Below are 54,573 nucleotides of genomic sequence, written 5' to 3' on the forward strand. Positions count from 1 at the left end.
GCCCCCAGCCGGCGGCGCCCAAGTCTCTATCCCAGCGCCAAAGACACAAGCGAACCGGAGGTTCGCGCCCGGCGTCTGAGGGGGCCGTTGATGGGTCACCAGCAATGGCCGTTCGTATCAGGCCGCCAGCGCCGCGCCCCCTCGATCGGCGCCGCGGCCGACCGCGGCGCCGATCAGCAGCAGCGCCGGCCCACCCTCGACCCAGCCCGGCGCCGCCGCGGCGATCTCCGCCAGCGTGCCGCGCAGCACCCGCTGCCGGGCGGTGCCGCCGCGCTCGATCACCGCCGCCGGCGTCGCCGGGTCGAGCCCGTCGGCCACCAGCCCGTCGCGGATCGCCGGCAGCATGGCGATGCCCATGTAGATCGCCAGCGTCTGGCCCGGCCGGACCAGGCCGGAGACATCGACCCCGCCATCGCGGCGGTGGCCGGTGACGAAGGTCACGGCCCGCGCCGCCTCGCGATGCGTCAGCGGGATGCCGGCGCCGGCGGCGCAGGCGAGGGCGGCGGTGACGCCGGGCACCACCTCGCAGGCGATCCCCGCCGCGGCCAGGGCCTCGGCCTCCTCGCCGCCGCGGCCGAAGATCAGCGGGTCGCCGCCCTTCAGCCGCACCACCCGCTTGCCCTCGCGGGCGAGGCGGATCAGCAGGGCGTTGATCTCCTCCTGCTTCATGCAGTGATTGGCGCGGGCCTTGCCGACGAAGATGCGCTCGGCATCGCGCCGCGCCAGCTCCAGCACCTCCTCGGTGCCGAGCCGGTCATGCACGATGACATCCGCCTCGCCGAGCAGCCGCAGGGCGCGGAGCGTCAGTAGGTCGCCGGCGCCCGGGCCGGCCCCGACCAGATGCACCAGGCCCGGCGGCCGCGTCTCGGCGCCGTCGAGGGCGGCGGCGAAGGCGGCATCGGCCTCCGCCTCGCGGCCCGCCATGGCGAGGTCGGCGGCCGGTCCGGCGAGGGCGGCATCGAGGAAGCGGCGCCGTGCGGCGAGATCGGGCAGGCGCCGCCGCACCGCCGCCTTGAAGCGCTCCGCCATCGCCGCGACCCGGCCGAGGCCGAGCGGCACCGCTGCCTCGATCCGCTGCCGCACCTGCCGGGCGAGCACCGGCGCGGCGCCGCCGCTGGAGACGGCGATGGTCATCGGCGCCCGGTCGATGATCGCCGGCATCAGCGCGGTGCAGAGCGCCGGCCGGTCGACGACGTTCACCGGCAGGCCGCGCGCCCGGCAGGCCGCGGCCAGGGCCTGCAGCTCCGGCTCGGCGGCATCGGCGCCGATGGCGATGGCGCAGCCCTCCAGCAGCGCGGGGGCGAAGCGCTCGGCGAAGCGGATCTCGGCGCCGGCCTGGCGCAGCAGGGCGGCCTTGCGCTCGGCGACCTCGCCGGTGCCGAGGACGAGCGCGACCCGGCCCTGGAGGTCGAGGAAGACGGGAAAGTGCAGCATGGGGGGCTTTCGGCTCGGGAGCGGGATGTGGCCGCTGCCCTGGCGGGTGGCAAGCGGGGGCCGGCCCCGGCGCCCCGGGAAGGGTGGTCAGCGGTCGCGGTCGGCCGGCTCGCCGGGCGGCGGCGCGGGCGGCGGCGGCTCGACCTCGCGCAGCCGGGCGGCGGCGGCGCGCCAGAGATCCTGCCGCCAGGGGGAGAGGGCGGTCGCCTCGGTGAGGCCGGCGGGCACATGGCCCCAGCGGCGCATCTGCCGCAGCCACCAGGCGGCCTGCTCCCGCCGCGGCAGGGTGGCGGTGCGGAAGCGCAGCGGCGCGGCCTGCAGCCAGCCCTCGGCGGTGCCCTCGAAGGCGGCGGCGATCTCGCGCGCGCCGAGCGCGGGGAAGAGGCGGCGCTGCAGGATATGCACCGCCTCCGCCTGGTTCTCCGGCGCGTCCAGCCAGCGGGCGGCGGCGATGATCGCGGCGGTGCAGGCGATGGCGCTTTCCGGGTCGCGCGCGGCGTAGCCGGCGGCGAAGGCGAGCACCTTCTCCGGATGGTTCGGCCAGATATCGCCGGAGGAGAGCGCGATGGTGCCGAGGCCGCGCTCCACCGCATGGCTGCCCCAGGGCTCGCCGGCGCAGAAGCCGTCGATCGCGCCCTCCGCCAGCCGCCCGGCGCAGAGCGGCGGCGGCACGGTGACGAGGCGGAGGTCGCGGTCCGGGTCGAGCCCGCCGGAGGCGAGCCACCAGCGCAGCAGGTAATTGTGCGAGGAATAGGGGAAGACGACCCCGAGCGTGACCGGCCGGCCGGCGGCGGCGCGGCGGCGGAGGGCGGCGGCGAAGCTGGCGGCGGGGAGGGGGCGGGTGAAGCGGCCGATCGCCTCGGCGAGCGGCAGGGAGAGGGTGAGGGTATTGCCGTTGGCGCCCAGCCCGGCCCCGACCGTGACCTGCGAGCGCACCCCGTCCAGGCCGGCGGCGAGGGCGATCGGCATGGGCCCGAGGAGCTGCGCCGCGTCCAGGGCGCCGAAGGCCAGCTTGTCGCGCACCGCCGCCCAGGCGCCCTCGGCCGACAGCGTCACCCGCAGCCCGACCGCATCGAAGAGGCCGAGCTCCTCGGCGACGAGGACGGGAGCGGCATCGGTGAGCTGGACGAGGCCGAGCCGCAGGGTGCGCAGCGCCGGCCGGTGCAGGGCGGGGCGTGGCAGGGCGGGGTCCAGGATCGCGGATGGCACGGGATCGACACTCCGGCCGGCAGGCACCGGCAGCGGGCCGCCATTGGACCGCGTCGCGGGGAGGGCAGGATCCGGCCTGGAACGCCTCTCGGCCGGCTGGCCCGCGCCGTTGCGGGCCGTCACAGCAGGAGGTCGATTAGAGAGCCGAGGCGTGGCATGAGGTCAAGGGCAATTGCGCGGTTCCTGTGCAAATGATGGGTTATTAACCATTAATGCCTTGATGGCGCGCATCATGCCTTCATCTTGCCCACGATCTCGGCGGCCACTGCCACCAGCTTCTGCCCACGATCCATCGCCAGGCGTCGCAGCCGCCGATAGGCCTCCGGCTCGCTCAGCCGATGCCGCTGCATGAGCAGCGCCTTGGCGCGGTCGACCAGCTTGCGCTCCTCGACCTCCTGCCGCGCCAGGGCCAACTCCTCGCGCAGCGCCTGGTGGGCGCGGAAGCGGCGGATCGCCACCTCGATCACCGGCCGCACCCGCGCCGGCGCCAGGCCCTCCACCACATAGGCGGCGACGCCGGCGGCCAGCGCCGCCTCGATCTGCTCCGGCTCGGCCTTCTCGGCGAAGAGCACGACGGGACGCGGCTCGTCCCGGTGCAGCGCCCGCATGCCCTCGAGCTCGTCGCGCGAGGGGTCGTCGAGGCCGCAGACGATGACCTCGGCGCCGGATTCCCGCACCGCCCGGGTGAGATCGGCGGTGCCGGCGGCGATGCCGACGACGACGCAGCCCGCCGCGACCAGCCCCGCCTCGACGGCGGCGGCCCGTTCGGTGTCACTGTCCACCAGCAAGACGCGCAGCGTTCGGCCCCCTGGAGATTGCCAGGCGCCGGCCACCCGGTCCCGGCCAGGGGCGACGCCTGCCGCAACGGCAAGGCATGGATCGTGCCGCGTTACGGAGATGGACCCGGGCCGCCGGGCGAGGCCAGGATGGCGGCGGAGGAACGCCCATGCCGCAACACCTGGCCCGCCGTGCCCTGCTGGCCGCGGCGGCGCTCGCCGGACCTGCCCGCCCGACCCTTGCCCAGCCGGAAGGCTGGCCTGCCCGCCCGGTGCGCATCGTCGTCCCCTTCACCCCGGGCGGCAGCAACGACGCCATCGCGCGGCCGCTGGCGGAGCGGCTGCAGGCCCGCCTCGGCCAGCCCTTCCCGGTGGAGAACCGGCCGGGGGCGGGCAGCGCGGTCGGGGTGCAGGCGGTGGCGCAGAGCCCGCCCGACGGCCAGACCCTGCTGCTGACCACCTCCTCCGTCGCCGCCATCGGCGCGGTGCAGGGCACGGGGTTCGACCCGACGGCGGAGCTTGCCATGGTGGCGCTGCTGGCGCGGGCGCCGCTGGTGGTGCTGACGTCGCCCGCCTCGCCGATCGCCTCGATCGCGGCCCTGCTGGAGGCCGACCGGGCCCGCCCCGGCCGCGTCACCTATGCGAGCTCCGGCCCCGGCAGCACCACCCATATCGCCACCGCGCTGTTCAACCTGCGGGCCGGCACGCAGCTCCAGCACATCCCCTATCGCGGCACCGCCGGGGCGCTGACGGACCTCGTCGCCGGGCGGGTGGACGTGATGTTCACCACCATCGCCAGCGCCGCCGGGCCGATCCGCGACGGGCTGCTGCGGGTCATCGCCCAGACCGGGCCGGAGCGGGTGCCGGGCAGCCCGCCGGCGCCCACGGTGCGGGAGGCGGGGATCGACTACGACGCCGGCATCTGGTGGGGCCTCTTCGCGCCGCGCGGCCTGCCGCCGGCGCTGCGGGCGCGGCTGAACGGGGTGGTGAACGACGCGCTGCTGGCGCCGGACTTCGCCCGCGTCCTGACCGGCGAGGGCGCCATCCCCGCCCCCCTCGCGCCCGCGGCCTGCGACGCCTTCCTCGCCGCCGAGACGCGGAGCCTGCGCGAGGTGGTGGCGGCGGCGCATATCCGGGCCGATTGACCGCCCGGCCCGCCAGGCGTCCAAACTGGCGGCGCCGGGCGAGGAAGGATGGCATGCAGAACACCGAGGCGATCTGGCGGCTGGTCGAGGCCCATCGGGCAGACTTCCAGGCTCTCTCCGACCGCATCTGGCACATGCCGGAGCTGGCCTATACCGAGACCCGCTCCTGCGCCGAGCATGCCGCCATGCTGCGCCAGCAGGGCTTCCGGGTGACGGAGCAATTCGCCGGCATCCCGACCGCGGTCATGGGCGAGGCCGGGGAGGGCGGGCCGGTGATCGCCATCCTCGGCGAGTATGACGCGCTGCCGGGCCTCTCGCAGGAGGCGGGCCTCGCCGAGGAGCGGCCGCTCCCCGGGCCGGGCTATGGCCATGGCTGCGGCCACAACCTGCTCGGCTCGGCCTCGCTGCTCGCCGCCACCGCGGTGAAGGACTGGCTCGCCGCCGAGGGGCTCCCGGGGCGGGTGCGCTATTACGGCTGCCCGGCCGAGGAGGGCGGCGCCGCCAAGGGCTTCATGGTGCGCGACGGCGCCTTCGCCGATGTCGACATCGCCATCTCCTGGCATCCGGCGGCCTTCGCCGCGGTGCAGGAGGCGGTGTCGCTGGCCAATACCCGCATCGACTTCCGCTTCGCCGGCCGCGCCAGCCACGCCGCGGCGGCGCCGCATCTCGGCCGCAGCGCGCTCGATGCGGTGGAGCTGATGAATGTCGGCGTGAACTACATGCGCGAGCACATGCCGAGCGACGCCCGGGTGCACTACGCCTATCTCGATGCCGGCGGCGTGGCGCCGAACGTGGTGCAGCCGAGCGCCAAGGTGCGCTACCTGATCCGCGCCCGCGACCTGGTGGAGCTGCGGCGGCTGATCGGGCGGGTGCGCAAGATCGCCGAGGGCGCGGCGCTGATGACCGAGACGCGGGTCGAGGCGAAGGTGGTCTCGGGCGTCTCCAACCTGCTCGGCAACGGGCCGCTGGAGCGGGCGATGCAGGCCAATCTCGACCGGCTCGGCCCGCCGCCCTTCGACGCGGCGGACCGCGCCAAGGCGGCGGAGTTCCAGGCGACGCTGACCGAGGAGGACATCCAGGCCTCCTGGCGGCGGATCGGCCTGCCGATGCGCAAGGGGGTCCCGCTCTGCGACGTGGTGGTGCCGCTCGAGGTGCGGGGGGCGCCGATGATGGGCTCGACCGATGTCGGCGACGTCTCCTGGGTGGTGCCGACGGTGCAGGCGCGCGGCGCGACCTATGCCATCGGCACGCCCGGCCATTCCTGGCAGCTCACCGCCCAGGGCATGCTGCCGGCGGCGCATAAGGGCATGGTGCATGTGGCGAAGGTGATGGCCGGGACGGCGGTGGACTGCCTGCGCGACCCGGCGCTGGTCGCAGCCGCCAGGGCGGAACTCGCCGAGCGCACCGCCGGCAGCCCCTATGAGCCGGTGCTCTCGCCGGAGGTGCAGCCGCCCTTCGACATGTCGAAGGCGGCTTGACCTTCCCCGCGAAGCCGCTGCGCGTCTTCGCGGGGGGGCCGGGCGTTGCCTCGGACCCGGGACCGCCGCAGCCTGCCGCGGCCAGGCCGGGTCAGTCGCCGAAGTTCGGCGGCGGGTCGTCCAGGCCCGGCGGCGGCATGGCGAGCGGGTCGCGCGCCAGCAGCCCGGCTTCGTTCTCGGCCACCTTGTTGACCCGCGGGCTCACCGGCCAGGCGGCGACCATCGCCGGCGGGCAGGGGCGGAGCAGGGCGAGCAGGTCCTCGGCCTCGGCCGGCGCCTCGCCCAGCCAGGCGGCCCAGGCGGCGCGCGGCAGGATCACCGGCATGCGGTGATGCAGGGCGGCGAGCTTCTCGTTCGCCTCGGTGGTGACGATGGTGCAGCTCCGCAGGATCTCGCCCTCCGGGGAGCGCCAGCCCTCCCAGAGCCCGGCCAGCGCCATGGGCGCGCCATCCGCCAGCGCCACGGCATAGGGCTGCTTCGCCTTGCCGTCGGTCTGCCATTCGTAGAAGCCGTCGGCGGTGACCAGGCAGCGGCGCTTGCGGAAGGCCTCGCGGAAGGCGGGCTTCTCGGCAATGCTCTCGGACCGGGCGTTGATCATCTTCGCCGCGCCGGAGGCATCCTTGGCCCAGCGCGGCACCAGCCCCCAGCGCAGCGGGTCGAGATGCCGTTGCCCGGTCTCGGGATGCCGCCGCACCACCAGCGCCTCCTGCGTCGGGGCGCGGTTCCAGCTTGCCGGGAGGTTCGGCAGGGCGTTGATCGTCTCGAAGTACCGGGCGAGCTCGGCTGGGCCGCGCTGCTGGAAATAGCGTCCGCACATGGGCAGGAGATGGGGCGGCGCGGGCCGGATGTCGATTCCGGGCGCCCGCGATCCGGGGCGCGATCAGTGCCGGCGCAGGTAGAGCGGCGTCTCGCCCATGCTGCGGAAGGCATGGTCGGCGGCGAAGAGGTCGGCATAGTGCAGCACATGCGCCTCCAGGTTCCGGCCATGGAAGGGCGCGTTGGTGGCATGGGTGGCGACGGTGCTGACCACGACATGCGGGAAGTCGAGCTCCTTCAGCAGCATGGCGCCGATCACGCCATGCGGCAGCTCGTGGTAGAGATCGGTGTGCACCGCCCCGCCGCCCTCCCGCCGGTAGAGCAGCGGCTTGTCCACATCATGCAGGATGAGGATCGGCAGCAGGATCTCGGGCGGCAGCGTGCTGCCCCAGTCGGCCGCGGCGCGGCGGCCGAGATCGACCCCGGCCCGCGTCACCTCGTTCACATGCCGCATCAGCGGGTAGAAGCCGCTGCCGGGGGAGAAGGGCATGTCCTCCAGCCGCTCATGCGTCGAGGAAGCCCAGGCGCTCACCCAGGCGGTGACGATCCGCTCCTGCAGCGCCTCCGGCACCTGGTCCAGGCCGAAGAGCCAGTCGCGCACCGCCTGGCGCCGCCAGTTGCTGCCGTGATCGATGCTGTAGGGCTGGGTCATGCTCGGCCGGTATCCCCGATGGGCGCGGTCAATCGATGTGGATGTCGGCCTTCTTCACCATGTCGGCGAAGAAGGCGATCTGCTGCTCGCGGAAGGCCGCGAAATCCTCGATGCCGTTGGCGCGGGTGAGGGCGCCGAGGCCGTTCAGCCGGGCGGTCACGCCCGGGTCCCGGATCACCGCGTTCATCTCGGCGTTGAGGGCGCGCAGGATCTCGCCGGGCGTGCCGGCGGGGGCGAAGACGCCGTTCCATTCCCAGGTCTCGAAGCCGGGCAGGAATTCCGACATGGCCGGGGCGTCCGGCAGCAGGGCGATCGGCGCCGGGCCGCAATGCGCCATGCAGATCGCCTGGTTCGCCTGGGTCAGCGGCAGGGTGGAGGGCACGTTGCTGAATTGCAGCGGGATGCGCCCGGCCGCGAGGTCGTTCCGCGAGGCGGCGATCTCCTTGTAGACGATGTGGTTGATCTGGGTGCCGGCGAGCATGTTGAACAGCTCGAGCGAGACGTGCTGCACCGTGCCGATGCCGGTCGAGGCGCAATTGAGCTGGCCCGGCCGGCGCTTCGCCAGGGCGATCAGATCCGGGATCGTCTTCGCCTCGAAGCCCGGCCAGCGCATCAGCGTGTTCGGCGTCTGCATCGCCAGGAAGACCGGCAGCAGGTCGCGGCGGGTGTCGTAGGGCAGGCGGCTGCCGAAGAGCGACGGGTTCACCGAATGCGCCGTCGCGTCGTAGAGCAGCGTGTAGCCATCCGGCGTGGCGCGGGCGACCGCCTGCGCCGCCAGGGTGCCGGCGGCGCCCGGGCGGTTCTCCACCGCGAAGCTCTGGCCGAGCCGCTCGCCGAGCGCGCCGAAGAGGATGCGGCAGACCACGTCGGCGGTGCCGCCGGGGCTGTAGGCATTGACCACCCGCACGGCATGGGTGGGGTAGCGGGCCTGGGCGCGCGGCAGGGAGGGGGCGGCGAGGCCGCCCAGGGCGGCGGCCAGCAGCAGGCGGCGGCCGGGCCGCGATGGCTTGGACATGATCGATCCCCCTCGGCCTCGATCCCCTGGGGCGGTTCGGGAGCGGGGCCTTTGCGGCGAGTTTGGAATCGTCCCGGTGCCGTCGCAAGCCGGCGCGCGGCGGCCGCGCCCCCTTGTCCCGCTCCCGGCCCGCGATCAGTCTGCTGGCGAACAGCCGAGAGCAAGCGGCGGGCCGGCCCGCCGCGGGAGCGAACGCCATGAACATCATGACCCGAGAGACGCTGCCCCCCGAGGCCGCGGCCGGCGCCTGGATCACCGCTCTCGGCGAGGCGCTGGAGCGCCAGGACGCGGCTGCGGCGGCGCGGCTCTTCCTGCCCGAGGGGCATTGGCGCGACATCCTCGCCTTCGACTGGACGATCACCACGGTGAGCGGCGCGCCGGCGGTGGAGGCGCGGCTGCGGGCGCGGCTGCCGGCCACCCGTCCCGGCGGGCTGCGCCTGGCGCCCGGGCGCACCGCGCCGCGGCAGGTCGAGCGGGTCGGGCGCGGGGTGATCGAGTGCTTCCTCGCCTTCGAGACCGCGGTCGGCACCGCCGAGGGCGTGGCCCGGCTGGTGCCCGACGAGGGCGGGCCGGGCGGGGTCCGCGCCTGGATCCTGGCGACGGCGTTGCAGGGGCTGCGCGGGCATGAGGATCTCAGCCTGCGGCAGCAGGCGTCGGAGAAGGACTATTCGCGCGATTTCGGCGGCCCCAATTGGGCCGACAAGCGCGCGGCGGCGCGCGCCTATGCCGATCGCGACCCGGCGGTGCTCGTCATCGGCTGCGGCCAGGCCGGGCTCGGCATCGCCGCCCGGCTCGGCGCGCTCGGCGTCGACACGCTGGTGATCGACCGCGAGGCGCGGGTCGGCGACAATTGGCGCCGCCGCTACCATTCGCTGACGCTGCACAACGAGGTGCATGTCAACCACCTGCCCTACATGCCGTTCCCGCCGACCTGGCCGGTCTTCATCCCGAAGGACATGCTGGCGAACTGGTTCGAGGCCTATGTCGAGGCGATGGAGCTGAATGTCTGGACCTCGACCGAGCTCGCCGCCGGGCGCTGGGACGAGGCGGCGGGCCGCTGGCAGGTGACGCTGCGCCAGGCGGATGGCGGCGAGCGGGTGATGCGGCCGCGGCACCTGGTCTTCGCCGCCGGCGTCAGCGGCATCCCGATCATGCCGGAGCTGCCCGGCCTCGCCGAGTTCCGCGGCACGGTGCTGCATTCCGGCGCCTATACCGACGGCGCGGCCTGGAAGGGCCAGCCGGCCATCGTGCTCGGCACCGGCAATAGCGGCCATGACGTGGCGCAGGACCTGTATGCGAGCGGCGCCCAGGTGAGCATGATCCAGCGCAGCCCGACCCATATCGTCTCGGTGCAGGAGGCGCAGCGGGTCTATGCCACCTATGCCGAGGGGCTGCCGACCGGGGATTGCGACCTGCTGGCGACGGCGCTGTCCTATCCGGAGCTGAAGCGCGCCTACCAGATGATGACGGCGATCTCGAAGGAGATGGACCGCCCGTTGCTGGAGCGGCTGGCGGCGCGGGGCTTCCGGCTGAGCGACGGCATCGAGGGTTGCGGCTTCCAGATGCTCTACCTGCAGCGCGGCGGCGGCTACTACTTCAATGTCGGCTGCTCCGACCTGATCGCCGAGGGGGAGATCGGGCTGGTGCAATGGGAGGAGGTGGAGCGCTTCGTGCCGGACGGGCTGCGGTTGAAGGACGGGCGCGTGATCCCGGCCGCGCTCCTCGTCATGGCGACCGGCTACCGCAACCAGCAGGAGGTGGTGCGGCGGGCGCTCGGCGACGCGATCGCGGATCGCATCGGCCCGGTCTGGGGCTTCGATGCCGGCGGCGAGCTGCGCAACATGTGGCGGGAGACGCCGCAGCCCGGCCTCTGGTTCACCGCCGGCAGCCTGGCGCAATGCCGCATCTACTCGCACTACCTCGCCCTGCAGATCAAGGCGCGCGAGGTCGGGCTGGTGGAATAGCCGCCAGCCGCCCCGCGCTGCCGCCCCGCGCTGCCCCTCCGCGGAGGGCTGCGACGCGCCTTGGCTCGGAAGCGAATCACGGGGCCCTCGCGGCGGCGCGCGGCGGCGTCGTGGGGACCGCTAGAACGGCAGCAGGATGTCGAGGAGCTGCGAGCCGAGCCGCGGCTGCTGCAGGTCGGAGAGCGTGCCGCGGCCGCCATAGGCGATGCGCGCCTCCGCCAGCCGGTCATGCCGGATGGTGTTGTCGCTGGCGATGTCCTGCGGCCGGATCACCCCCTGCACCGACAGCTCGCGCAACTCGCTGCTGACCCGCACCTCCTGCCGGCCGCCGACCACGAGGTTGCCGTTCGGCAGCACCTGGGTGACCGTCGCGGCGAGCCGCAGCGTCACCGTCTCGGTCCGCTTCACCGTGCCGTTGCCATCGGTGGTCTGGCTGCCCGAGGCGCTGATCAGCGTGTCCGGGCTCGCCGCCTTCGGCAGCCAGCGGGTCTGCATGCCGAAGAGCTGCGGCATGCCCATGGCGTCGTTGCCGGTGCGCGCCCGCTGGGTGCGGTTCTGCAGCTGCGCCTGGTCGTCGATGCTGACCAGGATGGTGATGAGGTCGCCGACCTGCGCCGCCCGCTGGTCGCGCAGGAAGGTGCGGCTGCCGGGGCGCCACAGGCTGTTCGCCGCCGCCGGTGGGTCCTGCGGCGCCGGCATCGGCATGGCCACCGGCCGCCAGGCGGGATCGGCGGTCGGGTCCTGCACCGCGCTCAGCTCCGGCGTCCTGCCGACCCGGGAGAGCCGCTCGAACTGGCCGCAGCCGGCGAGCAGCGCCAGCAGCGCAAGGGGCAGGGCGCGCATCACTCCGCCTCCCGCCTGAGCGGCGCCGCGCCCATGGCGACGCGCACCCGGCCCGGCCCGGTCACCTGCGCCTCCACCACCGTGCGGCTGGCGAGGTTCATCACCGGCACCAGGGCGCCGCGCCCGGCGGCTTCCAGCGCCCGGCCCTGGGCGGTGAGCGAGAGGCCCGGCGCCTCGACCTGCATGGTCACCAGCGCGTTGCGCTCGACCAGCGCCGGCGGGGCGAGGTCGCTGCGCTGGAAGCCCATCTCTGCCCCGACCGGGCGGTGGAGCTGCTGGCCGACCACCTGATCCAGCCGGTCCGCCGCGCCGGGGCGGACGCGCTCCGCCCGCTGCCGCGCCAGCCGGACGTCGCCCGGGCCGACGATCTCGCCGAGGGAGAGGCGACGGGTCGCCACCACCACCGGCAGGGTCGGCACGGCGCGGCCGCCGATGCGCAGGCGCTGCATCGGCATGCCCTCGGCGCCGATGCTGAGCAGCCCGGCGAACCGGCCGGTCGGCGCATCCAGGCTGGCGGAGTCGACGACAAGGCGCGGCGCCGCCTCGGGCGGGATCATCGGCAGGGCGACCGGCCCCAGCTCCAGCTCGGCCTCGGGGTCGAGGCCGTAGCGCAGCAGCTCCGCCTTCAGCGCCGCCGTCACCTCCTCGCGCGCCAGCGGCCGGCCGGGCCGTTCCACCACCACCCGCTCCTGCGCCGAGAGCGGCCGCCAGGCGAGGCCGTTGGCGCGGGCGAGGGCGAGGAGCTGCGCCGCCTCGATGACCATCTGCCGGCCCGGCGCCGGGGCGGCGCCGATCGGCTGCGCCGCCCGCGCGCCGGCGCCCTCGAAGACATCGCCGAGGCGGAGCATGGGCTGGTCGACCACCACCAGCGGCCGCGGCCCGGCGAGATCCTGCGCCATGGCCGGCAGGGCGAGGAGGAGCAGGGGCAGAAGGGCGCCGCGCATGGCCCGCCTCACCGCATCCGCGAGAGCGTCGAGAGCATCTCGTCGCTCGCCGTGATGACCTTGCTGTTCATCTCATAGGCCCGCTGCGCGGTGATGAGGTTGGTGATCTCCTGCACCACGTTGACGTTGGAATTCTCGACGAAGCCCTGCAGCATCTGGCCATGCCCCGGCTGGCCGGGGGCGGCGAGCTGCGCCTGGCCGGAGGCCGGCGTCGCCAGCAGCAGGTTCTCGCCCATCGCCTCCAGCCCGGCCTCGTTGGCGAAGATCGCGGTCTGGATCTGGCCGACATTCTGCGGGTTCACCTGGCCGTCGAGCTTGGCCAGCACCTCGCCGGCGGCGTTGATGGTGACGTCGACGGCGGCGGCCGGGATGGAGATGCCGGGCAGCACCAGGAAGCCCTCGGCGGTCACCACCTGGCCCTCGGCCGAGAGGCCGAAGGTGCCGTCCCGGGTATAGGCGATCTCGCCGGAGGGAAGCTGCACCTGGAAGAAGCCGTTGCCGCGGATGGCGAGGTCGAAGCGGTTCTCGGTCTGCTGCAGGCTGCCCTGCTCGCCGATGCGGTAGATGGCCGAGGTCTTGACGCCGAGGCCGAGCTGCGCGCCGGATGGCAGCACGCTGCCGGTCTCCGAGCTCTGCGAGCCGACGCGTCGGACGTTCTGGTAGAGCAGGTCGGCGAATTCGGCCCGGCGCCGCTTGTAGCCGGTGGTGCTCATATTGGCGATGTTGTTGGAGATCACCTCGACATTGGTCTGCTGGGCCATCATGCCGGTGCCGGCGATCTGCAGGGCGCGCATCCTGGGTCTCCTGGTCCGGCCGCTGGCCGGGATTCCTATTCGGCGGAAGGGCGTTTCGGGATGAGGGGGCGGGCGCCGCCGGCGGCTAGCCGCGCTTGCGGAGGATGCGCTCGACGGCGTTCTGCAGCCGGTCGCCCTCGCGGTCGGCGAAAGTGACGGCGTTCTGGAACTCGCGGACCTCCTCGGTCATCCGCACCATCTCCAGCACCGGCTGGACGTTGCTGCCCTCGACCGCGCCCTGCACGACGCCTGGGCGCGCCAGGGGCTGCGGCGTCTCGTCGGCGGCGAAGAGCCGGTCGCCCTCCGGGCGCAGGCGCTGCGGCTGCTCGAAGCGCACGACGCGGAGCTGGGCGATCGGACCGTTCTCGGAGCGGAGGCTGCCATCGCCCAGCACCTCGAGGCGGGTATCGGCCTGGCCGAGGGTGATCGGCATGCCGCCCGTGTCGAGCACCGCGTTGCCGGCGGCGTCGACGAGCTTGCCATCGCCCGAGAGCGCGAAGCGGCCGGCGCGGGTGTAGCGCTCCTCGCCCTCGGCGGTCTGCACCGCGAAATAGCCCTCGCAGCGCAGCGCCAGGTCGAGCGGGTTGCCGGTCGTCGTCAGCGGCCCGTTGGCGGTCTCGCGCCAGGTGGCGCGATCGATGCTGTAGCTCACCTGCGGTTCGGCCGCAGCCTGCGCCTGCTTCTGCAGGACGCTGCCGAAGACCGGCCGCTCGGCCTGGAAGCCCGGGGTGTCGGCATTCGCCAGGTTGTGCGCCACCACCTGCGTGGCGCGGAGCTGGGCGCCGAGGCGGGAGAGGATGACGTAGCCGGGCGTGTCCATGCGGGGCCTTCCTGTGGCGGCGCCGTCCTGGCGCCAGGGGACGCCACCCCTCAGCGCAAGCCCCGTGCCACGCCGGCGGCCTCGGCAGACACCCAAGCGCCGCAAGCGGTTGCGCCGGGGGCCGGCGCCTCGGCCGGGCCGGCCGGCGCTGCGCCTCTCCTGCCGGGCCCCGGCAGGAAATGCCGGCACCCGGCAGGGGCTGCCCGGTGCAAGGCTTTCTTAACGGCCGCCCGGCGAGGATCGCGCCCGTCCGGAGGATGGGGCGCGGATGTCGGCAAAACCTGCCAAGGCAGCGACGGCGGAGGGCGAGGCGGCGCCGAAGGGCGGCAAGCGCAAGCTGGTGCTGCTGGCCGCGCCGATCGCCCTGGCCGCCATCGGCGGTGGCCTCTGGTTCAGCGGCGTCCTGCCCGGCCTCCTCGGCGGCGGGGCGCATGAGGCGCCGTCCGAGCATGCCGAGGCGCCGCCGGCGCCGCCGGTCTTCTTCGACATGCCGGAGATTGTCGCCAACCTCAACGCGCCGGGCCGGCGCACCAGCTACATCCGGCTGCGCAGCAAGCTCGAGCTCGCCAGGCCCGACGATGCGGCCGCCGTGCAGGCGGCCATGCCGCGGCTGCTCGACCTCTACACCACCTATCTGCGGGAGATGCGGCCGGAGGAGCTGCGAGGCAGCGCCGGCACCCAGCGCCTGCGGGAGGAGCTGATCGCCCGCGCCAGCCTCGCCGCCGCGCCGGCGCGGATCACCGATGTCCTCTTCACCGAGATCCTCCTCCAGTGACCGCGCCCGAGGAGGATCCCGCCGCGGCCTGGGGCGATGCCCTGGCGCAGGAGCAGGCCGCGGACGCCCCGGATTCGGCGCGGGTGCTGAACCAGGCCGAGATCGACAGCCTGCTTGGCTTCGGCGGCGGCGCCACGGCCGAGGAGAGCCAGAGCGGCATCCAGCGCGTCGTCAGCGCCGGCCTCGTCTCCTACGAGCGCCTGCCGATGCTCGAGATCGTCTTCGACCGGCTGGTCCGCATCCTCTCGACCTCGCTGCGGAACTTCACCTCGGACAATGTCGAGGTCTCGATCGACAGCATCGCCTCGCTGCGCTTCGGCGACTACCTGGACAGCGTGCCGCTGCCGGCGATGCTGGCGGTCTTCAAGGTCGAGGAGTGGGACAATTACGGCCTGCTCGTCATCGATTCCGCGCTGATCTACTCGGTGGTCGACGTGCTGCTCGGCGGCCGCCGCGGCACCGCCGCGATGCGCATCGAGGGGCGTCCCTACACCACGATCGAACGGACGCTGGTGGAGCGGCTGATCGGCGTCGTGCTGCAGGATCTCTCGGATGCCTTCAACCCGCTCTCGCCGGCCAGCTTCCGCTTCGAGCGGCTGGAGGTGAATCCGCGCTTCGCCGCCGTCTCCCGCCTCTCCAACGCCTGCATCCTGTCGCGGCTGCGGGTCGATATGGAGGATCGCGGCGGCAAGATCGAGCTGCTGCTGCCCTATGCGACGCTCGAGCCGATCCGCGAGCTGCTGCTGCAGCAATTCATGGGCGAGCGCTTCGGCCGGGATTCGATCTGGGAGACGCATCTCGCCGAGGAGCTGCGGCACACCGAGCTGGCGCTCGACGTGGTGCTGGACGAGCAGGCGATGCCGCTCGCCTCGGTGATGTCGCTGCAGCCCGGCGACCGCATCACGCTCAACGTCGCGCCCGGCGCGCCGGTGACGCTGCGCTGCGGCGAGGTGCCGCTCTTCGAGGCGGAGCTGGGCCGGCGCGAGAACCGCCTCGCGGTGCGCATCGCGCGCGAGCTGCGCCGGGCGGAATGGGAGGGGGCGTGATGGGCTGGATCGAATGGGCGGCGCAGCTTCTCGTCATCCTGCTGCTCGGAGGGGCCTTGCCGCTGCTGCTCCGGCTCGAGCGCACGCTGGCGGCGGTGCGGCGGGACCGCGGCGCGCTGGAGGGCGGCGCGGCCAGCCTCGGCGAGGCGACGCGGCTGGCGGAGGCGGCCTCGATCCGGCTGCGCGCCTCGGCCGAGGCCGGCGGGCGGCAGCTCGCGGAGAGGCTGGCGGCAGCCGAGCCGGTGCGGGACGACCTGCGCTACCTGGTCGAGCGCGCCGAGGCGCTGGCCGACCGGCTCGAGGCGCTGGTCCGCTCCGGCCGGCCTCTGGCCCAGGCGGGGACGGCGCCGGAGGTCGCGGCCGAGCCGGGGCGCAGCCAGGCGGAGCGCCGGTTGTTGCAGGCCCTCGGGGCCGGCCGCTGATGCGGCCGCGCCTGCTGCCGGCCGCCCTGGTCGCGGTGACGGCGCTGCTCGCCGTGAAGCTGCAGGGCATCCTGAGCCCGCCCGCGGGCGGCCCTCAGGGCCTGGCGCTGGTCGCGCCCGCGCAGGCCAGCAGCCACGCCCCTCCCGCCAAGGCGAGCACGCCGGCCGCCGCGCCGGCCCCGCCGCCGCAGGCCAGGCCGCCCGAGCCACCCTCCGCCGAGCAGCAGGCGGAACGGGCCCTGCTGGAGGGGCTGCGGGCGCGGCGGAGCGAGCTCGAGGCCCGCGAACAGGCGCTCGCGGCGCGCGAGCTGCTCGCGGCGGCGACCGAGAAGCGGCTCGGCCAGCGCATCGAGGAGCTGGCCGCGCTGCAGCAGCGCCTCCAGGCCTTCGACCGGACGCTCGGCGAGCGCGAGGAGGCCGGCTGGCGGCAGATGGTCAAGCTCTACGAGGGCATGCGGCCGCGCGATGCCGCCGCCATCTTCGACGATCTCGAGATGCCGGTGCTGCTGCAGATCCTCGACCGTATGGGAGAGCGCAAGGCGGCGCCGGTGCTCGGCGCCATGAAGCCGGAGCGCGCCCGGACGATCACCTCGGAACTGGCCCGCCTCCGGGCCCGCCCCGTTGACTGAACCCCCCATCCGAAGCCAGGCAGAAGGCGCAGGCGGCTCATGGACAAGTCTACCAACGTCCTCATCGTCGACGACTACAAGACGATGCTGCGGATCATCCGCAACCTGCTCAAGCAGCTCGACTTTGACAATGTCGAGGAGGCGACCGACGGGCAGGAGGCGCTGGCCAAGCTGCGGGCCGGGCAGTTCGGCCTGGTCATCAGCGACTGGAACATGCAGCCCATGACGGGGCTCGACCTGCTGAAGGAGGTGCGGGCGGATGCCCGGCTGCGCGACACGCCGTTCATCATGATCACCGCCGAGAGCAAGACCGAGAACGTGATCGCGGCCAAGCAGGCGGGCGTCTCGAACTACATCGTCAAGCCCTTCAACGCCGAGACGCTGCGCGACAAGATCGCCAAGGTGCTCACCCATGCCTGACGGCCTGCCGGACCAGGAGCGGATCGAGCAGGCGGTGCGCGCGGTCCTCAGCAGCCTCGCCGGCGCCCTGACCTCGACCGAGGCGGTGCTCCTCGGCGAGCTCGAGGCGCTCGGGCGGGAGGTGGCGCGGGCGAAGTCCGAGATCGCCGCCCTGCGCGTCGACGTCATCAACGACAGCCACATCCCGGCGGCGACGGACGAGCTCGACGCAGTCGTCGAGCACACCGCCAAGGCGACGAACGAGATCCTCGATGCCTGCGAGACGCTCGAGGGCCTCGCGCCACGCCTCTCGGGCGAGGCGGCGGAGGTCGTCGCCGGCGCCGTCACCCGCATCTACGAGGCCTGCAGCTTCCAGGACATCACCGGCCAGCGCATCGGCAAGGTCGTCGCCGCCCTGAAGGCGATCGAGCGGCGCGTCGCGGCCATCACCAGCTCCTTCGCCCCGGCCGAGGCCGCGCCGGCGGCGGCCGAGGCGGCGCCCGGCCAGCGGACGGAAGGCGAACGGCTGGCCAGCGGGCCGCAGCTTCCCGCCGCCGCGGCCTCGCAGGCGGAGATCGACCGCCTGCTGGCGAGTTTCGAATGATGCGGCTGTCGTCGGCGCTCCTCCTCCTCCTCGTCCTCCCCGGCCTCGCCGCCGCGGAGCCGGTCACGGTCCGTGCCGGCAGCGCGCCGGGCTATGGCCGCCTCGTCTTCGACTGGCCCGCCGCGCCGGCCTACCGCCTGGAGCAGCAGGGCGACCGCGTGCTGCTGCATTTCCCGGCCGGCACCGAATGGCGCCTGCCGCAGCGCCCGCCCGCGAACGTCATGGCGCTCGCCACGGAGGGCGAGGCGCTCCGCCTGTCCCTGCGGCCCGGCGCGCGGGCGCGGCATTACCGCCTGGGCAGCCGGGTGGTGGTCGAGCTGCTCGACCCGACGCCGGAGGGGGCGGCCGAACCGCCGGGCAGGCAGCCGGCGGAGCGCGGTCCTGGCACGGCCGGTGGCGCGAACCCCATGGTCGCCCCGGCCGCCCCACCCGTCGCCGTGCCGGCTCCCGTCAGCCCTGCCGCGCCGCAGGAGGCCGCCAGCCCGGTATCCACCCCCGCCGCCCGGCCCGCCGAGATCCCGTCCGCCGCACCGGTCCCCGCACCGGTCCCCGCCCTGGCCCCCACCCGCGGGGTCGCCAGCCGCCTGTCGCTGCCGGCGGGTCCGGCGATCCTGTTGCCCTTCCCGGCCGGCACCGGGGCGGCGATCCTGCGCCGGGGCGAGGTCCTGCTGCTGGTCTTCGACAGCCCGGAGGCGCCCGATCTGGTGCCGCTGCAGGATGATCCCGTCTTCGGTGGCCTGCTGGCCGAGTCCCTGCCGGAGGCCACTCTCATGCGGCTGCCCCTCGCGGCCACCTCCCGCCTGCTGGCGCGGCGCGAGGCGACGGGTTGGACCCTCGCCGTGGCGCCGGCCGGCGGGGAGCCGCCGCCGGAGATCGATCTTGCGACGGAAGCGGGCCCGCCGCCCCGCCTGCTGCTGCGCGCGCCATCGCCCGGTCGGGTCGTTCCGGTCCAGGATCCCGAGACCGGGCTGCCCCTGCTGGTCGGCACGCTGCGGCAGGGCCAAGCGGCGATGCGGACCGGGCGCCGCCTGCCCGAGCTCGACCTGCCGCCGACGCTGCTCGGCACGGCGGTCCTGGCGCGGTCGGACGGCGTGCTGCTGCAGGCCGGCACGGACCGCTTTACCCTCGCCCTGGCCGGCGGCGGGCGGCTGTCGCTCGACACCGCCCTGGCCGGGCCGGCGCCGGCGCCCGAGCTGGTGCGCAGCTTCGACCTGCCGGCCCGGCCGGCCGCGGAGCTGCTGACGCAGTTGCAGGCGCTGCAGGCCGGCATCGCCGCGGCGCCGCCGCTGGCGCGCCTGCCGCAGCGGCGTGCAGCCGGCGAGCTGCTGCTGGCGCTCGGCCTGCCGCAGGAAGCGCAGGCGATGCTCTCGCTCGGCTTCGCCGAGGATCCGCGCGCCGCGGCCGATCCTTCCTATGCCGCCCTGGCCGGCGCGGCCGCCCTGCTGGCTGGCCGGCTCGGCGAGGCCGAGGCCCTGCGCAGCCCCGCCTGGGGGGATGGCGACGAGGCGCGGCTCTGGCAAGCGGCGCTGGCCGCGGCCCGGTCGGAGTGGCAGCCGGCCGCGACGGGCTTCGCGCGCAGCCTGCCGCTGCTGCTCGCCTATCCGGCCGGGCTGAAGGCGCGGTTGCTGCCGCTCGCGGCGCAGGCGCTGGCGGAGGCCGGCGAAACGGCGGCGCTGCGGCGCCTTCTCGATGCCGCAGGGGCGGAAGCGGCGGAGCTTGCGCTGCCGCGGGCCATGCTCGCCGAGGCGGAGGGGCGAAGCGAGGAGGCGCTGGCCGCCTATGACCGGCTGGCCGCCGGCCGCGACCGTCGTGTCCGGGCCCGTGCGCTCCGGCAAGCGGTGGAGCTGCGCCTGGCGAGCGGGCGCCTCGATGCGGCGGCGGCGGCGAAAGCGATCGAGGCCGGCCTGCTCGCCTGGCGCGGCGACGCGACCGAGCTGGATGCCCGGCTGCGCGCCGCCGCGCTGTACCGCGAGGCGGGGAAGGGGCGGGCCGCCCTCGACCTGCTGCGCGAAACCGCGGCCCTGTTCCCCGACCGCGGCAAGGCGTTGCGGCCCGCGCTGCAGGAGAGCTTCGTGGCCGCCCTGGCCGAGGCGCCGCCGCTCGCCGCCGTCGCCCTCTACGACGCCAATCCCGATCTGCGGCCCGAGGGCGCGGGCAGCGAGCAGGCCATCCTCCTGCTGGCCGATCGCCTGACGGCGCTCGATCTCGGCGACCGAGCGGCCGGCCTGCTGCGGCAGGTGATGCAGCAGGCCGAGGGGACGAGCCGCGCCGCGCTCGGCCTGCGGCTCGCGCACCTGCGCTTCGAGGAAGGCGATGTCGCCGGCGCCGCCGCGGCGCTGGCGGACAGTGCCGTGCCGGTGCTGCCGCCGGCGCAGCAGGTGGCGCGCGCCGTGCTCGCCGCACGCATCGAGGCACGGCGCGGGCAGCGGGATGACGCGGTGGCGGCCCTGCGCAGCCTCGGCGCGCCGGGCAGCGAGGCGCTGGCGGAGGTGCTGGTGGAAGCCTCCGACTGGTCGGGAGCCGCGGCAGCGCATGCCACGGCGCTCGCCGCCCTGCCGCCCGCTCCGGCGGTGCTGACCGATGCGGAGGCCCGGCTGGTGCTGCGCCAGGCGGTGCTGCTGGCGCTCGCCGGCGACGAGGCCGGGCTGGTGACGCTGCGCGAGGCGCAGGCCGCACGCTTCGGCGCAGGGCCGCTCGCCGACGCCTTCGCGCTGCTCACCGGCGATCCGCTGCGCGGACTCGCCGATCTGCCGCGCCTGCAACGCGAGCTGCAACTTTTCCGCAACTTGCCGTCACGGCTGGAGGCATTGCGGGCAGGTCCGCCGCTCACACGATGAGTCCCGCGCTCGACGCAGGGGAGAGCGGCAAAAATTTCGGCCGGTGCAGCAGGAAATGGCTTGCGCCGGCAACCCCCTTGCCCCATATGCCGCCGCCGTTGACCTGATCGATGTCCGATCACCCTGGTCATCTACTGGTGGGAACAGGAGCCCGCGATGGACTCTCTACTCCAACTGGGGATGGTCTCGGAGCAGCTCCCGAGCGAAGCCCAGAACTCTGCAACCTCGGTGAGCGAGGCCAAGGATTACTTTGTCAGCCGCGACGGCGTGAAATTCGCCGGCACGCATCTGATCATCGATCTGTGGGATGCCACCAACCTGGCGGATCCCGAGCATATCGATGACGTGCTGCGTGAAGCGGCGGTGGCGACCGGTGCGACCATCCTGCACGGTCACTTCCACCATTTCGGTCCGAACAGCGGCGTCTCCGGCGTGCTGGTGCTGGCGGAGAGTCACGTCTCCATCCACACCTGGCCGGAGCGGGACTATGCGGCGCTCGACATCTTCGTCTGCGGCGCCTGCAACCCGTATCTGGCGATCCCTGTGCTGAAGCGGGGCTTCCAGCCCGGCCGTGTGCAGCTCGCCGAGCACAAGCGCGGCCTGGTCGGCTGACAGCGGACCGATGGGGATGGTAGGGCCAGGGCGGGGCCGCAAGGTCCCGCCCTCTCTGCATGCAGGGGTGCCGAAGGCATGACCGATTCTTGGGTGAACGAGACGCTCTACGCCGCCTGGGGCCAGCGCTTCCGCGTGTTGCGTGAGCTCGCCCGGGTGAGGAGCGAGTTCCAGGACATCATGGTCTTCGAAAGCGAGACGCATGGCCGCGTCATGCTGCTCGACGGCGTGGTGCAGATCACCGAGGCGGATGAGTTCGTCTACCAGGAGATGCTGACGCATGTGCCGCTGCTGGCGCATGGCGCGGCGCGGCGCGTGCTCATCATCGGCGCGGGCGATGGCGGCGTGCTGCGGCGGGTGCTGCAGCATGGCACGGTCGAGCGGGCCGTGATGGTCGAGATCGACGGCGAGGTGATCCGCCTGGCCAAGGAGCACCTGCCCGGCATCGCCGGCGATGCCTGGTCCGATCCTCGGGCGGAGGTGATCGTCGGCGACGGCATCGATTATGTGCGCCAGGCGCCGGCGGCGAGCTTCGATGTCGTCATCGTCGACAGCACCGACCCGATCGGCGTCGGCGAGGCGCTCTTCACCGACGAGTTCTATGCCAATTGCGCGCGGCTGCTGAGCGCCCGCGGCCTGGTGGTGAACCAGTGCGGCGTGCCCTTCATGCAGGCCGACGAGCTACGTGAGACCTCGCTGCGCCGGCGCAAGTCCTTCCCGGATGTCTTCGCCTATGTCGCCGCCGTGCCGACCTATGTCGGCGGCTTCATGACGCTCGGTTGGGCGGCGAAGGATACGGCGCTGCGCCAGGTGGAGGCGGCCGAGATCCGCAGGCGTGCGGCGGCGGCCGGCATCCTCGGCGCCACGCGGTATTGGACGCCCGAGATCCATGTGGGCGCCTTCAACCTGCCGCCCTACATCGCCGAGCAGCTGCCGGACTGACATCGCCCGGGGCCGGGCACGGGCTGGCCTCCCACCTCAGCGCGCCAGCCCGCGCAGCGCCAGCAGGCCGCCCAGGCCGGAGAGGGCGATCACCAGGGCCATCGGGCGCGCCGTGCCGTCGTGCAGCAGCCCGACCAGCGCGCCGGAGACGGCGCCGAGCCCGAATTGCAGGGTGCCGATGAGCGCCGAGGCGCTGCCGGCCCGCTGGCCCTGCGGCCCCATGGCGAGTGTCGTGGCCAGCGGCATCACGGCGCCGATGCCGGCGACGTAGACGAAGATCAGGCCGGCGATGGCGGCGAAGCCACCGAAGCCCGTCAGCGCGGCGCCGAGCAGGCCGAAGCCGGCGAGCGCCATCACCGTCAGCGTCGCCAGCAGCAGCCGCCCCGGCAGCACCCGGCGCGTCAGCCGCGCCACCCCCTGCGCGCAGGCCATGATGCCGAGCGCGTTCAGCCCGAAGAACAACCCGTAATGCTCCGGCGTGACGCCGAAGAGCTCCATGTAGACGAAGGGCGAGCCGGCGATGTAGGCGAACATGCCGGCCGTCGGCAGCGCCACGGCCAGGGTGTGGCCGAGGAAGTGGCGGTCGCGCAGCAGGCGCAGATAGGTGGCGATCACCGCCAGCGGCCCGTCGCGCCGCCGCCGCCCTGGCTCCAGGCTCTCCGGCAGGAAGAGCGTGACCGCCACCGCCAGCAGCGCCGCATAGGCCGCCAGCAGCCAGAAGATCAGCCGCCAGCTGCCGAGGGCGAGGAGCAGGCTGCCGATGGAGGGGGCCAGGATCGGCGCCAGCCCCATGACGAGGCCGAGCTGGGCCATCAGCCGGATCGCCGCATGGCCTTCCGCCACGTCGCGGACGATGGCCCGCGCCATGACCATGCCGGCGCAGCCGCCGAGGCCCTGGCCGAAGCGCAGCCAGGTCAGCGTGCCGATCCCGCCCGTCATCGCGCAGCCGAGCGAGGCGAGGCTGAAGACGGCGAGGCCGAAGAGCAGGGGCGGCTTGCGCCCGAGACGGTCGGCGAGCGGCCCGTAGACGAGCTGCGCCGCCGCCATGCCGGCGAAGAAGGCGGCGATGGTGCCCTGCACCGCGGCGGGATCGGCCGGGAGATCGGCGGCGATGGCGGGGAAGGCGGGCAGGTACATGTCGGTCGCCAGCGGCCCGAAGGCCGCCATGGCGCCGAGGATCAGGGGCAGGAACCAGGGAAGCGCGGGCATGGTGCCGCCTTAGCATCGGATGTTGCGGCGCACCATGCCGGGCGGCGGCCGCGCCCCGGCATCGGTCCGGCCGGCCCCATGCTCAGAAGCCGATCCCCTCGGCGCGCAGCCGGTCCTGCACCAGGCGCTTCGGGATCTTGCCGTAGCCGGATTTCGGCAGCGCCTCCCAGACCACGACGCGGAGCGGCTGCTTGTAGCGGGCGAGGCGGCCGGCGAGATGCGCCAGGACCTCCGCCTCGCTCACCGCCTGGCCGGGCCGCGGCACCACCGCGGCGATGCCGCTCTCGCCCCAGCGCGGATGCGGCAGGCCGACCACGGCGCATTCCAGCACGCCGGGGTGGGTGAGGATCGCCTCCTCCACCTCGCGCGGATAGACGTTGGAGCCGCCCGAGATATACATGTCCGACTCGCGGCCGGTGACGGTGAGGAAGCCGCGCGCATCGAGATGCCCGAGATCCCCGGTGTGGAACCAGCCGCCGCGGACGGCCTTCTCGTTCGCCTCCGGATTCTCGAAATAGCCGGCGAAGACGGCCGGACCGCGGACGCAGATCTCCCCCGTCTCGCCGGGCGGCAGGCGCTTCCCCCCGGCATCGAGGATGGCGATGTCCATCGCCGTGCGGGCGCTGCCGCAGGAGCCGAGGGGGAGGCTCTCGTCATCCGCGAGGCTGTGCTGGTCCGGCCGCAGCACGGTGATATTGCCCGTCACCTCGCCGAGGCCGAAATACTGCACCAGGCAGGGGCCGAGCTTCTCCAGCGCCCGCTTCTGGTCGGCGCGGTACATCGGGGCGCCGGCATAAATGACGTGGCGCAGCGAGGAATGGTCGTAGCGGTCGACGGCCGGGTGCTCGACCAGCGCGGTGAGGATGGTCGGCACGGTGAACATGTTGCTCACCCGGTGCTCCTCCACCAGCCGCCAGGCCTCCTCGACATCCAGCCGCTCCGTCGGCAGCAGCACGGTGCGGGCGCCGCGCGCCACCTGGCCGAGCTGGTGGATGCCGGCGCCATGCGAGAGCGGCGCGACGACGAGGGAGGCGTCGCGCTCCGTGGTGCCGGGGAAGAGATCGGCCAGGTGGTTGGTGACGACGAAGCCCATCTGCCCATGCGTCAGGATCGCCGCCTTTGGCCGGCCGGTGGTGCCGGAGGTGAAGAAGAACCAGAGCGGGTCGCCATAGGCGACCTCCGCCTCGTGGTCGGGCGGCGGCGGCGTGGCGGCGGCCAGCGCCGCCTCGTATGCCGTCTCCTCCGGCCCGGCATCCTCCACCGCCAGCACCAGCGCGCAATGCCCCGTCGCGCGCACCGCCGCGGCATGCTCGGCGAAGCCGCGGTCGCGCAGCATGGCACGGGGGCGCGAGGTCGCGGCGAGGTAGCCGACCTCGGCCGGGGTGAGGCGGAAATTGGTCGGCACCCAGACCGCGCCCAGCTTGAAGGCGGCCCACATCATCTCGAACATCGCATTGCCGTTGCGCGCATGCGTCAGGATGCGGTCGCCCTGGCCGATGCCCCGGGCGCGCAGGGCGGCGCAGAGCCGGTCCACGCGGGCATCGAGCTCGGCGAAGGTCCAGCGCCGCTCGCCCCAGGCGAGGGCGACGGCATCGGGCAGGCGGCGGGCCGTCTGCGTCAGCAGGCGGCCGAGATTCATGGCGGTGGCGGGGCCCATGCGACGATTCCTCCGGCGCCCCAGCAAGCAGGAAAAGCCGGGCGCGGGAAGGGGGCCAGCCGGCCTGGGGGGCGGAGCGGATGGCAGCGCATTCCATGGGCAGGGACCATGGCCTTGCCCAAACACCTGGCAGAACGCGGCACCGTTGCGCCAATTCGGCGGCAATTCGCCCCTGGAAGCTGTCGCTGCGCTGCAACATGCTGTCGCCCGCGAACAGCCTGGGACAAGGGCCATGGAACTCGGTGTCTTCCTGCCGATCGGCAACAATGGCTGGCTGATCTCCACCACCTCGCCGCAATATCAACCGAGCTTCGATCTCAACCGAGACGTCACCCTCCTGGCCGAGCGCTACGGGTTCGAATTCGCGTTGTCGATGATCAAGCTGCGCGGCTTCGGCGGGCCTTCGGAGTATTGGGACCACAATCTCGAAAGCTTCACCCTGATGGCCGGGCTGGCCTCCGTGACCTCGAGGATCCGCCTCTTCGCCTCGGTTGCCGTGCTGACCATCCCGCCCGCCGTCCTCGCCCGCATGGCCGTGACCATCGACAGCATCAGCCATGGCCGCTTTGGGGTGAACATCGTCTCCGGCTGGCAGAAGGCGGAATACGAGCAGATGGACATCTGGCCGGGCGAGGCGCATTTCGCCCGGCGCTACGAATACTGCTCGGAATACGTCTCGGTGCTGAAGGAGCTCTGGGCGGACGGGCGCTCCGACTTCCAGGGCGAGTTCTTCCGCATGCGCGACTGCCGGGTGAGCCCGCGCCCGATGCGCAAGATCGACATCATCTCGGCCGGGCAGTCCAACCGCGGCATGCAATTCGCGGCCGAGCATGCCGACTACAACTTCATCAGCGCCGGCGGCATCAACGATGTCAGCCAGGTGCGGCAGCACACCGAGCGGCTGATCGCCGCCAATGCCGCGGCCGGCGCCGCCTGCAAGGCGATGCTGCTGATGATGGTCATCGCCGACGAGACGGACGAGGCGGCGATGGCGAAATGGCACCACTACGTCGCCGGCACCGATCTGCAGGCGCTGGCCTGGCGCGATTCCCAGGCCGCCGCCGATGCGAAGGCCGAGGCGCACAGCACCGCCGGCCGCATGGTCCGTTCCGACCGGGTGCCGACCAACATGCTGCGCCTCATCGGCTCCTACGAGACGGTGGCGCGCCAGCTCGACGCCCTGGCGGAGACGCCCGGCCTCGCCGGGGTGATGCTGACCTTCGACGATTTCCTGATCGGCATGGAGCAATTCGGCACCCGCATCCAGCCGCTGATGCGCTGCCGCCGGCATCTGGCGGCGGTCGCCTGACCGGCGCCGGGCCTGCCCGTCCGGGCCGCCGGGTTTGCCCGGCGCCCGGCCGCCCCGCATGATGCCGGCCCCGTGACCGCAATGGAGACGAGCATGATCGACAAGGCTGCGATCGAGACGCTGTTCCTCAACGCCCGCACCCACAATGCCTGGACCGCGCAGCCGGTGACCGAGGCGGAGCTGCGGCATCTCTACGACATTCTGAAGATGGGCCCGACCTCGGCCAACTCCTCGCCGGCGCGATTCGTCTTCGTCACCACGAAGGAGGGCAAGGAGAAGCTGAAGCCGGCGCTCTCCTCGGGCAATCTCGAGAAGACCCTGGCGGCGCCGGTCACCGCCATCGTCGCCTACGACACCGCCTTCTACGAGAAGCTGCCGACCCTCTTCCCGCATACCGATGCGCGGTCCTGGTTCACCAGCAGCGCGGCGCTGGCCGAGGAGACGGCCTTCCGCAACGGCACGCTGCAGGGCGCCTATCTGATGCTGGCGGCGCGGGCGATCGGGCTCGATGTCGGCGCCATGTCCGGCTTCGACAAGGCGAAGGTGGACGAGGCCTTCTTCGCCGGCACCACCTATCGCTCGAATTTCCTCTGCAATCTCGGCCATGGCGATCCGGCCGGCCTGTTCGGCAAGCTGCCGCGCTTGCCCTTCGAGGAAGCCTGCCAGATCGTCTAGGTACTCCCCACGAAGCGGCTCCGCGGGGGGCCGTGATTCGCTTCGGGTCCGAGATCCGTTACAGCCTGCCGCGGCCAAGCCGCGGCAGGGCAACGGGCGGCGACGGGTTCAAGGGGCGCTTCAAGCCGGCATGCGGAGGGGCGGCCGGGCCGCAAGGCCCAGGCCGCCCCATGACCCACCGGGCGGGAGGGGGGGGAGGGGGTCCCGCCCGGCCGGGTTCAGCCGGCCTTCAGCGGCAGGGCGAGGAAGGCCCGGCCGCCCTCGCGCTCGATCTGCAGCGCGATCGCCGCCTTGCCGTCCTTGCGCGCGGCACCGACCGCCTCGGCCACATCCCGCGGCCCCTTCACCATGCGGTCGCCGGCGCGGAGGATGACGTCGCCTGGCTGCAGGCCCTGGTTGGCGGCGACGCTGTCGGGCCGCACCTCGGCCACCACCGCGCCCTCGCCGCGCTGGTTCGGCGCCAGGGCGAGGCCGAGATTGGGCCGGTCCTGGCCCTCCTCGCCCGCGGCCCGCGCCTCGCGCGCATCCGGCGCCTGGGCCAGCGTGACCTGCTGCTGCACCGCCTTGCCGTCGCGCAGCAGGTGCAGCGTCACCGTGCCGCCCGGCTTCACCGCCGCCACCGCCTCGGCGAGGTCGCGCGGGATCGCCACCGACCGCTCGCCCACCGCGGTGACCACGTCGCCCGGCTGCACCCCGGCCTTGGCCGCCGGGCTGTCGCGCTCCACGCCGCCGATCAGCGCGCCCTTGCTCTCCTTGATCGAGAGCGCCGCGGCGAGGTCCGGATCGAGCTTCTGCATGGAGACGCCGAGCCAGCCGCGCTCGACCCGCCCGTTCTGCCGGAGCTGGGCGACGACGCTCTGCGCCAGGTCCGACGGCACGGCGAAGCCGATGCCGATATTGCCGCCGGAGGGCGAGAAGATCGCCGCATTCACCCCCACCACCTCGCCGGCGGTGTTGAAGAGCGGGCCGCCGGAATTGCCGGGGTTGATCGGCGCATCGGTCTGGATGAAGTCGTCATAGGGGCCCGCGCCGATCTGCCGGCCGCGCGCCGAGACGATGCCCGCCGTCGCCGTGCCGCCGAGGCCGAAGGGGTTGCCCATGGCGAGCACCCATTCGCCGACGCGGACATGGTCGCTGTCGCCGAACGTCACGGTGGGCAGGTTGGCGCCCGCCTCGATCTTCAGCAGGGCGATGTCGGTCTTCGGGTCGGTGCCCACCACCTTGGCCGGCAGGTCGCGGCCATCGGCCAGCTCCACCTTCACGCTGTCCGCCTCGCCGACCACGTGGTTGTTGGTCACCACATAGCCGCTCGGGTCGATGATGAAGCCGCTGCCCTGGCCCATGGTGCGGCGCGGCTTGGCGCCCTGCATGCGCTGCTGGAAGAAGCGCTCGAAGGGCGTGCCGCGCAGCTCGGGCGGCAGGTCGGCGACGCCCTGCACCGGGCCGTGGCCGGTGACCGAGACGCGGACCACGGCCGGCCCGACGCGGGCGGCGAGATCGGCGAAGTCCGGGCCGGCCGGGCGCGGCAGGGCGACCGCCGTGTTGGGCTGCGCCGCGGCGGTGCCGGGCTGGCTCTCGGCATGCAGCAGCACCGGGGTGAGGGCGGTGGTGCCGAGGGCGACGGCGAGGGCGCCGGCGAAAACCATCTTCGTGCGGCGGCTCGGGCTGGGCATGCTGTTCTCCATGGTGTCGGGCCTGGTCGCCGCCACCCCGCGGGGGGCGGCATGGGGCCATGAAAGCGCCGCGCGCTTGCCCGCAGCCTCGACCGAAGCATACCAATCCGTATGCTCGCGGCGGGATGGGCGCAGCGGGACGGGAGAGCGGGTGAAGATCCTGGTCGTCGAGGATGACGCGGAGACCGCCGATTACTTGGTGCGCGGCCTCTCCGAGGCGGGCCATACGGTCGACCGCGCCGGCGATGGGCGGGAGGGTCTCTTCCTCGCCAGCGATGGTGGCTACGACGCGCTGGTGGTGGACCGCATGCTGCCGAAGCTGGATGGGCTCGGCATGGTGCGGGCGCTCCGGGCCGCCGGGGTGCGCAGCCCGGTGCTCTTCCTCACCGCCCGCACCGGCGTCGGCGACCGGGTGGAGGGGCTGGAGGCGGGGGCCGACGACTATCTCGGCAAGCCTTTCGCCTTCGCCGAGCTGGTGGCGCGGCTGAACGCCCTCGCCCGGCGGCCGCCGCTCGCCGCCGAGGCGACCGTGCTCCGGGTCGGCGACCTCGAGATGNGGCCAGGTGGTGACGCGGACCATGCTGCTGGAAGGGGTGTGGGATTTCCATTTCGATCCCAAGACCAGCGTGGTGGAGACCCATATCTCGCGGCTGCGCGCCAAGCTCGACCGCGAGGGGGCGCCGCCGCTGATCCACACCATGCGCGGCGCCGGCTACTGCCTCCGTGCCCCCGACTGAGGGCGTGGCCCAGGCGCGGGAGGACCTGTCGCGGGAGGACCGGTCGCGGGAGGACCGGCCGCGCTGGTGGGGCAGCACCGCCTTCCGCATCACCCTGCTGCACCTGGTGCTCACCCTCATCGGCACGCTCGCCCTCTCGGGCGTTGCCTGGTGGGCGAGCACCGGCTTCGCGCTGCGCCAGCTGGCGCAGGATGTGGAGCGGGATTCCGGCCTGTTGCAGCAGGCGGTGCGGCTCGGCGGGCCGCGCTCCGCCGCGCTCTCGATCGAGGCGCGGCTCGCCGCCGACCGCAACGGCACGCAATACTACCTGCTGGCGGCCCCCGACGGGACGCGGCTGGCCGGCAACCTGGCCAGCGCGCCGCTGGCGCCGGGCTGGCGGCAGCTCCGCCTCGCCGGGGCGGAGGAGCGGGCCGGAGCGGAGCTGCTCGCCCTCGGCACCGCCCTGCCGGGCGGCGGCGTCCTCGTCGTCGGCCGCGACATCGCGCCGGTGCGCCAGCTCGAGGGCTTCCTGCTCTCCGCCGCCGGCTGGGTGGGCGGGGCGGCGCTGCTGCTCGGCCTCGGCGGCGGGCTGCTGATCGGCCGCGGCGTCACCCGCCGGGCGGCGGCGATGGGGCTGGCGCTGGCGCGGGTGGAGGCGGGGGAGATCGGCCACCGCCTGCCGGTGCGCCGGGGCGGCGACGAGTTCGACCGCCTGGCCCGGCGCATCAACACCGCGCTCGACCGGGTGCAGGGGCTGATGCAGGCGCTGCGGCAGGTGACGGACGACATCGCGCACGATCTGCGCACGCCGTTGAACCGGTTGCGGCAGCGGCTGGAAGAGGCGCTGCGCACGGCTGCGGGGGAGGCGGAGTGGCGGGCGGCGACCGAGGGGGCGATCCTCGATTGCGAGAAGCTGCTCGACATCTTCGCCGCCCTGCTGCGCATCGCCCAGGCCGAGAGCGGCGCCCGCCGCGCCGGCTTCGCCCGCTTCGACCTTTCCGAGGTCGCCGGCACGGTCGCCGAGGTGCATGCGCCGGCGGCCGAGGAGCGCGGCCAGCGGCTGGAGACGGCGATCGCGCCCGGCCTCGCCATGCTCGGGGACAGCGATTTGGTAACGCAGATGCTGTCCAATCTCCTCGACAACGCCGTCAAGCACGGGCGGCCGGGCGGGCGGATCGGGCTCCGTCTGGCGCCCGCTCCCGCCGGGGGCGCGGTGCTGGTGGTGGAGGATGACGGGCCGGGCATTCCGGCCGAGGCGCGGGGGGCGGTGCTGCATCGGTTCCACCGCCTGGATGCGGCGCGCGCCACGCCCGGCACCGGGCTCGGCCTGGCGCTGGTCAAGGCGGTGGCGGAGCTGCACGGCATCGGGCTCAAGCTCGGCGATGCACGGCCCGGTCTGCGGGTGACGCTGGCGATTCCCGGCCTGGCCCCGGAGCGGGAGGGGGCGGCATGACGGGATGGTGGTGGCGTGGCGGCGTGCTGGCCGTTGGGCTGCTCGGCCTGCCCGTGGCGGGCCAGACGCAGGGCTGGCCGTTGCGACCTCGCTCCCGGACCCGCCGCCCCTGTCCCTGCCCATGTCGGGAGCGGCGCCGGGCTGGGCCGCCTGGGCCCTGCCGTCACGGCCGTCCCGGGCGGCGGCCGAGCCGCGACTGCGCCGGGCCGCGGCGCCCCGGCGGCCTCCCCCCGACAATGGCGGAGGGAGCATCGGCCGATCGGAGCCTCGGTGCGGTGAAGGCCCGGCTGGCCGAGCGGGAGCCGTGGCCGCAGGCGATGCAGCGGGACCTCGCGGAGGATCGGCGGCTGGTCGAGGATTGGCGCGGGGCGCGGCGCGCAACCCGTTGAAGCGGGTGCGGAATGGTCGGAGCGGCGGGATTTGAACCCACGACCCCCAGTCCCCCAGACTGATGCGCTACCAGGCTGCGCTACGCTCCGACGCCGGGCGGATTAGCACCGGCGGCGCCGCGCCGCCAGCCCCCCGCTGCATTACGCCTCCTGGGCCTGCCGCCGCAGCACGTGCTTCTGGATCTTGCCGGTCGAGGTGCGCGGCAGTTCGGCGAAGAGAATCCGCTTCGGCGCCTTGAAGCCGGCCATCAGCCCGCGGCAATGCGCGATCAGCTCCGCCTCGGTGGCGCTGGCGCCGGGCCGCAGCTCGACGAAGGCGCAGGGCACCTCGCCCCATTTGTCGTCCGGCCGCGCCACCACCGCCGCCAGCATCACCGCCGGGTGCTTGTAGAGCGCATCCTCCACCTCGATGGAGGAGATGTTCTCGCCGCCCGAGATGATGATGTCCTTGGAGCGGTCCTTGAGCTGGATGTAGCCGTCCGGGTAGCGCACGGCGAGGTCGCCGGTATGGAACCAGCCGCCGGCGAAGGCCTTCGCCGTCGCCTCGGGGTCCTTGAGATAGCCCTTCATGACGACGTTGCCGCGCATCATCACCTCGCCCAGCGTCACGCCATCGGCGGGGACGGGCTCCAGGCTGTCGGGGTCGAGCACGGCGAGGGATTCGAGCGCCTGGTAGCGCACGCCCTGGCGCGCCATCAGCTTCGCCTGCTCCGGCGCCGGCAGCGCGTCCCAGGCGGTGTTCCACTCGTTCACCACCGCCGGGCCGTAGCATTCCGTCAGGCCATAGACATGCAGCACCCCGAAGCCGGCCTCGCGCATGGCGGCCAGCACCGCCTCGGGCGGCGGCGCCCCGGCGACGACGAACTGCACCCGGTGGGGCAGCGGCCGCTTCTGCGCCGCCGGCGTGTCCAGCAGCGTCGCCATCACCACCGGCGCGCCGCACAGATGCGTCACGCCATGCTCGGCCATCAGCGCCCACATCGCCGGGCCGCGCACGGCGCGCAGGCAGACATGGGTGCCGGCGACGGCGGTGACGGTCCAGGGGAAGCACCAGCCGTTGCAGTGGAACATCGGCAGGGTCCAGAGATAGACCGGATGCCGCGCCATGCTGGCCGAGAGCACGTTGCCGGTGGCGAGAAGCTGCGCCCCGCGATGGTGGTAGACCACGCCCTTCGGCTTGCCGGTGGTGCCGGAGGTGTAGTTGAGGGTGATGGCGTCCCATTCGTCGCGCGGCGGCTGCCAGGCGAAACCGGGATCGCCCTCCGCCAGCAGCGCCTCGTAATCGAGGCCGCCCATGCCGTTGGCCCGGGCCTCCGGCGCGGCCTCGGGATCGTCCACCTCGATGACCAGGGGCTTCGCCGTGCATTGGGTGAGGGCGAGGCGCAGCAGCGGCACCAACTCGCGGTCGACGAGGATCGCCTTCGCCTCGCCATGGTCGAGGATATAGGCGATGGTCGCGGCGTCGAGCCTCGTGTTCAGCGTGTTCAACACCGCCCCGGCCATCGGCACGCCGTAATGGCATTCCAGCATCTCGGGGATGTTCGGCAGCAGCGCCGCCACCGTGTCGCCGCGGCCGATCCCGCGCCCGGCGAGCGCCGAGGCCAAGCGCACGCAGCGGTCCCGCAACTCGCGGTAATTCCGCCGCAGCGCGCCATGCACCACCGCGCACTGCTCCGGGAAGACCGCGGCGGCCCGCTCGAGGAAGAGCAGCGGCGTCAGCGGCTGGTGGTTCGCGGGATTGCGGGCGAGCCCGGTCTCGAAATCGGCCATGGGGAGCGTCCTACCGATGCCGCCATTCCGGCGCGCGCTTGCCGAGGAAGGCGCCGATCCCCTCGGCGGCATCCTCGGCCAGCAGGTTCTCTACCATGATCGTACCGGCCTCGGCATAGGCCTCGGCCAGGGGCAGCGTCGCCTGGCGGTGGAAGCCGCGCTTGCCGAGGCGGAGCGCGACGGCCGAGCGGGCGGCGACGCGCCGGGCGAGGTCGAGCGCGGCCGGCAGGGCCTCGCCGCGCGGCACCAGGCGGTTGACCAGGCCCATGCGGTGCGCCTCGGCGGCCGGGACCATCTCGCCGAGCAGCAGCATCTCCATCGCCGCCTTCCGCGGCACGGCGCGGGCGAGGGCGACGCCGGGGGTGGTGCAGAACAGGCCGATATCGACGCCGGGAGTGCAGAACTTCGCGCTCTCGGCGGCGACGACGAGGTCGCAGCTCGCGGCGAGCTGGCAGCCGGCGGCGGTGGCGATGCCCTCGACGGCGGCGATCGCCGGCTGCGGCAGGCCGACCACCGCCTGCATCACCCGGTTGCAGGCGGCCATGGTGTCCTCGAAGAAGCCGCGGCCGGCATCGGCATCGCCGCGATGCGCGGTGATCTCCTTGAGGTCGTGCCCGGCCGAGAAGGCGGGTCCCTCGGCGGCGATGACGAGGCAGCGGATGCGGTCATCCGCGGCGATGCCGTCGAGCGCCGCCTGCAACGCCGCGAGCATGGCGCGGGAGAGGCTGTTGCGGGCGGCGGGACGGTTCAGGGTGAGCAGGGCGACCGGGCCCTGATCCTCGCGCAGCACCATGGCCTCGTTGGCTGCCGCGGCGGCGTGGTGGCTGGACATCGGCCCTCTCCCCCTCTCCTCGTCGGGGGAGAGGTAAGGCGGCAGGGTGCCGGGAGGCAATGGCGGCCGCCGGCCGTCAGGCCGGGGCCGGGCCGTGCTGCCGGTAGAGCGCCTCGGCGAGCGCCTTCAGCGCCGCATCCGCCCGCTCGCCGCCGATATTCGTCGCCATGACCATGGCGAAGTCGTGCCGTGGCTGCAGCATGACGAGCGCGAGGTTGAGGGTGTTGGAGCCGGCATGCTGCAGGAAGGGCTCGCGCGACCAGGGCTGGGCGAGCCGCCCCCAGCCGAGCGCGTAGCCGCCCGTCGCCGGCGTCCCGGGCGCCGCATCCGGCCGCGGCGGCAGGTCGATGACCGGCCGGTGCAGCAGCCGCAGCGTCTCCGGCGTCACCAGGGGCGGGCCGCGGCGGCCCTCGGCGGCGTGCCAGGCCGCCCAGGCGGCGAAATCGAGGATCGAGAGATGCACCGTCCCGGCCGGGCCGATGACCAGCGGATTGTCGCTATTGGGCCCGGCCAGCATCGGCTCGGGCGCCGCCTCCTGCCGCCAGCGATGGCCGAGCGGCGCATCCACCCGGCCGAGCCGCGCCGCCGGGCCGAAGCCGGCCGTGGCGAGGCCGAGGGGGTCGAAGATCCGCTCGGCGACCAGCTCCTCCCAACTCCGGCCGGTCGCGCGTTCGGCGATGGCGCCGGCCATGACGTAGCCGAGATTGGAATAGGCGAAGCGGCTGCCGGGCGGGGCGGCGAGGGGCTGCCGGCCCCAGGCCTGCACCAGCCAGTGCCGCAGCGAATCGAGATTGCCCGGCTGCAGGTAGGATTGCCCGAGCAGGCGCTCGAAGACCTCGTTGTCGGAGGGCAGGCCACTGGTATGCGAGAGGAGCTGGGTCAGCGTCACCCCGGCGAGGCCGGGATCCATGCCGGCGGCGAGGTCGGGCAGGCCTTCGCCCAAGGTGGTGTCCCAGCGCAGCCGGCCCTGCTCGACGAGCATGGCCAGCAGCAGCGAGGTCATCGCCTTGGTGTCCGAGCCGATATGGAAGGCGTCGTCCAGGCGGACCGGCGCCTCGCGGCCCCAGCAGCGGGTGCCGACCGCGCCGGCGCCGAGCAGCTTGCCCTCCCGCACCAGGGCGGCGGCGAGGGCGGGCAGCCGGTATTCCGCCAGCATCGGCGCGAGGAGCGGATCGAGGCTCGCCGCGCCCTCCGGCAGCGCGACGGCTGGCCCGGCCGCGGCGAGGGTGAGGGCGCTGGCCCATCCCAGCAGGTGTCGGCGGCGCATGGCGAGGGTCCTTCCGCGGCTGCGGCGATGGTGCCGCGGCCGGGGCCGCCATGGCCAGCGGAAGGAGGATGGGCGGCGGCCCGGGGCGCGGGCCGCCGGCCCCGGTCAGGCGGGGGTGAACATCGTCGCCGGCGGCGAGTCGCCCTGGGTCGGCTTGAAGACCACCTTCACCTTCTGGCCGATCTTCAGGCTGTCGAGGTCGCAATCGACGATGTTGGTGAAGACGCGCACGCCCTCATCCAGCTCGACATAGGCGACGCAATAGGGCTCCTTCGTCCGCATCACCGTGTAGGTGTAGATGGTGCCGGTGCCCTTGGCCTCCACCAGCTCGACATTGTTCGAGAGGGTGAAGGGGGAGCAGCCGCGCGGATACCAGAAATGCTTGTTGGTGTCCTTGCAGAGCCCGATCAGCAGCCGGCCTTCGCGCGCGGCGTCGAAATAGGGCTTGTTGGTCGGGTCCACCTGGATGGCGGGAAGCTGGCGGTTGGAAGCGGGCGTCGCCATGGTGATCACTCCCTCTCCAGGATGACGGTGGCGCTGCCATGGCGGGTGCCGAGCAGCCCGCCGGTGCCATGTGCGAGCGCCAGGGTGCAGCCGGGCACCTGGACCTTCGGATGCGCCTCGCCGCGGAGCTGGCGCACCGCCTCGATCACCTTGGTCATGCCGCCGCGATTGGCCGGGTGGTTGTTGCAGAGCCCGCCGCCATCGGTGTTGAAGGGCAGCTTGCCGGTGCCGGAGATGAGGTTGCCGTCGGCAACGAACTTGCCGCCCTGGCCCTTCTCGCAGAAGCCGAGATCCTCGAGCTGGATCAGCACCGTGATGGTGAAGCTGTCGTAGATCGAGGCGTACTGGATGTCCGCAGGTCGGACGCCGGCCTCCTCGAAGGCGCGGGGGCCGGAGAAGCGGGCGCCGGAATAGGTCAGGTCGGTATAGCCGGCATTCTGGTTCTTGGTCGCCTCGCCATGGCCTTTGATCTTGACCAGCGGCCGCTTCAGGCTCTTCGCGATCTCCGGCCGGGTGATGATCAGCGCGCCGCCGCCATCGGAGATGACGCAGCAATCCAGCCGGTGCAGCGGGTCGGAGATCATGGGCGAGTTCACCACGTCCTCGACCGTCACCACCTTGCGGAGCATGGCGTGCTCGTTCCACTGGGCGTGGTGGCTGGCCGCCACCTTGATCCAGGCGAGCTGCTCGGAGGTGGTGCCGAACTCGTACATGTGCCGCATGGCGCAGAGCGCATAGGCATTGGCGACGGTGCGGCCATAGGGGATCTCGAAGGGATCGTCCGGGACGTTCACGCCCCAGCTCCGCGGCGCCGTGCCGGTCGCCATCGCCTCGGCCCGCGGCCGGCCGGCCAGGGTGACGAGGGCGACGTTGCACTGGCCGAGCGCGATCGCCTCCAGCGCATGGCCGACATGCAGCACGTAGGAGGAGCCGCCGACATCGGTGCTGTCGAGGTGCCGCAGCTTGGTCAGGCCGAGATAGTCGGCCATGTTGAGCGGGCCGAGGCCGGGCGCCGCGCCGGTGCAGAAATAGCCGTCGACATCGTCCTTGGTCAGCCCGGCATCCTGCAGGGCGCCATAGGCGACCTCGGCATGCAGCTGCGCCACCGACGTGTTGTCGGCCTTGCGCGTCGGGTGCTCATAGGCCCCGGCGATATAGGCCTTGCCACTGATGCTCATGGGCGTCGCGGCCCTCCCTTTGCTTCGCTAGCTATCTATGGGGGCCGCAGCCTCTCCGGGACGCGCCCCGGCGTCAAGCCGGGGCGGGCCGGTCGCGGCGCGCTATTTCAGCCCGCCGCCGAGGAATTGCCGCAGCTCGGGCGTCTCCGGCGCGCCGAAGATCCGCTCCGAGGGGCCCATCTCCCAGACCTTGCCCTGGTGCATGAAGACGGTGGTGGTCGCCACCCGCCGCGCGAAGCCCATCTCATGCGTCACCAGCAGCATGGTCATGCCGTGCCGCGCGAGGCGCTCCATCGTCGCCAGCACCTCGCCGGTGAGCTCCGGGTCGAGGGCGCTCGTCACCTCGTCGAACAGCATCACCTTCGGCCGCATGGCGAGCGACCGGGCGATCGCGACGCGCTGCTGCTGCCCGCCCGAGAGGTTGTCCGGCCAGGCGTCGAATCGCTCGGCGAGGCCGACCTCGGCCAGCGTCTCCTCGGCCCGCGACCGTGCCTCGGCCTTGGAGACGCCGAGGACGATGCGCGGCGCCAGCATGATGTTCTCGCCGACGCGCAGATGCGGGAAGAGGTTGTAGCTCTGGAAGACGATGCCGACATCCTTGCGCAGCTCGCGCAGGCCCTTGCCGCTCGGATCGATGCTGTGGCCCGAGACCTCGATGCGGCCGGACTGGATCTGCTCCAGCCCGTTGATGCAGCGGAGCAGGGTCGACTTGCCGGAGCCGCTGCGGCCGATGATGGCCACCACCTCGCCCCCCTCGACCGCGAGGTCGATGCCCTTCAGCACCTCCACCGCGCCGAAGCGCTTGTGGACGCCCTCAACCTGCACGACGGGCATGCAGCCTCCCTTCCAGACGCCGGGCCAGAAGCGAGATCGGCCAGCAGATGACGAAGTAGATCGCCGCCACCGTCCCGAAGACCTTGAAGGGTTGGAAGGTGGCGTTGTTGACCAGGTTGCCGGCGCGGGCCAGCTCCACCACGCCGATGATCGAGACGATGGAGGTGTTCTTCACCAGCTGCACCAGGAAGCCGACGGTCGGCGGGATGGCGATCCGCATCGCCTGCGGCAGGATGACGTAGCGGTATTGCTGCGGCCGGGAGAAGGCCAGCGCCGAGGAGGCCTCCCATTGCTGCCAGGGCACCGCCTGGATGCTGCCGCGCCAGATCTCGCCGAGGAAGCCGCTGGCATAGAGCGCCATGGAAACGGTGGCGGCGATCAGCGGCGGCAGGTCGAATCCCGCCAGCGCCAGGCCGTAATAGCTGAGGAAGAGCAGCATCAGCACCGGCACGCCCTGGATCACCCCGATCCAGCCGGCGGCCAGCGCCCGCAGCGGCGCGAGGCGGGAGGTGCGGGCGAGGGCGACGAGGAAGCCGAGCAACCCGCCGAGCAGCATCGACATCACCGTCAGCAGCAGCGTCCAGCGCGCCGAGGCCAGGATGAAGAGGAATTCGGATTGGGTGAACTGGCGGATCATCGTCCCACCTGCCCGCGCAGCCGCCCGAGGCCGGAGCCGGCCGGGAACAGCACCGCGCCGAGGCCGGCGAGCAGCAGCCGCAGCAGGATGGCGAGCGCCAGGTAGATCAGGGTGACGGTGATGTAGACCTCGAAGCTGCGGAAGGTCTCGGATTCCACGTTCGCCGCCTGGGCCGAGAGCTCCTGCACCGAGATGAAGGAGCAGACCGAGGTGGAGAGCATCATCAGCACGAACTGGCTCGACAGCGCCGGCCAGACCCGCGCCAGGGCCGGGGCCAGCACCACGTGGCGGAAGACCTGCCAGCGCGTCATGGCCAGCGACAGCCCGGCCTCGATCTGGCTGCGATGCACGCTCTCGATGCCGGCGCGGACGATCTCGGTCGCATAGGCGCCGAGGTTGAGGATGATGGCGGAGAGCGCCGCCTGCTCGGCCGAGAGCCGGATGCCGATGCTCGGCATGCCGAAGAAGATGATCAGCAGCTGCACCAGGAAGGGCGTGTTGCGCACCAGCTCGACATAGGCGTCGACCAGGATGCGCGTCGCCCGGCCGCCGAGGCCGCGCAGCATGGCGAGCAGGATGCCGAGCAGGGCGCCGCAGAGGATGCCGATGCCGGCGAGCTGCAGCGTCAGCCACAGCCCGTCCAGCAGCGCGTCCATCCGGGCGAAGACCGGCTGGAACTGGAATTGGAAGCCCATGCGGGGTCAGAAGACGGGAAGGTCGGGCGGCAGCGGGCTGCCGGTCCATTTCTGGGCGATGTCGTCCAGCTCGCCCGAGGTCTTCATGTAGTAGATGGTGTTCTGCAGCCATTGCCGCATCTCGAACTGGTCCTTGCGGACCGTCATGCAATTCGGCTGGTTGAACAGCAGGAACTTGGTCTCGAGGCCGGCATCGGGCCGGGTCTTGGCGATGTCGCCGCCGATGGTGTCGGGGATGCCGACCGCATCCACCTGGCCGACGATCAGCGCCTGGGCCGAGGTCGCGTCGTCCTCGAAGCGCACCACATTGGTGCCCTTCGGCGCCTTGCGCACCAGCGCCTGCTCCTGCGGCGTGCCGCGCGGCACGCCGACGCGCTTGCCGGCGAGGTCCTCGATCTTGGAAATCGGGCTGTCCTTCTTCGCCATGATCATCATGCGGAAGGCGCTGTAGGGCATGGTGAACATCACCGTCCGCGCCCGCTCCGGCGTGGCGCCGAGCGTCGCGCAGAGGAAATCCACCCGCCCGGCCTCCAGCGCCGGGATGCGCGAGGGCGGGGTGAGGGAGGAGATCTCCGCCGGCACGCCCAGGTAGAAGGCGAGTCGATTCGCCAGGTCGATGTCGTAGCCGACCGCATTGCCCTGCGGATCGACCATGCCGAAGGGCGGCGCGCCGGTGACGACGCCGATCCGCGCCTTGCCGCGCTTCATGATGTCGGCCGGGCCGATCGGGCCGGATTGCTGCGCCTTCGCCTCCGAGGCGAGGAAGGCGAGGCCGGGCAGCAGCGCGGCGCCGCGGAAGAGGTGCTTGCGCGAGATCATTCGTTTCCTCCCTGGACGAGGTCGCCCCCGCTAGACCACGCTTGTGAGGCCGCCGTCAACATAGAGGAGGTGGCCGTTCACGTAGCTCGAGGCGTCGGAGGCGAGGAAGACCGCGGCGCCCGCCAGCTCCGGCAGCTCGCCCCAGCGCCCGGCCGGGGTCCGCTTGCACAGCCAGTCGTTGAAGGCGGCGTCGGCGCGCAGGGGCGCCGTCAGCTCGGTGCTGAAATAGCCCGGGGCGATGCCGTTGCATTGCAGCCCGTGCTGCGCCCAGTCGGCGCACATCGCCTTGGTCAGCATGCTGATGGCGCCCTTGGAGGCGGTATAGGGGCCGGTGGTCGGCCGGCCCAGCATACTCATCACGCTGCAGGTGTTGATGATCTTGCCACGGCCGCGGGCGATCATGCCCTTCGCCACCGCCCGGGCGCAGTAGAAGGCGCTGTGCAGGTTGGTGGCGATCACCTCGTGCCAGGTCGCGTCCGGCATCGCCTCCAGCGCGCCCCGCAGGTTCACCCCGGCATTGTTGCAGAGGATGTCGATCGGGCCGAACTCCGCCTCGATCCGCGCCACCCCGGCCTCGACCGCCTGGCTGTCGGTGACGTCGAAACCGGCGGTGCGGGCGGCGATGCCCGCCTCCCGCAGCCCGGCCGCCGCCCGTTCCAGCTTCGCCGCGTCGCGGCCGTTCAGCACCACCTCCGCCCCCGCCTCGCCGAGGCCGCGGGCGAGGGCCAGCCCGATCCCCTGGCTGGAGCCGGTGAGGAGGGCACGCCGGCCCGACAGGTCGAATAGGTTGCGCGCCATGCATCCCTCCCGCGCCGGGCGTTGGCGCCCGGCCATGATCTGCTCTACAGCCGCCGAGACAAGCAGGGGAGGCATGCATGGACAAGCCTGAGCTTCTGGTCATGGGCGTCCTCCCCGACTGGGACCTGGGGCCGATGGCCGAGCGCTACACGCTGCGCCTGCTCTACGAGGCGCCGGACCCGGAGGCCTTCCTGGCGGCGCATGCGGCGGCGATCCGCGGCATCGTCACCAAGGGCGAGATCGGCGCCTCGGCGGCCCTGATGGGACGCCTGCCGCGGCTCGGCATCGTCGCCTGCTACGGCGTCGGGATCGATGCCATCGACAAGGGCTGGTGCGCCGCCCATGGCATCCCGGTGACCAACACGCCGGACGTGCTGACCGAGGATGTGGCGGACATGGCCTTCGCCCTGCTGCTGGCGGCGGCGCGGGAGATCCCGCGCGCCGATGCCTGGGTGCGGGGCGGCGCCTGGACGAGCGAGGGCTCGATGCCGCTCACCACGCGCGTCTGGGGCAAGCGGCTCGGCATCGTCGGGCTGGGGCGGATCGGCCAGGCCGTCGCCCGCCGCGCCGAGGGCTTCGGGATGGAGATCGCCTATAGCGGCCGCGCCCCCAAGGCGCATCTGCCCTACCGGCACTACCCGACGCCCGCCGCCCTGGCGCCGCATGTCGACATCCTGCTCTGCACGGCGATGGGCGGGCCGGCCACCGAGGGGCTGATCGACCGCGCCGCCTTCGAGGCCCTGCGGCCGGGGGCGATCTTCGTCAATGTCTCGCGCGGCTCCTGCCTCGACGAGGCGGCGCTGCTCGACGCCCTGCGCAGCGGCCGCATCGCCCGTGCCGGCCTCGACGTCTTCCACAACGAGCCGGCGATCGACCCGGCCTTCGCCACCTTCCCCCATGTCGTGCTGGCGCCGCATGCGGCGAGCGGCACGGTCGAGACCCGCAAGGCGATGGGACAGCTCATGCAGGACAACCTGGCAGCCTTCTTCGCCGGCCGGCCGCTGCCGACGGAGGTGCGGTGATGGCGGACGAGGCGATGGCCCCGCAAGGGCATGGCGGCCGCGCGGTGGTCATCCACGCGCCGCGCGACCTGCGGATCGAGGAGCGCCCGGCCGGCGCGCCCGGCCCCGGCGAGGTCCGCATCCGCATCCGCGCCGGCGGCATCTGCGGCTCCGACCTGCATTACTACCAGCATGGCGGCTTCGGCGCGGTGCGGCTGCGCGAGCCGATGGTGCTCGGCCATGAGGTGGCGGGCGTGGTCGAGGCGGTGGGGGAGGGGGTGACGCATCCCGGCCCCGGCACCGCCGTCGCGGTCAATCCCAGCCTGCCCTGCGGCGCCTGCCGCTTCTGCCATGCCGGCCAGCCGAATCACTGCCTCGACATGCGCTTCTACGGCAGCGCCATGCGGCTGCCGCATGTGCAGGGCGGCTTCACCGAGAGCCTGGTCTGCGAGGCGGCGCGCGCCGTGCCGCTGCCGGACGGCATGGATGTGACGCTCGCCGCCTTCGCCGAGCCGCTCTCCGTCTGCCTGCATGCGGCGCGCCAGGCCGGGCCGCTGCTGGGGGCGCGGGTGCTGGTGACCGGGGCCGGGCCGATCGGCGCGCTCGCCATCGCCGTCGCCCGGCAGGCCGGGGCACGGGAGATCGTCGTGACCGACCTGCTCTCGGCGCCGCTGCTGGCGGCGCGGCGCATGGGGGCGGACCGCGCCATCGCGGTTGCCGAGGACCCGGACGCGCTGCGCGGCTACTCGCTCGACAAGGGGCATTTCGACGTGGCCTTCGAGGCGAGCGGCAGTGCGGCGGCGCTGAAGACGGCGATCGAGGTGGCGCGCCCCGGGGCGGTGATCGTGCAGCTCGGCCTCGGCGGCGACGTGTCCCTGCCGCTCTCGACGCTGGTGGCGAAGGAGATCGCGCTGCGCGGCACCTTCCGCTTCCAGGAGGAATTCCCGCTCGCGGTCGAGCTGCTCGGCCGCCGCGCCATCGACCCCATGCCGCTGCTGACCGCGACCCTGCCGGTGGAGGAGGCGGTCGCCGCCTTCGAGCTCGCCGGCGACCGGGGCAAGGCGATGAAGGTGCAGCTCGCGTTCTAAACCGGGAGGTGGCTTCGGCCCCCTCCGACCTTCAGTCCCCCGACGGATGCGCGGCGTCAGTAGAGCGTCGGGATCGCGGCATCGACCGCGACCTCGACCAGCATCGGCCCCTCCGCGCGCAGCGCCGCGGCCAGCGCCTCGGCGAGCGGCGCCGGCTCCGTCACCCGCAAGCCGGGGCAGCCCATGCCCCGGGCGAGGGCGACGAAATCGAGCCCCGGCAGCTCGATGCCCGGCACGCCCTCGGTGCCCAGCACCCGGCCGAAGCTGCGCATGGCGCCGTAGCCGCCATTGTTCAGCACCACCACGGTGAGCGGCAGGGCGTGCTGCGCCGCGGTCCAGAGCGCCTGGATGGAATACATCATCGAGCCGTCGCCGATCACCGCCACCACGCGCCGGCCGGGCCGCGCCAGCGCCACGCCGACCGCCGCCGGCAGCGCATAGCCGAGCCCGCCGCTCGCCATGGTGAAGAAGCCGCCCCAGTCGCGGATCGGCAGATGCGCCTGCATCGCCGGCCGGTGCGAGGGCGCCTCCTCGACGATGATGGCGCCCGCCGGCAACAGGGTGGCGAGGCGGTGGAACAGGTATTCCGCGCCAATCGGGCTCGCCGCCGGCGGCGCTGCCGGCCGGGCGCGTGCCGGCGGCGCGGCGCGCCCCATCTCGCACGCCGTCTGCGGCAGCAGGGCGAGCAGCGCATCGAGGCCGAGGCGCAGGCTGCCCTGGAGGCCGGTGCCGATCGCCGCGGCCGCCAGCGCCTCGCCATCCGGCGTGATCTGGAAGAGCGGGATGCCGGCCCGGAAGAGCGGGCAGTCGCCGGCGACATGGAAGGTGAAGACCGGCGCGCCGAGCACCAGCACCAGGTCGTGCGGCGCGAGCGCGGCCGAGACCGCCGGCGGCGCCGCGGCCAGATGGCCGGCGAAGAGCGGATGCGTCTCGGGGAAGGAGAGGCGGCTGCTGAAGGGGCTGGCCCAGGCGGGGGCGCGCAGCCGCTCGGCCAGGGCGACCGCGGCCTCGCCGGCGCCCTCGGCATCCACCTCCGGCCCGATGACCAGCACCGGGTTCCGCGCCGCCGCCAGCGCCGCCGCGCAGTCGGCGAGCGCCGCCGGATCGGGCGCCATGTCCCGGCTGACCCGGCGCGGCGGCAGCGGCGCGGCCTCGGCGCCCCAGTCGTCGCTCGGGATGGAGACGAAGCAGGGGCCGCAGGGCCGTTGCAGGGCGATATGCGCGGCATGCGCCAGCGCCGCCGGCACATCCGCGGCGCGGGCCGGCTCGCAGGACCATTTCACATAGGGTTTCGGGAAGCTCGCCGCCTCGCTGGCGCCAAGGAAGGGGTTCAGCGGCAGCAGGCTGCGCGCCTGCTGGCCGGCGGTGATGACCAGCGGCGCCTGGTTGCGATGGGCGGTGAAGACATTGCCGAGCGCATGCCCGACCCCGGCGGCGGAGTGCAGGTTGCAGAGGGCGACGCGGCCGCTGGCGCGGGCATAGCCATCGGCCATGGCCACCACGCTCGCCTCCTGCAGGCCGAGGACGTAGCGGATATCGTTCGGCCAGCGGTCGAGGAAGCCCAGCTCGGTCGAGCCGGGATTGCCGAAGACGGTGGTCATGCCGCAATCCCGCAGCAACGCCATGGTTGCCTGCCGCACCGTCGCCATGCGGTTCCCCTCCCTGCCGAGGCCTTCTTCCTCCTGCGAAGCCGGCCGGCCCGCAAGATGCTGGCGGGCGGGGCCAGCCCCGTGGCAGGTTATGGACTAACCAGAAGGTTCATAACCATGCCGGATACCGCCCTCCCGCCGCGCCCGCGGCAGCGCGACCCCGACCAGACGCGCCGCAGCATCCTCGACGCCGCGCTCACCGAATTCGCCGAGAAGGGCCTCTCCGGCGCCCGGGTGGACGAGATCGCCGCCCGGACCGCCACCACCAAGCGCATGATCTACTACTATTTCGGCAGCAAGGAGGGGCTCTACGCCGCCGTCCTCGAGGAGATGTATGGCGGCATCCGCGATGCCGAGCAGGCGCTCGACCTCGGCAGCCTCGACCCGGTCGCGGGCATGCGGCGGTTGGTGGAGATCACCTTCGACTATCATGCCGCGCATCCGGAATTCGTCCGCATGGTGGCGGTGGAGAACATCCACAACGCCCGCCATCTGGAGCACGCGCCCCTGGTGGCCGACCGCAACGACACCGTCATCCGCACCCTGCGCGACCTGCTCGACCGCGGCGAGCGGGAGGGCGTCTTCCGGCCCCGCATCGATGCCGTCGACCTGCACATGCTGATCAGCGGCTTCTGCTTCTACCGGATCTCGAACCGGCACACGCTGCAACGCATCTTCGGCCGCGACCTCACCGCCCCCGCCCATGTCGCGGCGCATCGGCGCATGATCACCGAGGCGGTGCTCGCCTGGCTGCGGCCGGAGGGGTGATACTGGCCCTTCAGCCGCCGGCGACCATCGCGGCGAAATGCGCCTGCATGCGCGCCGCATCGGGCTCGCGCCCCGAGAAGAGGCGGAAGGCGTGCACCGCCTGGAACACCGCCATGCCGCCGCCATGCGCGGTGCGGCAGCCCTTCGCCCGCGCCACCCGCAGCAGCGGCGTCTCCAGCGGGAAGTAGACGATCTCGCTCACCCAGTGCCGCGGCTGCAGCAGCGCGGGATCGAGCGGCAGGCCGGGATGCGCCGCGGTGCCGGTCGGCGTCGCATGGATCAGCCCATCCGCCTCGGCCATGGCGGCGGCGAGGTCGGTGCCGGCCACCGCCCGCCCCGTGCCATGCCGGTCGCAGAGCGTCGCCGCCGCCGCCTCGGCGCGGCCGCGGTCGATGTCGAACAGGGTGAGGCGGCCGATGCCGAGCCGCATCGCCGCTTCCGCCACCGCCGTGCCGGCCCCGCCGGCGCCGAGCTGCACCGCCCGGTCGAGCGGCACATCCGGCAGCAGGTGCCGGAAGCCCTCGGCGAAGCCGCTGCAATCCGTGTTGTGGCCGATCCGCGCGCCGTCGCGCAGCACGACCGTGTTCACCGCACCAAGCGCCGCCGCTTCCGCCGAGAGGCCCGAGAGCAGGGGGATCACCGCCTGCTTGCAGGGATGCGTGATGTTGAGCCCGTCGAACCCCATCCGCTCGGCCGCCGTCAGCAGCTCCGGCAGCGCCGCGGCATCGAGGCCGAGTGTGGTGAGGTCGATCAGGCGGTAGACGCAGCCGATGCCCTGCGCCGCCGCCTCGCGCATGTGCATGGCCGGGGTGCGGGAGAGCTGGATGCCGCTGCCGATCAGCCCCAGCAGCAGCGGGCGCGGCGCGGCGGACGGGGCGGGGGAGGACATGCGTTCGGCTCCGGATTCAGGCTTGCGGGCTTTATGTACTATCTGGTACGTACACGTCAACGCACCTGCCGGCCGGACCGGTCGGCGAGGGAGGACAGGAGGACGTCATGAGCATCACCCGTCGCCAGTTCGGCGCCGCAGCCGCCCTGCTCGGCCTCGCCGCACGCCCCGCCGGGGCCGAGGACTATCCCGGCAGCCGGCCCGTCACCCTCGTCGTCGCCTGGGCGCCCGGCGGCTCGACGGATTTCGTCGCCCGCGTCCTCGCCCAGGGCATGTCGGCGGCGCTGCCCGGCAATGTGGTGGTGGACAACCGCCCCGGCGCCAGCGGCACCATCGGCCATGCCTCGGTCGCCCGGGCCCGGCCGGATGGCTACACCCTGCTGCTCGGCGTGAACTCGACCTATGCCATGGCGCGGCACCTCTTCCCGCAGCGCGGCTATGACGACGAGAAGGCCTTCGCCGGCATCGGCCGGGTCGCCACCACGCCCATCTTCCTCTGCGTCACCCCGAAGCTCGGCCTCCGCGATATCGGGGCGCTCGTCGCGCTGGCCAAGAAGCAGCCGGGCAAGCTCTCCTACGCCTCCTCCGGCGCCGGCTCCTCGGCCCATCTGGCGACGGAGCTCTTCCTCCGCTCGGCCGGGATCGAGGTGCAGAACGTCACCTATCGCGGCGGCGCCCCGGCCGTGCAGGCGCTGATCGCCGGCGAGGTCGAGATGGCCTTCGTCGATGCGGTGACGGCGTTGCCGCTGATCGCCACGCAGCAGGTCACGGCGCTCGGCGTCTCCTCGCCGCAGCGCAACCCGCTGGCGCCGGCGATCCCGACCATCGCCGAGAGCGGCTATCCGGGCTACGAATGCTCCTCGGATTTCGCCCTGCTCGCCCCCGCCGGCACGCCGGCGCCGATCATCCGGCAGCTTGCCGCCGCCAAGGCCACGGCCCTGCGGCAGCCGGAGGTGGTGGAGAAGCTGCGCAACGGCTCGATCTTCCCCGATATCGGCACGCCCGAGGCCTGGCCGGAGCAACTGGCGGCGGAGAGCGCGAAATGGGGCGAGGTGATCCGCTCGCGCGGCATCACGCTCGAATAGGCGGCGGCCCGGCAGGCCGCGTTTCGGGCCGCACTGCGTTAAGGCGGCAGGGGGGATGGAGGTCGGGGAGGCGCCCGCCCGGCGCCCCCGTGCCGCGGAGAAGCCCGGCGCAGCCGCGCCGCAGAGAAGCCCGGCGCAACCGCGCCTTAGAGAAGGAGGAGACCACGCATGTCGGACCCCGTGCCCTTCCGGCCCTTCCAGGCCGGCACCCAGCCGCCCCTCGACCATGCGGCCTATGGCAGCACCCGCCTGCGGCATCCGACGCGGCCGCTGCGCCGCCTGCCGCAGACGGTCAGCGAGACCACCGGCCCGGCCTTCACCCCGGCGCTCTTCCCCGAGATCGCCGACATGACCCGGCAGGGGCAGGCGGCGCCGCTCGGCGAGCGGATCATCGTCGCCGGCCGCGTCACCGACGAGGACGGGCGGCCGGTGCCGAACACCATGATCGAGGTCTGGCAGGCCAATGCCGCGGGCCGCTACGCGCATCCGCGCGACACGCATGACGCGCCGGCCGATCCGAATTTCCCCGGCGAGGGCCGCATCTTCACCGATGCCGAGGGACACTACCGCTTCGTCAGCATCAAGCCGGGCGCCTATCCCTGGCGCAACCACCACAATGCCTGGCGGCCGGTGCACATCCATTTCTCGCTCTTCGGCAGCGGCTTCGCGCAGCGGCTGATCACCCAGATGTACTTTCCCGGCGATCCGCTGTTGGCGCTCGACCCCATCTATCACGCCGTCCCGGACGCCGCGGCGCGGGAGCGGCTGGTGAGCCGCTTCGACCTCGACATCACCGAGCCGGAATGGGCGCTCGGCTACCGCTTCGACATCGTGCTGCGCGGCCGCGGCGCGACGCCCTTCGAGGATGGGGAGACGCAGTGATGCCCGCCGCCACCGCCAGCCAGACCATCGGCCCCTACTGGCACCTGATCGAGCATGCGGAATGGGCCGACCTGACGCGCTTCGGCGCCGAAGGCGAGCGCATCACCGTCACCGGCCGCGTCACCGATGGCGAGGGCGCGCCGGTCAGCGATGCCGCGGTCGAGATCTGGCAGTCGAGCCCGCCGGCGGACGGGCATTTCCCCGGCTATGGCCGCGCCGCGACCGATGCCGAGGGGCGCTTCCGCTTCACCACCCTGAAGCCGCAGGCCGAGCCGGGCCTCGGCAACCAGACCCAGGCGCCACATCTCTCGGTGGTGCTGCTGGCGCGCGGGCTGATGACGGCGCTGCGCACCCGGCTCTACTTCGAGGGCGAGGCGCTGAACGAGACCGACCCGCTGCTCTCGGCCATCGCCGATCCGGCCGAGCGCGCGACCCTGATCGCCCGCCCCGCCGGGCCGGGGGGCTGGACGCTCGACATCCGGCTGCAGGGCGAGGGCGAGACGGTCTTCCTCGAGGTGTGATTCCGGCCGGGCGGCAGGCCGTCGCCAGGCAAGACGCGGAGAGCCAGGGATGCCGCTGCCGAAATCGATCGCCACTGTCTGCCTGAGCGGCGCCCTGCCGGACAAGCTGGAGGCCGCCGCCGCCATCGGCTTCGACGGCGTCGAGATCTTCGAGAACGACCTGCTGACCTATGACGGCTCGCCAGCGGAGGTCGGCCGCCTCTGCCGCGACCTCGGACTCTCGATCGCCCTCTACCAGCCCTTCCGCGATTTCGAGGCGATGCCGGAGCCCCTCCGGCGCCGCAACCTCGACCGGGCGGAGCGGAAATTCGACACCATGCAGCAGCTCGGCGCCGAGTTGCTGCTCGTCTGCAGCAACACCCAGCCCGCCACCCTGCCGGAGCCGGAGCGCGCCGCGGCCGATCTGCGCGAGATGGCCGGGCGCGCCGCCCGGCGCGGGTTGCGCGTCGGCTACGAGGCGCTCGCCTGGGGCCGGCAGGTCAGTCTCTGGCGGCAGGCCTGGGAGATCGTGCGCGCGGCCGACCACCCGGCGCTCGGCCTGGTGCTCGACAGCTTCCACACCCTCGCGCGCGGCGACAGCCTGGCGGGGCTGGAGGCGGTGCCGGCCGAGAAACTCTTCTTCCTGCAATTGGCCGATGCGCCGAAGCTCGCCCTGGACGTGCTGTCCTGGAGCCGGCATTTCCGGCTCTTCCCCGGTCAGGGCGAGCTGCCGGTCGCGGAGTTCCTGCGCGACGTGCTGCGCGCCGGCTATCGCGGGCCGGTTTCGCTCGAGATCTTCAACGACGAGTTCCGCGCCGCGCCGGTGCGCCGCATCGCCCGCGACGGGCTGCGCAGCCTGATCTGGCTGGACGATGTGATCCAGGCCGAGGCGCCGCCGGCCACCGTGCCGGCTGCGCCGCTGCCGGCCGCACCGATGCTGGATGGCATCGAATTCGTCGAATTCGCGGTGGACGAGCCGGCCCGCGCCGCGCTGGGCGAGTTCCTCGGCACCCTCGGCTTCCATTGCGCCGGCCGGCACCGGTCGAAGGCGGTGGAGCTGCAGCGCCAGGGGGGCGTCAACCTGGTGCTGAACAGCGAGCCGGACAGCGCCGCCGCCGAGCGGTTCGAGATGTTCGGCCCGGCGGTCTGCGCCATGGCGCTGCGGGTGGATGACCCGGCCCGGGCCCTGGCCCGCGCCCAGGCGCTGCTCAGCCCCGCCTGGCAGGAGCCGGTGGGGGAGGGCGAGCAGCGCATCCCGGCCATCCGGGCGCCGGATGGCACGCTGATCTACCTGCTGCGCCCCGGCGCGGAGATCTGGGCGGATGATTTCGCGCTGCGGCCGGAGGCGCCGGCGGTGCCGCCCCTGACCGGCATCGACCATGTGGTGCAGGCGCTCGCCCCCACCCATTTGGATGGCTTCGTGCTCTTCTATCGCAGCGTCTTCGGCCTGCAGCCGGAGCCCTTGCTGGAACTGCCCGATCCCTTCGGCATCGTCCGCAGCCGCACCCTCGCGGCGCCGAACCGCAGCCTCCGCCTGCCGCTGAACGTCTCGGAGAGCCGACAGACCACGACTGGGCGCTTCGTCTCGGCCTATGCCGGGGCGGGCGTGCACCACATCGCCTTCGCCACGCCGGATGCCGCGGCGCTGGTCGCCGCCATGCCGGCGGCTCCGCTGCTCGACATCCCCGAGAATTACTACGACGACCTCGAGGCCCGCTTCGGGCTGGACGATGCGGCGCTGTCCGCGCTGCGCCGGGGGCACCTGCTCTACGACCAGGATGGCCAGTCCGGCGCCTTCCTGCACGCCTATAGCCGGACCTTCCAGGATCGCTTCTTCTTCGAGGTGGTCGAACGCCGCGGCGGCTACGACCAGTATGGCGCGCCGAATGCCGCGGTGCGCATGGCGGCGCAGTCGCGGCATCGGGGCTGAGGCGGCGCAGGGACGGGTCTTGCCGGCCGCCGGCCGAGCGGCGAGCCTCGCGCCATGCAGCCGATCCCTCAGCCGGTCCGCGACCATGCGGGCCTGATCCTCGCCGATACGCTCGGCGCCATCCTGGCCGGGCACCGCGAGCCGGAGCTGCGGGCCATCACCGCCCGGCATGCGACCGGCGGCGTGCCGCTGCTCGGCGCGGCGGCCGCGGCGCCGCCGCCCATGGCCGCCTTCCTCACCGGCCTCGCCGGCACCGCCGTCGAGCTGGATGAGGGCAACTACCCGGCCGGCGGTCATCCGGCGATCCATGCCATCGCCCCGGCCCTGGCCGAGGCGGCGGCGCGCGATGCCAGCGGCGAGGCGCTGCTGACCGCCTGCATCCGCGGCTACGAGGCGGGTTCGCGGGTGGGCCATGCCATGCGGCTGCGGCCGGCGGCGCATCCGCATGGCACCTGGGGCGTCATTGGCGCCGCCGCCGCGGTCGCCAGCCTGCGCGGCCATGACGCGGCGAGGACGCAGCGGGCGCTCGACCTCGCCGCCAGCCTCGGCCTCGCCACCAGCGCCACCGCCTCGCTGCGCGGCGGCTCGGTGCGCAACGTCTATGCCGGGGCGGCGGCGCAGAACGGGCTGCTGGCGGTCGACCTGGCCGAGGCCGGCCTCACCGGCGAGCCCGGGGGCATCCCGGTGGTCTTCGGCCAGGTGATCGGCGAGGCCTGGGACGAGGCCGCCTATGCCGCCGGCGCCTCGCGCTGGTTCATCCTGGAGAGCTTCCTGAAGCGGCAGGCCTGTTGCCGCGAGACCCAGGGCGCGCTGGAGGCGATCGAGGCGCTGCTGGCCGAGGCGCCGGTCGCGCCCGAGGCGGTGACGGCGATCGAGGTCGAGACCTTCCACTCCGCCTCGTTGCTCGACGAGCGGGCGCCGGCGGCGCCGATCGCCGGCCGCTTCTCCATCCCCTTCGCGGTGGCGACGCGGCTGCTGCGCGGCGATGCCTGGATCGGCGATTTCGCGCCCGAGGCCATCGCCGATCCGGCGATCCGGGCCCTGGCCGCCCGGGTGGCGGTGCGGCACGACCCGGCGCTGACGGCGCGCCAGCCGGCGGAGCGGGTCTGCCGGCTGGCGCTGCGGCTCGCCGATGGCACGGTGCGGCGACGCGAGGTGATCGGCACCGCGGGCGATCCCGACCGGCCGCATCCGGAGGCGGTGCTGCAGGCGAAGTTCCGCCGCTGCGCCGAGCCGGGCTTCGGCCCCCGCTGGCGCGAGCTCTGGGAGATGGCGCGGCAGCCGGACCGCCTGCCGCGCGCCGCCGCGCTCTTCGCCGCCTTCCGGCCCTGAACCGGCGGCGCCGGCCGGCTACTCCGCGGCTTTGGCCGGCCGCGCCGCCTGCTCCATGGCGCGGCGGATGCGCACCGCCTCGCTGCTCTCGTCGAGCGCCACATCGGCGGCGGTGACGATGCCGCCCGCCTTCACCGCGCGCTTCAGCGGCACGCCATGGGCGAGGCCGATCGGCAGCGCGCCGAGGGCGAGGGAGCGCTGCGCCGGGATGCATTTGCCCCAGACCATGGCGCCGCCCTCGCCATCCAGCACCTCGCCGGCCGCGAGGTCGCGCTTGGCCGTCGCCGCCACATCGCCCCGCCAGGCATCGGAGCAGCCGGTGGGCTCGCGCCGCAGCGCCGCCGAGGCGACGGAGATGCCGAGCTCCAGCCCGATGAAGTGATAGGGCCGCCACAGCGCCGCGTAACGGCCGGAGGGGTCGGTGGCGACGCCGTATTCCGCGAAGCAGCGGCGGATGTAGTCGGTCTCGCCCTCGAACACCGCATAGACGCCCCAGCGGAGATCGCCCACCACCGGCCTTCCGTCGCGCTCGAGCGAGGAGATCACCTCCACCCGGCCGCGGCTGCCGGCGAAGACCCGCGGCAGGTCCTGCGTGCCGCAGGGCGGGAAGGCGAGCCCGTCCTCCGGCGGCTCGAGGCCGGTGGCATTGGCGATCGCCGCCATCTCGATGCCGGACTTCGTGCCGTCGAGGAAGGAGTTGAACATCTGCGGGTTCATGCCGCCGAGCCGCGCCTGCTCCTCGCTCAGCCCGTAATGCCCCCAGACCGTGGCGGGCGTGCTGGCATGGTATTCGGGGAGGTATTTCGTGCCCTTGCCGGCTGCGACGACCGTGAAGCCCTCGGCCCGCAGCGTGTCCACGATCTCGCAGACCAGCGAGGGCTGGTCGCCATAGGCCATGGAATAGACCGTGCCGGCGGCGCGGGCGCGCTCGGCGAGCAGCGGCCCGGCCAGCACATCCGCCTCGACATTGACCATGACGATGTGCTTGCCGTGCTCGATCGCGGCCAGCGCGTGGCGGATGCCGGCGGCCGGATGGCCCGTGCATTCGACGATGACCTCGATGCGCGGATCGCCCATCAGCGCCATCGCATCCTCGGTCAGCGCCGTGGCGCCGCTGCGATGCGCGGCATCGAGATTCGGCGCGGCGTATTTGGCCTCCGGCCAGCCGATGCGGGCGAGGGCGTCGCGGGCCCGCGGCAGGGCCAGGTCGGCGATGCCGACGACATGCATCCCCGGGGTGCGCTGCGCCGCGGCGAGGAACATGGAGCCGAATTTGCCGGCGCCGATCACGCCGACCGTCACGGGCTTGCCGGCCGCCTCGCGCGCCTGGAGCATCCTGTGCAGATTCATTCTCGTTTCCCCCGATGGCTCCCTCTGGCCGGTCCCCATGCCCCGCGCCCGTCGGCGGGCGGGGAGGGGGCGCCGGAGGCGGCGGCCCGTATCGTTGCGGCGCGCCCCGCGGGCCGCCTGCGCCCGAGCCTAGAACGGATCGTCGCCCGGCGGAACGCTCGCAGCCGGCCCGCCTTGACCTGCGGCCGGCCAGGCCGGAGCGTGCGGCACGGCTTGGGGGAGGATGGCATGCGCGTCGCGGTGATCGGGCTGGGCAGCATGGGGATGGGCGCGGCGCTGAACCTGCTGCGGGCGCCGGGGCTGGAGGTCGCGGGCTGCGATCCGCGCCCCGCGGCACAGGCGGAGTTCGTCGCGGCCGGCGGCAGCGCGGTCGGCCGCGCCGCCGATCTGCCCGAGGGCACTGAGGCGGTGCTGCTGCTCGTGGTCAATGCGGCGCAGGCGGCGGCGGCGCTGTTCGGCCCGGAGGGCGCGGCGCCGCGCCTTGCCCCAGGGGCGGTGATCGTCAATTCCTGCACCCTGGCGCCGGAGGATGCCCGCCGCCTCGCCGCCGAGGCGGAGGCGCGCGGGCTGCTCTATGTCGATGCCCCGGTCTCGGGCGGCGCGGCCGGCGCCCGGGCGGGGCAGATGACGGTGATGGCCTCCGGCAGCGCCGCGGCCATGGCGAAGGCGGCGCCGCTGCTGGCCGCCATCGCCAAGAAGGTCTGGCACCTGGGCGAGGCGCCGGGCCTCGGCGCGACCATGAAGGTGGTGCACCAGCTCCTCGCCGGCGTGCATATCGCGGTCGCCGCCGAGGCCATGGCGCTCGGCATCAAGGCGGGACTCGACCCGCAGCGGCTCTTCGAGATCGTCACCGGCGCGGCCGGCAATTCCTGGATGTTCGAGAACCGCATGCCGCATGTGCTGGAGGGCGACGAGACGCCGCGCTCGGCGGTCGACATCTTCGTCAAGGATCTCGGCCTGGTCGGCGACCTGGCGCGCGACGTCGCCTTCCCGACGCCGCTGGCGGCGCAGGCGCACCAGCTCTTCGTGGCGGCGCGGGCCCAGGGGCATGGCGGCAAGGACGATGCCTTCGTCATTCGCGCCTACCAGGCGCTGACCGGCATAAGGCTGCCGAAGGAGGGCTGAGGGCGGCGCCCCGGCCGGTGGGACGGCCCGGCGGGGGGCACCCCAGGCCGGTAGCAAGTCGTGAACGAAGGGTGAACTTTCCCGCTTGCCTATGAGTTCGCGCTTTGTTCCAATCGGGCCATGCAGACCCAGGCCCTCCTCGATGGCTTCGCCATCCCACCCTGTCCCCGGCCGGCCCGCGCGGCACCGGCGTCATGGCGCGAGCAGGTCCGCCTGGCGACGCCGGCGATGCGCGGCGCCTGGCACCGCCTCGGCCCGGTGCAGGAGGCGAGCCTCGTTGGCATCGTCAGCCTGCTGGCCTTCTGGAGCCTGGCCGAGTTCGCCCTCTGGCTCGAGCGGCTCTGACGGAGAGGGGGCCGTCCTGACGCGCCGCCCTCCGGGCACCTGACCCCGGCCGATCGCC

General features: G+C 73.3%; 51 protein-coding genes, 1 tRNA gene and 1 pseudogene. 26 read left to right on the plus strand and 27 right to left on the minus strand.

The window, feature by feature from the left end:
* Positions 1–117: 117 nt before the first annotated feature.
* From cysG to DOO78_RS22040, 3 genes are all read right to left on the minus strand, one after another.
* Complete coding sequence (gene cysG / locus DOO78_RS22030) at positions 118–1,434, minus strand: siroheme synthase CysG (RefSeq protein WP_111472046.1); 1,317 nt, start codon at positions 1,432–1,434, stop codon at positions 118–120.
* Between the two features lie 87 nt (positions 1,435–1,521).
* Positions 1,522–2,643, minus strand: coding sequence for a CmpA/NrtA family ABC transporter substrate-binding protein (locus DOO78_RS22035; protein ID WP_165839030.1), 1,122 nt, complete (start codon positions 2,641–2,643; stop codon positions 1,522–1,524).
* A gap of 230 nt (positions 2,644–2,873) precedes the next feature.
* Positions 2,874–3,425, minus strand: a complete 552-nt coding sequence (locus tag DOO78_RS22040) for an ANTAR domain-containing response regulator (RefSeq protein WP_243634729.1) — start codon at positions 3,423–3,425, stop codon at positions 2,874–2,876.
* A gap of 164 nt (positions 3,426–3,589) precedes the next feature.
* Between DOO78_RS22040 and DOO78_RS22045 the strand changes: the two genes are divergently transcribed.
* Both DOO78_RS22045 and DOO78_RS22050 read left to right on the plus strand, forming a co-directional pair.
* Positions 3,590–4,564 (plus strand): Bug family tripartite tricarboxylate transporter substrate binding protein, encoded by a 975-nt coding sequence (locus DOO78_RS22045; RefSeq protein WP_165839031.1) that lies wholly within the window; start codon positions 3,590–3,592, stop codon positions 4,562–4,564.
* A 53-nt stretch (positions 4,565–4,617) separates the two neighbouring features.
* Positions 4,618–6,042 (plus strand): M20 family metallopeptidase, encoded by a 1,425-nt coding sequence (locus DOO78_RS22050; protein WP_111472049.1) that lies wholly within the window; start codon positions 4,618–4,620, stop codon positions 6,040–6,042.
* 91 nt (positions 6,043–6,133) lie between these two features.
* Here the strand turns inward: DOO78_RS22050 and DOO78_RS22055 are convergent, their stop codons facing one another.
* The 3 genes from DOO78_RS22055 to DOO78_RS22065 form a co-directional block, all read right to left on the minus strand.
* Positions 6,134–6,859 (minus strand): SOS response-associated peptidase, encoded by a 726-nt coding sequence (locus tag DOO78_RS22055; protein ID WP_111472050.1) that lies wholly within the window; start codon positions 6,857–6,859, stop codon positions 6,134–6,136.
* A 63-nt stretch (positions 6,860–6,922) separates the two neighbouring features.
* Entirely contained in the window at positions 6,923–7,510 is a 588-nt protein-coding gene (locus DOO78_RS22060) for a hydrolase (RefSeq protein ID WP_111472051.1), read from the minus strand.
* 28 nt (positions 7,511–7,538) lie between these two features.
* Positions 7,539–8,525, minus strand: a complete 987-nt coding sequence (locus DOO78_RS22065) for a tripartite tricarboxylate transporter substrate-binding protein (protein WP_111472052.1) — start codon at positions 8,523–8,525, stop codon at positions 7,539–7,541.
* Positions 8,526–8,722: 197 nt separating this feature from the next.
* Here DOO78_RS22065 and DOO78_RS22070 point away from each other — a divergent pair, with 197 nt between their 5' ends.
* Complete coding sequence (locus DOO78_RS22070; protein ID WP_111472053.1) at positions 8,723–10,489, plus strand: flavin-containing monooxygenase; 1,767 nt, start codon at positions 8,723–8,725, stop codon at positions 10,487–10,489.
* A gap of 120 nt (positions 10,490–10,609) precedes the next feature.
* Here DOO78_RS22070 and flgH read toward each other — a convergent pair whose 3' ends face one another.
* The 4 genes from flgH to DOO78_RS22090 form a co-directional block, all read right to left on the minus strand.
* Positions 10,610–11,332, minus strand: a complete 723-nt coding sequence (flgH, locus tag DOO78_RS22075; protein ID WP_111472054.1) for a flagellar basal body L-ring protein FlgH — start codon at positions 11,330–11,332, stop codon at positions 10,610–10,612.
* Positions 11,332–12,276: a flagellar basal body P-ring formation chaperone FlgA gene (flgA, locus tag DOO78_RS22080; RefSeq protein ID WP_111472055.1), complete on the minus strand. Its 945-nt coding sequence runs from the start codon at positions 12,274–12,276 to the stop codon at positions 11,332–11,334. The genes flgH and flgA overlap by 1 nt, the downstream gene beginning before the upstream one ends.
* A gap of 8 nt (positions 12,277–12,284) precedes the next feature.
* Positions 12,285–13,070, minus strand: coding sequence for a flagellar basal-body rod protein FlgG (flgG, locus tag DOO78_RS22085; RefSeq protein ID WP_111472056.1), 786 nt, complete (start codon positions 13,068–13,070; stop codon positions 12,285–12,287).
* Between the two features lie 85 nt (positions 13,071–13,155).
* A complete protein-coding gene (locus tag DOO78_RS22090) occupies positions 13,156–13,890 on the minus strand; it encodes a flagellar hook basal-body protein (protein ID WP_111472057.1) in 735 nt (244 codons plus the stop codon).
* 268 nt (positions 13,891–14,158) lie between these two features.
* Between DOO78_RS22090 and DOO78_RS22095 the strand changes: the two genes are divergently transcribed.
* From DOO78_RS22095 to speE, 9 genes are all read left to right on the plus strand, one after another.
* Positions 14,159–14,665 (plus strand): flagellar basal body-associated FliL family protein, encoded by a 507-nt coding sequence (locus tag DOO78_RS22095; protein WP_111472058.1) that lies wholly within the window; start codon positions 14,159–14,161, stop codon positions 14,663–14,665.
* Positions 14,662–15,711 (plus strand): flagellar motor switch protein FliM, encoded by a 1,050-nt coding sequence (gene fliM / locus DOO78_RS22100; RefSeq protein WP_111472059.1) that lies wholly within the window; start codon positions 14,662–14,664, stop codon positions 15,709–15,711. Before DOO78_RS22095 ends, fliM begins: the two co-directional genes overlap by 4 nt.
* The gene (locus DOO78_RS22105; RefSeq protein WP_111472060.1) at positions 15,711–16,133 is read left to right on the plus strand and encodes a DUF6468 domain-containing protein; all 423 of its coding nucleotides are present in this window, start codon (positions 15,711–15,713) and stop codon (positions 16,131–16,133) included. The genes fliM and DOO78_RS22105 overlap by 1 nt, the downstream gene beginning before the upstream one ends.
* Positions 16,133–16,762 (plus strand): MotE family protein, encoded by a 630-nt coding sequence (locus DOO78_RS22110; RefSeq protein ID WP_111472061.1) that lies wholly within the window; start codon positions 16,133–16,135, stop codon positions 16,760–16,762. The genes DOO78_RS22105 and DOO78_RS22110 overlap by 1 nt, the downstream gene beginning before the upstream one ends.
* A gap of 39 nt (positions 16,763–16,801) precedes the next feature.
* Positions 16,802–17,182, plus strand: a complete 381-nt coding sequence (locus tag DOO78_RS22115; protein ID WP_111472062.1) for a chemotaxis response regulator CheY — start codon at positions 16,802–16,804, stop codon at positions 17,180–17,182.
* Entirely contained in the window at positions 17,175–17,765 is a 591-nt protein-coding gene (locus tag DOO78_RS22120; protein ID WP_243634730.1) for a protein phosphatase CheZ, read from the plus strand. The genes DOO78_RS22115 and DOO78_RS22120 overlap by 8 nt, the downstream gene beginning before the upstream one ends.
* Positions 17,762–20,602, plus strand: coding sequence for a hypothetical protein (locus DOO78_RS22125; RefSeq protein ID WP_111472063.1), 2,841 nt, complete (start codon positions 17,762–17,764; stop codon positions 20,600–20,602). Before DOO78_RS22120 ends, DOO78_RS22125 begins: the two co-directional genes overlap by 4 nt.
* Positions 20,603–20,758: 156 nt before the next feature.
* Positions 20,759–21,214, plus strand: a complete 456-nt coding sequence (gene speD / locus DOO78_RS22130; protein WP_111472064.1) for an adenosylmethionine decarboxylase — start codon at positions 20,759–20,761, stop codon at positions 21,212–21,214.
* Between the two features lie 78 nt (positions 21,215–21,292).
* Positions 21,293–22,156 (plus strand): polyamine aminopropyltransferase, encoded by an 864-nt coding sequence (speE, locus tag DOO78_RS22135; RefSeq protein ID WP_111472065.1) that lies wholly within the window; start codon positions 21,293–21,295, stop codon positions 22,154–22,156.
* A gap of 36 nt (positions 22,157–22,192) precedes the next feature.
* Here the strand turns inward: speE and DOO78_RS22140 are convergent, their stop codons facing one another.
* Both DOO78_RS22140 and DOO78_RS22145 read right to left on the minus strand, forming a co-directional pair.
* Complete coding sequence (locus tag DOO78_RS22140; RefSeq protein ID WP_111472066.1) at positions 22,193–23,365, minus strand: multidrug effflux MFS transporter; 1,173 nt, start codon at positions 23,363–23,365, stop codon at positions 22,193–22,195.
* 82 nt (positions 23,366–23,447) lie between these two features.
* A complete protein-coding gene (locus DOO78_RS22145; protein ID WP_111472067.1) occupies positions 23,448–25,022 on the minus strand; it encodes an acyl-CoA synthetase in 1,575 nt (524 codons plus the stop codon).
* 232 nt (positions 25,023–25,254) lie between these two features.
* On the opposite strand from DOO78_RS22145, the gene rutA reads away from it, so the two are divergent.
* Together rutA and DOO78_RS22155 are read left to right on the plus strand one after the other, a co-directional pair.
* The gene (gene rutA, locus DOO78_RS22150; RefSeq protein WP_111472068.1) at positions 25,255–26,331 is read left to right on the plus strand and encodes a pyrimidine utilization protein A; all 1,077 of its coding nucleotides are present in this window, start codon (positions 25,255–25,257) and stop codon (positions 26,329–26,331) included.
* 93 nt (positions 26,332–26,424) lie between these two features.
* Positions 26,425–27,006 carry a malonic semialdehyde reductase gene (locus DOO78_RS22155; protein WP_207803011.1) on the plus strand — a complete coding sequence of 194 codons (582 nt, stop codon included), beginning with the start codon at positions 26,425–26,427 and terminating at the stop codon, positions 27,004–27,006.
* 218 nt (positions 27,007–27,224) lie between these two features.
* Here the strand turns inward: DOO78_RS22155 and DOO78_RS22160 are convergent, their stop codons facing one another.
* Positions 27,225–28,679: a DegQ family serine endoprotease gene (locus DOO78_RS22160; RefSeq protein ID WP_165839032.1), complete on the minus strand. Its 1,455-nt coding sequence runs from the start codon at positions 28,677–28,679 to the stop codon at positions 27,225–27,227.
* A gap of 151 nt (positions 28,680–28,830) precedes the next feature.
* Here DOO78_RS22160 and DOO78_RS22165 point away from each other — a divergent pair.
* Both DOO78_RS22165 and DOO78_RS22170 read left to right on the plus strand, forming a co-directional pair.
* Positions 28,831–29,416, plus strand: a pseudogene (locus DOO78_RS22165) (response regulator).
* Positions 29,403–30,848, plus strand: coding sequence for a sensor histidine kinase (locus tag DOO78_RS22170; protein WP_128080117.1), 1,446 nt, complete (start codon positions 29,403–29,405; stop codon positions 30,846–30,848). The pseudogene DOO78_RS22165 and the gene DOO78_RS22170 overlap by 14 nt, the downstream one beginning before the upstream one ends.
* A 402-nt stretch (positions 30,849–31,250) precedes the next feature.
* On the opposite strand, the gene DOO78_RS22175 is transcribed toward DOO78_RS22170, so the two are convergent.
* The 11 genes from DOO78_RS22175 to DOO78_RS22225 form a co-directional block, all read right to left on the minus strand.
* Positions 31,251–31,327, minus strand: a tRNA-Pro gene (locus DOO78_RS22175).
* A gap of 51 nt (positions 31,328–31,378) precedes the next feature.
* Positions 31,379–33,007, minus strand: coding sequence for an acyl-CoA synthetase (locus DOO78_RS22180; RefSeq protein WP_111472072.1), 1,629 nt, complete (start codon positions 33,005–33,007; stop codon positions 31,379–31,381).
* 10 nt (positions 33,008–33,017) lie between these two features.
* Positions 33,018–33,839, minus strand: coding sequence for an enoyl-CoA hydratase (locus DOO78_RS22185; protein WP_111472073.1), 822 nt, complete (start codon positions 33,837–33,839; stop codon positions 33,018–33,020).
* A gap of 76 nt (positions 33,840–33,915) precedes the next feature.
* Positions 33,916–35,106: a serine hydrolase domain-containing protein gene (locus DOO78_RS22190; protein WP_111472074.1), complete on the minus strand. Its 1,191-nt coding sequence runs from the start codon at positions 35,104–35,106 to the stop codon at positions 33,916–33,918.
* Positions 35,107–35,211: 105 nt separating this feature from the next.
* Entirely contained in the window at positions 35,212–35,610 is a 399-nt protein-coding gene (locus tag DOO78_RS22195) for a Zn-ribbon domain-containing OB-fold protein (protein WP_111472110.1), read from the minus strand.
* 5 nt (positions 35,611–35,615) lie between these two features.
* Positions 35,616–36,788 carry a thiolase domain-containing protein gene (locus tag DOO78_RS22200; protein ID WP_111472075.1) on the minus strand — a complete coding sequence of 391 codons (1,173 nt, stop codon included), beginning with the start codon at positions 36,786–36,788 and terminating at the stop codon, positions 35,616–35,618.
* A 102-nt stretch (positions 36,789–36,890) separates the two neighbouring features.
* Positions 36,891–37,622 carry an amino acid ABC transporter ATP-binding protein gene (locus DOO78_RS22205; RefSeq protein WP_111472076.1) on the minus strand — a complete coding sequence of 244 codons (732 nt, stop codon included), beginning with the start codon at positions 37,620–37,622 and terminating at the stop codon, positions 36,891–36,893.
* Entirely contained in the window at positions 37,603–38,259 is a 657-nt protein-coding gene (locus DOO78_RS22210) for an amino acid ABC transporter permease (RefSeq protein ID WP_111472077.1), read from the minus strand. Before DOO78_RS22210 ends, DOO78_RS22205 begins: the two co-directional genes overlap by 20 nt.
* Positions 38,256–38,954: an amino acid ABC transporter permease gene (locus tag DOO78_RS22215; protein WP_111472078.1), complete on the minus strand. Its 699-nt coding sequence runs from the start codon at positions 38,952–38,954 to the stop codon at positions 38,256–38,258. Before DOO78_RS22215 ends, DOO78_RS22210 begins: the two co-directional genes overlap by 4 nt.
* A 6-nt stretch (positions 38,955–38,960) precedes the next feature.
* Positions 38,961–39,773: a transporter substrate-binding domain-containing protein gene (locus tag DOO78_RS22220; RefSeq protein WP_111472079.1), complete on the minus strand. Its 813-nt coding sequence runs from the start codon at positions 39,771–39,773 to the stop codon at positions 38,961–38,963.
* A 30-nt stretch (positions 39,774–39,803) separates the two neighbouring features.
* Positions 39,804–40,571 (minus strand): SDR family oxidoreductase, encoded by a 768-nt coding sequence (locus tag DOO78_RS22225; protein ID WP_111472080.1) that lies wholly within the window; start codon positions 40,569–40,571, stop codon positions 39,804–39,806.
* Positions 40,572–40,648: 77 nt separating this feature from the next.
* Between DOO78_RS22225 and DOO78_RS22230 the strand changes: the two genes are divergently transcribed.
* Together DOO78_RS22230 and DOO78_RS22235 are read left to right on the plus strand one after the other, a co-directional pair.
* Complete coding sequence (locus DOO78_RS22230) at positions 40,649–41,593, plus strand: 2-hydroxyacid dehydrogenase (RefSeq protein ID WP_111472081.1); 945 nt, start codon at positions 40,649–40,651, stop codon at positions 41,591–41,593.
* Positions 41,593–42,660: an L-idonate 5-dehydrogenase gene (locus tag DOO78_RS22235; RefSeq protein WP_111472082.1), complete on the plus strand. Its 1,068-nt coding sequence runs from the start codon at positions 41,593–41,595 to the stop codon at positions 42,658–42,660. The genes DOO78_RS22230 and DOO78_RS22235 overlap by 1 nt, the downstream gene beginning before the upstream one ends.
* A gap of 56 nt (positions 42,661–42,716) precedes the next feature.
* On the opposite strand, the gene mdlC is transcribed toward DOO78_RS22235, so the two are convergent.
* The gene (gene mdlC / locus DOO78_RS22240; protein ID WP_111472083.1) at positions 42,717–44,309 is read right to left on the minus strand and encodes a benzoylformate decarboxylase; all 1,593 of its coding nucleotides are present in this window, start codon (positions 44,307–44,309) and stop codon (positions 42,717–42,719) included.
* A 117-nt stretch (positions 44,310–44,426) separates the two neighbouring features.
* On the opposite strand from mdlC, the gene DOO78_RS22245 reads away from it, so the two are divergent.
* A complete protein-coding gene (locus DOO78_RS22245) occupies positions 44,427–45,077 on the plus strand; it encodes a TetR/AcrR family transcriptional regulator (protein WP_111472084.1) in 651 nt (216 codons plus the stop codon).
* A gap of 10 nt (positions 45,078–45,087) precedes the next feature.
* Here the strand turns inward: DOO78_RS22245 and DOO78_RS22250 are convergent, their stop codons facing one another.
* On the minus strand, positions 45,088–45,966 hold the full coding sequence (locus tag DOO78_RS22250; protein ID WP_111472085.1) for a shikimate dehydrogenase: 879 nt from the start codon (positions 45,964–45,966) through the stop codon (positions 45,088–45,090).
* Positions 45,967–46,073: 107 nt separating this feature from the next.
* Here DOO78_RS22250 and DOO78_RS22255 point away from each other — a divergent pair, with 107 nt between their 5' ends.
* From DOO78_RS22255 to DOO78_RS22275, 5 genes are all read left to right on the plus strand, one after another.
* Entirely contained in the window at positions 46,074–47,051 is a 978-nt protein-coding gene (locus DOO78_RS22255) for a Bug family tripartite tricarboxylate transporter substrate binding protein (RefSeq protein ID WP_111472086.1), read from the plus strand.
* Positions 47,052–47,219: 168 nt separating this feature from the next.
* The gene (gene pcaH, locus DOO78_RS22260; protein ID WP_111472087.1) at positions 47,220–47,933 is read left to right on the plus strand and encodes a protocatechuate 3,4-dioxygenase subunit beta; all 714 of its coding nucleotides are present in this window, start codon (positions 47,220–47,222) and stop codon (positions 47,931–47,933) included.
* The gene (gene pcaG, locus DOO78_RS22265) at positions 47,933–48,454 is read left to right on the plus strand and encodes a protocatechuate 3,4-dioxygenase subunit alpha (protein WP_111472088.1); all 522 of its coding nucleotides are present in this window, start codon (positions 47,933–47,935) and stop codon (positions 48,452–48,454) included. The genes pcaH and pcaG overlap by 1 nt, the downstream gene beginning before the upstream one ends.
* 49 nt (positions 48,455–48,503) lie before the next feature.
* Complete coding sequence (locus DOO78_RS22270; protein WP_111472089.1) at positions 48,504–50,363, plus strand: bifunctional sugar phosphate isomerase/epimerase/4-hydroxyphenylpyruvate dioxygenase family protein; 1,860 nt, start codon at positions 48,504–48,506, stop codon at positions 50,361–50,363.
* Positions 50,364–50,417: 54 nt separating this feature from the next.
* The gene (locus tag DOO78_RS22275; protein ID WP_111472090.1) at positions 50,418–51,695 is read left to right on the plus strand and encodes an MmgE/PrpD family protein; all 1,278 of its coding nucleotides are present in this window, start codon (positions 50,418–50,420) and stop codon (positions 51,693–51,695) included.
* An 18-nt stretch (positions 51,696–51,713) separates the two neighbouring features.
* Here the strand turns inward: DOO78_RS22275 and DOO78_RS22280 are convergent, their stop codons facing one another.
* Positions 51,714–53,045 (minus strand): NAD(P)H-dependent oxidoreductase, encoded by a 1,332-nt coding sequence (locus DOO78_RS22280; protein WP_111472091.1) that lies wholly within the window; start codon positions 53,043–53,045, stop codon positions 51,714–51,716.
* Positions 53,046–53,273: 228 nt separating this feature from the next.
* Here DOO78_RS22280 and ltnD point away from each other — a divergent pair, with 228 nt between their 5' ends.
* Together ltnD and DOO78_RS22290 are read left to right on the plus strand one after the other, a co-directional pair.
* Positions 53,274–54,170, plus strand: a complete 897-nt coding sequence (gene ltnD, locus DOO78_RS22285) for an L-threonate dehydrogenase (protein ID WP_111472092.1) — start codon at positions 53,274–53,276, stop codon at positions 54,168–54,170.
* A gap of 120 nt (positions 54,171–54,290) precedes the next feature.
* Entirely contained in the window at positions 54,291–54,515 is a 225-nt protein-coding gene (locus tag DOO78_RS22290) for a hypothetical protein (protein WP_111472093.1), read from the plus strand.
* Positions 54,516–54,573: the final 58 nt, after the last annotated feature.

The sequence above is a fragment of the Roseicella frigidaeris genome (assembly GCF_003258945.1).
Classification (GTDB): domain Bacteria; phylum Pseudomonadota; class Alphaproteobacteria; order Acetobacterales; family Acetobacteraceae; genus Paracraurococcus; species Paracraurococcus frigidaeris.

What these genes read in the sequence shown, in the direction of transcription:
- rutA (WP_111472068.1), top strand. Translation starts at nt 25,255, where the DNA reads ATGGAACTCGGTGTCTTCCTGCCGATCGGCAACAATGGCTGGCTGATC.
- cysG (WP_111472046.1), bottom strand. Translation starts at nt 1,434, where the DNA reads ATGCTGCACTTTCCCGTCTTCCTCGACCTCCAGGGCCGGGTCGCGCTC.
- pcaH (WP_111472087.1), top strand. Translation starts at nt 47,220, where the DNA reads ATGTCGGACCCCGTGCCCTTCCGGCCCTTCCAGGCCGGCACCCAGCCG.
- DOO78_RS22200 (WP_111472075.1), bottom strand. Translation starts at nt 36,788, where the DNA reads ATGAGCATCAGTGGCAAGGCCTATATCGCCGGGGCCTATGAGCACCCG.
- DOO78_RS22215 (WP_111472078.1), bottom strand. Translation starts at nt 38,954, where the DNA reads ATGGGCTTCCAATTCCAGTTCCAGCCGGTCTTCGCCCGGATGGACGCG.
- DOO78_RS22065 (WP_111472052.1), bottom strand. Translation starts at nt 8,525, where the DNA reads ATGTCCAAGCCATCGCGGCCCGGCCGCCGCCTGCTGCTGGCCGCCGCC.
- speD (WP_111472064.1), top strand. Translation starts at nt 20,759, where the DNA reads ATGGACTCTCTACTCCAACTGGGGATGGTCTCGGAGCAGCTCCCGAGC.
- DOO78_RS22210 (WP_111472077.1), bottom strand. Translation starts at nt 38,259, where the DNA reads ATGATCCGCCAGTTCACCCAATCCGAATTCCTCTTCATCCTGGCCTCG.
- DOO78_RS22220 (WP_111472079.1), bottom strand. Translation starts at nt 39,773, where the DNA reads ATGATCTCGCGCAAGCACCTCTTCCGCGGCGCCGCGCTGCTGCCCGGC.
- DOO78_RS22230 (WP_111472081.1), top strand. Translation starts at nt 40,649, where the DNA reads ATGGACAAGCCTGAGCTTCTGGTCATGGGCGTCCTCCCCGACTGGGAC.
- mdlC (WP_111472083.1), bottom strand. Translation starts at nt 44,309, where the DNA reads ATGGCGACGGTGCGGCAGGCAACCATGGCGTTGCTGCGGGATTGCGGC.
- DOO78_RS22235 (WP_111472082.1), top strand. Translation starts at nt 41,593, where the DNA reads ATGGCGGACGAGGCGATGGCCCCGCAAGGGCATGGCGGCCGCGCGGTG.
- DOO78_RS22125 (WP_111472063.1), top strand. Translation starts at nt 17,762, where the DNA reads ATGATGCGGCTGTCGTCGGCGCTCCTCCTCCTCCTCGTCCTCCCCGGC.
- DOO78_RS22225 (WP_111472080.1), bottom strand. Translation starts at nt 40,571, where the DNA reads ATGGCGCGCAACCTATTCGACCTGTCGGGCCGGCGTGCCCTCCTCACC.
- DOO78_RS22185 (WP_111472073.1), bottom strand. Translation starts at nt 33,839, where the DNA reads ATGTCCAGCCACCACGCCGCCGCGGCAGCCAACGAGGCCATGGTGCTG.
- DOO78_RS22245 (WP_111472084.1), top strand. Translation starts at nt 44,427, where the DNA reads ATGCCGGATACCGCCCTCCCGCCGCGCCCGCGGCAGCGCGACCCCGAC.
- DOO78_RS22275 (WP_111472090.1), top strand. Translation starts at nt 50,418, where the DNA reads ATGCAGCCGATCCCTCAGCCGGTCCGCGACCATGCGGGCCTGATCCTC.
- DOO78_RS22045 (WP_165839031.1), top strand. Translation starts at nt 3,590, where the DNA reads ATGCCGCAACACCTGGCCCGCCGTGCCCTGCTGGCCGCGGCGGCGCTC.
- DOO78_RS22270 (WP_111472089.1), top strand. Translation starts at nt 48,504, where the DNA reads ATGCCGCTGCCGAAATCGATCGCCACTGTCTGCCTGAGCGGCGCCCTG.
- DOO78_RS22250 (WP_111472085.1), bottom strand. Translation starts at nt 45,966, where the DNA reads ATGTCCTCCCCCGCCCCGTCCGCCGCGCCGCGCCCGCTGCTGCTGGGG.
- speE (WP_111472065.1), top strand. Translation starts at nt 21,293, where the DNA reads ATGACCGATTCTTGGGTGAACGAGACGCTCTACGCCGCCTGGGGCCAG.
- ltnD (WP_111472092.1), top strand. Translation starts at nt 53,274, where the DNA reads ATGCGCGTCGCGGTGATCGGGCTGGGCAGCATGGGGATGGGCGCGGCG.
- DOO78_RS22115 (WP_111472062.1), top strand. Translation starts at nt 16,802, where the DNA reads ATGGACAAGTCTACCAACGTCCTCATCGTCGACGACTACAAGACGATG.
- DOO78_RS22055 (WP_111472050.1), bottom strand. Translation starts at nt 6,859, where the DNA reads ATGTGCGGACGCTATTTCCAGCAGCGCGGCCCAGCCGAGCTCGCCCGG.
- DOO78_RS22110 (WP_111472061.1), top strand. Translation starts at nt 16,133, where the DNA reads ATGCGGCCGCGCCTGCTGCCGGCCGCCCTGGTCGCGGTGACGGCGCTG.
- flgA (WP_111472055.1), bottom strand. Translation starts at nt 12,276, where the DNA reads ATGCGCGGCGCCCTTCTGCCCCTGCTCCTCCTCGCCCTGCCGGCCATG.
- DOO78_RS22255 (WP_111472086.1), top strand. Translation starts at nt 46,074, where the DNA reads ATGAGCATCACCCGTCGCCAGTTCGGCGCCGCAGCCGCCCTGCTCGGC.
- flgG (WP_111472056.1), bottom strand. Translation starts at nt 13,070, where the DNA reads ATGCGCGCCCTGCAGATCGCCGGCACCGGCATGATGGCCCAGCAGACC.
- DOO78_RS22280 (WP_111472091.1), bottom strand. Translation starts at nt 53,045, where the DNA reads ATGAATCTGCACAGGATGCTCCAGGCGCGCGAGGCGGCCGGCAAGCCC.
- pcaG (WP_111472088.1), top strand. Translation starts at nt 47,933, where the DNA reads ATGCCCGCCGCCACCGCCAGCCAGACCATCGGCCCCTACTGGCACCTG.
- DOO78_RS22290 (WP_111472093.1), top strand. Translation starts at nt 54,291, where the DNA reads ATGCAGACCCAGGCCCTCCTCGATGGCTTCGCCATCCCACCCTGTCCC.
- flgH (WP_111472054.1), bottom strand. Translation starts at nt 11,332, where the DNA reads ATGCGCGCCCTGCCCCTTGCGCTGCTGGCGCTGCTCGCCGGCTGCGGC.
- DOO78_RS22050 (WP_111472049.1), top strand. Translation starts at nt 4,618, where the DNA reads ATGCAGAACACCGAGGCGATCTGGCGGCTGGTCGAGGCCCATCGGGCA.
- DOO78_RS22090 (WP_111472057.1), bottom strand. Translation starts at nt 13,890, where the DNA reads ATGGACACGCCCGGCTACGTCATCCTCTCCCGCCTCGGCGCCCAGCTC.
- DOO78_RS22155 (WP_207803011.1), top strand. Translation starts at nt 26,425, where the DNA reads ATGATCGACAAGGCTGCGATCGAGACGCTGTTCCTCAACGCCCGCACC.
- DOO78_RS22060 (WP_111472051.1), bottom strand. Translation starts at nt 7,510, where the DNA reads ATGACCCAGCCCTACAGCATCGATCACGGCAGCAACTGGCGGCGCCAG.
- DOO78_RS22180 (WP_111472072.1), bottom strand. Translation starts at nt 33,007, where the DNA reads ATGGCCGATTTCGAGACCGGGCTCGCCCGCAATCCCGCGAACCACCAG.
- DOO78_RS22205 (WP_111472076.1), bottom strand. Translation starts at nt 37,622, where the DNA reads ATGCCCGTCGTGCAGGTTGAGGGCGTCCACAAGCGCTTCGGCGCGGTG.
- DOO78_RS22190 (WP_111472074.1), bottom strand. Translation starts at nt 35,106, where the DNA reads ATGCGCCGCCGACACCTGCTGGGATGGGCCAGCGCCCTCACCCTCGCC.
- DOO78_RS22195 (WP_111472110.1), bottom strand. Translation starts at nt 35,610, where the DNA reads ATGGCGACGCCCGCTTCCAACCGCCAGCTTCCCGCCATCCAGGTGGAC.
- DOO78_RS22070 (WP_111472053.1), top strand. Translation starts at nt 8,723, where the DNA reads ATGAACATCATGACCCGAGAGACGCTGCCCCCCGAGGCCGCGGCCGGC.
- DOO78_RS22095 (WP_111472058.1), top strand. Translation starts at nt 14,159, where the DNA reads ATGTCGGCAAAACCTGCCAAGGCAGCGACGGCGGAGGGCGAGGCGGCG.
- DOO78_RS22105 (WP_111472060.1), top strand. Translation starts at nt 15,711, where the DNA reads ATGGGCTGGATCGAATGGGCGGCGCAGCTTCTCGTCATCCTGCTGCTC.
- DOO78_RS22120 (WP_243634730.1), top strand. Translation starts at nt 17,175, where the DNA reads ATGCCTGACGGCCTGCCGGACCAGGAGCGGATCGAGCAGGCGGTGCGC.
- DOO78_RS22145 (WP_111472067.1), bottom strand. Translation starts at nt 25,022, where the DNA reads ATGGGCCCCGCCACCGCCATGAATCTCGGCCGCCTGCTGACGCAGACG.
- DOO78_RS22140 (WP_111472066.1), bottom strand. Translation starts at nt 23,365, where the DNA reads ATGCCCGCGCTTCCCTGGTTCCTGCCCCTGATCCTCGGCGCCATGGCG.
- DOO78_RS22160 (WP_165839032.1), bottom strand. Translation starts at nt 28,679, where the DNA reads ATGCCCAGCCCGAGCCGCCGCACGAAGATGGTTTTCGCCGGCGCCCTC.